The organism is Fructilactobacillus sp. X7R7C1 (assembly GCF_059901065.1).
Genome location: NZ_JBWXVF010000003.1, coordinates 115,343 through 172,880 on the forward strand (window position 1 = coordinate 115,343; position 57,538 = coordinate 172,880).

Annotated in this window: 62 protein-coding genes, 2 tRNA genes, 1 other RNA gene and 1 other annotated feature (1 of these 66 only partly in view); of the genes, 51 read left to right on the forward strand and 14 right to left on the reverse strand. The window is 38.0% G+C overall.

Going from position 1 to position 57,538, the window contains the following annotated elements; all coding sequences use genetic code 11:
* The 9 genes from glmS to AC6UDC_RS05435 all read left to right on the forward strand — a co-directional run.
* Positions 1-1,519, forward strand: partial view of a glutamine--fructose-6-phosphate transaminase (isomerizing) gene (gene glmS, locus AC6UDC_RS05395; RefSeq protein ID WP_500711205.1) — the 3' portion only. Its footprint begins 299 nt before the window's first position; 1,519 of the gene's 1,818 nt are visible here — the last part of the coding sequence; its start codon lies beyond the left edge, outside the window; it ends in the stop codon at positions 1,517-1,519.
* 145 nt (positions 1,520-1,664) lie between these two features.
* Positions 1,665-2,810: an ABC transporter ATP-binding protein gene (locus AC6UDC_RS05400; RefSeq protein ID WP_500711207.1), complete on the forward strand. Its 1,146-nt coding sequence runs from the start codon at positions 1,665-1,667 to the stop codon at positions 2,808-2,810.
* A 57-nt stretch (positions 2,811-2,867) separates the two neighbouring features.
* Positions 2,868-3,182, forward strand: coding sequence for a hypothetical protein (locus tag AC6UDC_RS05405; RefSeq protein WP_500696028.1), 315 nt, complete (start codon positions 2,868-2,870; stop codon positions 3,180-3,182).
* Between the two features lie 102 nt (positions 3,183-3,284).
* Positions 3,285-4,328, forward strand: a complete 1,044-nt coding sequence (locus AC6UDC_RS05410) for a lactonase family protein (protein WP_500721668.1) — start codon at positions 3,285-3,287, stop codon at positions 4,326-4,328.
* 95 nt (positions 4,329-4,423) lie between these two features.
* Complete coding sequence (locus AC6UDC_RS05415) at positions 4,424-5,251, forward strand: HAD-IIB family hydrolase (RefSeq protein WP_500721670.1); 828 nt, start codon at positions 4,424-4,426, stop codon at positions 5,249-5,251.
* Between the two features lie 50 nt (positions 5,252-5,301).
* Positions 5,302-5,550: a hypothetical protein gene (locus AC6UDC_RS05420; protein ID WP_500694319.1), complete on the forward strand. Its 249-nt coding sequence runs from the start codon at positions 5,302-5,304 to the stop codon at positions 5,548-5,550.
* A gap of 87 nt (positions 5,551-5,637) precedes the next feature.
* The gene (locus AC6UDC_RS05425; protein WP_500694320.1) at positions 5,638-5,958 is read left to right on the forward strand and encodes an ArsR/SmtB family transcription factor; all 321 of its coding nucleotides are present in this window, start codon (positions 5,638-5,640) and stop codon (positions 5,956-5,958) included.
* The gene (locus AC6UDC_RS05430) at positions 5,948-6,550 is read left to right on the forward strand and encodes a cation efflux transmembrane domain-containing protein (protein WP_500721672.1); all 603 of its coding nucleotides are present in this window, start codon (positions 5,948-5,950) and stop codon (positions 6,548-6,550) included. Before AC6UDC_RS05425 ends, AC6UDC_RS05430 begins: the two co-directional genes overlap by 11 nt.
* A gap of 81 nt (positions 6,551-6,631) precedes the next feature.
* Positions 6,632-7,972 (forward strand): dihydrolipoyl dehydrogenase family protein, encoded by a 1,341-nt coding sequence (locus AC6UDC_RS05435; protein ID WP_500721673.1) that lies wholly within the window; start codon positions 6,632-6,634, stop codon positions 7,970-7,972.
* Between the two features lie 58 nt (positions 7,973-8,030).
* On the opposite strand, the gene AC6UDC_RS05440 is transcribed toward AC6UDC_RS05435, so the two are convergent.
* Positions 8,031-8,912, reverse strand: a complete 882-nt coding sequence (locus tag AC6UDC_RS05440) for a 3-hydroxyacyl-CoA dehydrogenase (RefSeq protein WP_500721675.1) — start codon at positions 8,910-8,912, stop codon at positions 8,031-8,033.
* A gap of 157 nt (positions 8,913-9,069) precedes the next feature.
* On the opposite strand from AC6UDC_RS05440, the gene AC6UDC_RS05445 reads away from it, so the two are divergent.
* The 10 genes from AC6UDC_RS05445 to AC6UDC_RS05490 all read left to right on the forward strand — a co-directional run bounded on the left by AC6UDC_RS05445 (position 9,070) and on the right by AC6UDC_RS05490 (position 17,422).
* Positions 9,070-9,597, forward strand: coding sequence for a GNAT family N-acetyltransferase (locus tag AC6UDC_RS05445; RefSeq protein ID WP_500696110.1), 528 nt, complete (start codon positions 9,070-9,072; stop codon positions 9,595-9,597).
* A 38-nt stretch (positions 9,598-9,635) separates the two neighbouring features.
* Positions 9,636-10,388 (forward strand): sulfite exporter TauE/SafE family protein, encoded by a 753-nt coding sequence (locus AC6UDC_RS05450; protein WP_500694324.1) that lies wholly within the window; start codon positions 9,636-9,638, stop codon positions 10,386-10,388.
* Positions 10,389-10,413: 25 nt separating this feature from the next.
* Positions 10,414-11,160 carry a sulfite exporter TauE/SafE family protein gene (locus AC6UDC_RS05455; RefSeq protein WP_500696847.1) on the forward strand — a complete coding sequence of 249 codons (747 nt, stop codon included), beginning with the start codon at positions 10,414-10,416 and terminating at the stop codon, positions 11,158-11,160.
* Between the two features lie 23 nt (positions 11,161-11,183).
* On the forward strand, positions 11,184-11,933 hold the full coding sequence (locus AC6UDC_RS05460; RefSeq protein ID WP_500696037.1) for a sulfite exporter TauE/SafE family protein: 750 nt from the start codon (positions 11,184-11,186) through the stop codon (positions 11,931-11,933).
* A 46-nt stretch (positions 11,934-11,979) separates the two neighbouring features.
* Positions 11,980-12,188 (forward strand) — a binding site (T-box leader).
* A gap of 42 nt (positions 12,189-12,230) precedes the next feature.
* Positions 12,231-13,628, forward strand: coding sequence for an asparagine--tRNA ligase (gene asnS, locus AC6UDC_RS05465; protein WP_500721677.1), 1,398 nt, complete (start codon positions 12,231-12,233; stop codon positions 13,626-13,628).
* Positions 13,629-13,748: 120 nt separating this feature from the next.
* Entirely contained in the window at positions 13,749-15,149 is a 1,401-nt protein-coding gene (locus tag AC6UDC_RS05470) for a DHA2 family efflux MFS transporter permease subunit (protein ID WP_500694328.1), read from the forward strand.
* 207 nt (positions 15,150-15,356) lie between these two features.
* Positions 15,357-15,842, forward strand: a complete 486-nt coding sequence (locus AC6UDC_RS05475) for a C40 family peptidase (RefSeq protein WP_500721679.1) — start codon at positions 15,357-15,359, stop codon at positions 15,840-15,842.
* A gap of 95 nt (positions 15,843-15,937) precedes the next feature.
* Positions 15,938-16,522 carry a YdeI/OmpD-associated family protein gene (locus AC6UDC_RS05480; protein WP_500694330.1) on the forward strand — a complete coding sequence of 195 codons (585 nt, stop codon included), beginning with the start codon at positions 15,938-15,940 and terminating at the stop codon, positions 16,520-16,522.
* A 113-nt stretch (positions 16,523-16,635) separates the two neighbouring features.
* Positions 16,636-16,797, forward strand: a complete 162-nt coding sequence (locus tag AC6UDC_RS05485) for a hypothetical protein (RefSeq protein ID WP_500706780.1) — start codon at positions 16,636-16,638, stop codon at positions 16,795-16,797.
* A 4-nt stretch (positions 16,798-16,801) separates the two neighbouring features.
* Positions 16,802-17,422: a hypothetical protein gene (locus AC6UDC_RS05490; RefSeq protein ID WP_500721680.1), complete on the forward strand. Its 621-nt coding sequence runs from the start codon at positions 16,802-16,804 to the stop codon at positions 17,420-17,422.
* A 467-nt stretch (positions 17,423-17,889) separates the two neighbouring features.
* Here the strand turns inward: AC6UDC_RS05490 and ssrA are convergent.
* Together ssrA and AC6UDC_RS05500 are read right to left on the reverse strand one after the other, a co-directional pair.
* Positions 17,890-18,256, reverse strand: a transfer-messenger RNA (tmRNA) gene (gene ssrA, locus AC6UDC_RS05495).
* A gap of 49 nt (positions 18,257-18,305) precedes the next feature.
* Positions 18,306-19,079 carry a Cof-type HAD-IIB family hydrolase gene (locus AC6UDC_RS05500; protein ID WP_500721682.1) on the reverse strand — a complete coding sequence of 258 codons (774 nt, stop codon included), beginning with the start codon at positions 19,077-19,079 and terminating at the stop codon, positions 18,306-18,308.
* Positions 19,080-19,196: 117 nt separating this feature from the next.
* Between AC6UDC_RS05500 and AC6UDC_RS05505 the strand changes: the two genes are divergently transcribed.
* On the forward strand, positions 19,197-20,366 hold the full coding sequence (locus tag AC6UDC_RS05505) for a class I SAM-dependent methyltransferase (RefSeq protein WP_500721683.1): 1,170 nt from the start codon (positions 19,197-19,199) through the stop codon (positions 20,364-20,366).
* Positions 20,367-20,463: 97 nt separating this feature from the next.
* Positions 20,464-21,828, forward strand: coding sequence for a glucose-6-phosphate isomerase (locus AC6UDC_RS05510; protein ID WP_500694335.1), 1,365 nt, complete (start codon positions 20,464-20,466; stop codon positions 21,826-21,828).
* Between the two features lie 72 nt (positions 21,829-21,900).
* Here AC6UDC_RS05510 and AC6UDC_RS05515 read toward each other — a convergent pair whose 3' ends face one another.
* Together AC6UDC_RS05515 and AC6UDC_RS05520 are read right to left on the reverse strand one after the other, a co-directional pair.
* Complete coding sequence (locus tag AC6UDC_RS05515; RefSeq protein WP_500694336.1) at positions 21,901-22,215, reverse strand: hypothetical protein; 315 nt, start codon at positions 22,213-22,215, stop codon at positions 21,901-21,903.
* 115 nt (positions 22,216-22,330) lie between these two features.
* Positions 22,331-24,451 (reverse strand): NlpC/P60 family protein, encoded by a 2,121-nt coding sequence (locus AC6UDC_RS05520; protein ID WP_500721685.1) that lies wholly within the window; start codon positions 24,449-24,451, stop codon positions 22,331-22,333.
* A 659-nt stretch (positions 24,452-25,110) separates the two neighbouring features.
* Here AC6UDC_RS05520 and AC6UDC_RS05525 point away from each other — a divergent pair.
* From AC6UDC_RS05525 to AC6UDC_RS05535, 3 genes are all read left to right on the forward strand, one after another.
* On the forward strand, positions 25,111-25,290 hold the full coding sequence (locus AC6UDC_RS05525) for a TipAS antibiotic-recognition domain-containing protein (RefSeq protein WP_500721760.1): 180 nt from the start codon (positions 25,111-25,113) through the stop codon (positions 25,288-25,290).
* Between the two features lie 96 nt (positions 25,291-25,386).
* On the forward strand, positions 25,387-25,881 hold the full coding sequence (locus AC6UDC_RS05530; RefSeq protein WP_500721688.1) for a DnaJ domain-containing protein: 495 nt from the start codon (positions 25,387-25,389) through the stop codon (positions 25,879-25,881).
* Between the two features lie 132 nt (positions 25,882-26,013).
* Positions 26,014-26,481 (forward strand): DUF2798 domain-containing protein, encoded by a 468-nt coding sequence (locus AC6UDC_RS05535; RefSeq protein ID WP_500721689.1) that lies wholly within the window; start codon positions 26,014-26,016, stop codon positions 26,479-26,481.
* 63 nt (positions 26,482-26,544) lie between these two features.
* On the opposite strand, the gene AC6UDC_RS05540 is transcribed toward AC6UDC_RS05535, so the two are convergent.
* Positions 26,545-26,617, reverse strand: a tRNA-Gln gene (locus tag AC6UDC_RS05540).
* A gap of 117 nt (positions 26,618-26,734) precedes the next feature.
* On the opposite strand from AC6UDC_RS05540, the gene AC6UDC_RS05545 reads away from it, so the two are divergent.
* From AC6UDC_RS05545 to AC6UDC_RS05555, 3 genes are all read left to right on the forward strand, one after another.
* Positions 26,735-26,808, forward strand: a tRNA-Glu gene (locus AC6UDC_RS05545).
* A 93-nt stretch (positions 26,809-26,901) separates the two neighbouring features.
* Complete coding sequence (locus tag AC6UDC_RS05550) at positions 26,902-27,924, forward strand: linear amide C-N hydrolase (RefSeq protein ID WP_500721692.1); 1,023 nt, start codon at positions 26,902-26,904, stop codon at positions 27,922-27,924.
* A 74-nt stretch (positions 27,925-27,998) separates the two neighbouring features.
* Positions 27,999-29,003 carry a serine hydrolase domain-containing protein gene (locus AC6UDC_RS05555; RefSeq protein ID WP_500711245.1) on the forward strand — a complete coding sequence of 335 codons (1,005 nt, stop codon included), beginning with the start codon at positions 27,999-28,001 and terminating at the stop codon, positions 29,001-29,003.
* 43 nt (positions 29,004-29,046) lie between these two features.
* Here AC6UDC_RS05555 and AC6UDC_RS05560 read toward each other — a convergent pair whose 3' ends face one another.
* A complete protein-coding gene (locus AC6UDC_RS05560; protein WP_500721694.1) occupies positions 29,047-31,437 on the reverse strand; it encodes a Xaa-Pro dipeptidyl-peptidase in 2,391 nt (796 codons plus the stop codon).
* Positions 31,438-31,560: 123 nt separating this feature from the next.
* On the opposite strand from AC6UDC_RS05560, the gene AC6UDC_RS05565 reads away from it, so the two are divergent.
* Complete coding sequence (locus AC6UDC_RS05565) at positions 31,561-31,917, forward strand: DUF1516 family protein (RefSeq protein ID WP_500707355.1); 357 nt, start codon at positions 31,561-31,563, stop codon at positions 31,915-31,917.
* Between the two features lie 40 nt (positions 31,918-31,957).
* On the opposite strand, the gene AC6UDC_RS05570 is transcribed toward AC6UDC_RS05565, so the two are convergent.
* Positions 31,958-32,662, reverse strand: a complete 705-nt coding sequence (locus AC6UDC_RS05570; protein ID WP_500721696.1) for a type 1 glutamine amidotransferase — start codon at positions 32,660-32,662, stop codon at positions 31,958-31,960.
* Positions 32,662-34,014: a MurT ligase domain-containing protein gene (locus AC6UDC_RS05575; protein WP_500707356.1), complete on the reverse strand. Its 1,353-nt coding sequence runs from the start codon at positions 34,012-34,014 to the stop codon at positions 32,662-32,664. Before AC6UDC_RS05575 ends, AC6UDC_RS05570 begins: the two co-directional genes overlap by 1 nt.
* A 230-nt stretch (positions 34,015-34,244) precedes the next feature.
* Here AC6UDC_RS05575 and AC6UDC_RS05580 point away from each other — a divergent pair, with 230 nt between their 5' ends.
* The 23 genes from AC6UDC_RS05580 (at position 34,245) to AC6UDC_RS05690 (ending at position 53,887) form a co-directional block, all read left to right on the forward strand.
* Complete coding sequence (locus tag AC6UDC_RS05580; RefSeq protein ID WP_500701383.1) at positions 34,245-34,817, forward strand: thymidine kinase; 573 nt, start codon at positions 34,245-34,247, stop codon at positions 34,815-34,817.
* Between the two features lie 20 nt (positions 34,818-34,837).
* Positions 34,838-35,926 (forward strand): peptide chain release factor 1, encoded by a 1,089-nt coding sequence (gene prfA / locus AC6UDC_RS05585; protein WP_500694425.1) that lies wholly within the window; start codon positions 34,838-34,840, stop codon positions 35,924-35,926.
* Positions 35,910-36,761, forward strand: a complete 852-nt coding sequence (prmC, locus tag AC6UDC_RS05590) for a peptide chain release factor N(5)-glutamine methyltransferase (protein WP_500708211.1) — start codon at positions 35,910-35,912, stop codon at positions 36,759-36,761. The genes prfA and prmC overlap by 17 nt, the downstream gene beginning before the upstream one ends.
* Before the next feature lie 15 nt (positions 36,762-36,776).
* Positions 36,777-37,790 carry an L-threonylcarbamoyladenylate synthase gene (locus tag AC6UDC_RS05595; RefSeq protein WP_500711251.1) on the forward strand — a complete coding sequence of 338 codons (1,014 nt, stop codon included), beginning with the start codon at positions 36,777-36,779 and terminating at the stop codon, positions 37,788-37,790.
* Positions 37,791-37,826: 36 nt separating this feature from the next.
* The gene (gene glyA, locus AC6UDC_RS05600; protein ID WP_500721698.1) at positions 37,827-39,071 is read left to right on the forward strand and encodes a serine hydroxymethyltransferase; all 1,245 of its coding nucleotides are present in this window, start codon (positions 37,827-37,829) and stop codon (positions 39,069-39,071) included.
* 71 nt (positions 39,072-39,142) lie between these two features.
* A complete protein-coding gene (gene upp, locus AC6UDC_RS05605; RefSeq protein WP_500694349.1) occupies positions 39,143-39,775 on the forward strand; it encodes a uracil phosphoribosyltransferase in 633 nt (210 codons plus the stop codon).
* A gap of 298 nt (positions 39,776-40,073) precedes the next feature.
* Entirely contained in the window at positions 40,074-40,784 is a 711-nt protein-coding gene (atpB, locus tag AC6UDC_RS05610; RefSeq protein ID WP_500694350.1) for a F0F1 ATP synthase subunit A, read from the forward strand.
* Between the two features lie 20 nt (positions 40,785-40,804).
* The gene (gene atpE, locus AC6UDC_RS05615) at positions 40,805-41,017 is read left to right on the forward strand and encodes a F0F1 ATP synthase subunit C (RefSeq protein WP_010021947.1); all 213 of its coding nucleotides are present in this window, start codon (positions 40,805-40,807) and stop codon (positions 41,015-41,017) included.
* Positions 41,018-41,058: 41 nt separating this feature from the next.
* Positions 41,059-41,577: a F0F1 ATP synthase subunit B gene (atpF, locus tag AC6UDC_RS05620; RefSeq protein ID WP_500694351.1), complete on the forward strand. Its 519-nt coding sequence runs from the start codon at positions 41,059-41,061 to the stop codon at positions 41,575-41,577.
* Positions 41,564-42,106 carry an ATP synthase F1 subunit delta gene (atpH, locus tag AC6UDC_RS05625; RefSeq protein WP_500694352.1) on the forward strand — a complete coding sequence of 181 codons (543 nt, stop codon included), beginning with the start codon at positions 41,564-41,566 and terminating at the stop codon, positions 42,104-42,106. The genes atpF and atpH overlap by 14 nt, the downstream gene beginning before the upstream one ends.
* A 36-nt stretch (positions 42,107-42,142) precedes the next feature.
* The gene (gene atpA / locus AC6UDC_RS05630) at positions 42,143-43,678 is read left to right on the forward strand and encodes a F0F1 ATP synthase subunit alpha (RefSeq protein ID WP_500694353.1); all 1,536 of its coding nucleotides are present in this window, start codon (positions 42,143-42,145) and stop codon (positions 43,676-43,678) included.
* A 22-nt stretch (positions 43,679-43,700) separates the two neighbouring features.
* Positions 43,701-44,627, forward strand: coding sequence for a F0F1 ATP synthase subunit gamma (locus tag AC6UDC_RS05635; RefSeq protein ID WP_500707360.1), 927 nt, complete (start codon positions 43,701-43,703; stop codon positions 44,625-44,627).
* Positions 44,628-44,650: 23 nt separating this feature from the next.
* Positions 44,651-46,075, forward strand: a complete 1,425-nt coding sequence (atpD, locus tag AC6UDC_RS05640; protein WP_500694355.1) for a F0F1 ATP synthase subunit beta — start codon at positions 44,651-44,653, stop codon at positions 46,073-46,075.
* Positions 46,076-46,088: 13 nt separating this feature from the next.
* Positions 46,089-46,517 (forward strand): F0F1 ATP synthase subunit epsilon, encoded by a 429-nt coding sequence (locus tag AC6UDC_RS05645; RefSeq protein ID WP_500694356.1) that lies wholly within the window; start codon positions 46,089-46,091, stop codon positions 46,515-46,517.
* A 125-nt stretch (positions 46,518-46,642) separates the two neighbouring features.
* On the forward strand, positions 46,643-46,873 hold the full coding sequence (locus AC6UDC_RS05650; protein ID WP_500694357.1) for a DUF1146 family protein: 231 nt from the start codon (positions 46,643-46,645) through the stop codon (positions 46,871-46,873).
* A gap of 21 nt (positions 46,874-46,894) precedes the next feature.
* On the forward strand, positions 46,895-48,187 hold the full coding sequence (murA, locus tag AC6UDC_RS05655) for a UDP-N-acetylglucosamine 1-carboxyvinyltransferase (RefSeq protein ID WP_500694358.1): 1,293 nt from the start codon (positions 46,895-46,897) through the stop codon (positions 48,185-48,187).
* A gap of 106 nt (positions 48,188-48,293) precedes the next feature.
* Positions 48,294-49,307, forward strand: a complete 1,014-nt coding sequence (locus AC6UDC_RS05660) for a rod shape-determining protein (RefSeq protein WP_500694359.1) — start codon at positions 48,294-48,296, stop codon at positions 49,305-49,307.
* A gap of 13 nt (positions 49,308-49,320) precedes the next feature.
* Complete coding sequence (gene yidD / locus AC6UDC_RS05665) at positions 49,321-49,596, forward strand: membrane protein insertion efficiency factor YidD (protein ID WP_500699808.1); 276 nt, start codon at positions 49,321-49,323, stop codon at positions 49,594-49,596.
* A gap of 42 nt (positions 49,597-49,638) precedes the next feature.
* Positions 49,639-49,854: a DUF2969 family protein gene (locus tag AC6UDC_RS05670; RefSeq protein ID WP_500696062.1), complete on the forward strand. Its 216-nt coding sequence runs from the start codon at positions 49,639-49,641 to the stop codon at positions 49,852-49,854.
* A 31-nt stretch (positions 49,855-49,885) separates the two neighbouring features.
* Entirely contained in the window at positions 49,886-51,082 is a 1,197-nt protein-coding gene (locus tag AC6UDC_RS05675) for an FtsW/RodA/SpoVE family cell cycle protein (protein WP_500694362.1), read from the forward strand.
* Between the two features lie 102 nt (positions 51,083-51,184).
* Positions 51,185-52,321, forward strand: a complete 1,137-nt coding sequence (locus AC6UDC_RS05680) for a D-alanine--D-alanine ligase family protein (protein WP_500721701.1) — start codon at positions 51,185-51,187, stop codon at positions 52,319-52,321.
* An 80-nt stretch (positions 52,322-52,401) separates the two neighbouring features.
* Positions 52,402-52,980, forward strand: a complete 579-nt coding sequence (locus AC6UDC_RS05685; RefSeq protein WP_500721703.1) for a DNA-3-methyladenine glycosylase I — start codon at positions 52,402-52,404, stop codon at positions 52,978-52,980.
* A gap of 1 nt (position 52,981) precedes the next feature.
* Complete coding sequence (locus tag AC6UDC_RS05690) at positions 52,982-53,887, forward strand: helix-turn-helix domain-containing protein (RefSeq protein ID WP_500721707.1); 906 nt, start codon at positions 52,982-52,984, stop codon at positions 53,885-53,887.
* 20 nt (positions 53,888-53,907) lie between these two features.
* Here the strand turns inward: AC6UDC_RS05690 and AC6UDC_RS05695 are convergent, their stop codons facing one another.
* The 5 genes from AC6UDC_RS05695 to rpsD form a co-directional block, all read right to left on the reverse strand.
* The gene (locus AC6UDC_RS05695) at positions 53,908-54,399 is read right to left on the reverse strand and encodes a universal stress protein (RefSeq protein WP_500694366.1); all 492 of its coding nucleotides are present in this window, start codon (positions 54,397-54,399) and stop codon (positions 53,908-53,910) included.
* Between the two features lie 68 nt (positions 54,400-54,467).
* On the reverse strand, positions 54,468-54,752 hold the full coding sequence (locus AC6UDC_RS05700) for a hypothetical protein (RefSeq protein ID WP_500696067.1): 285 nt from the start codon (positions 54,750-54,752) through the stop codon (positions 54,468-54,470).
* Positions 54,753-54,758: 6 nt separating this feature from the next.
* A complete protein-coding gene (locus AC6UDC_RS05705) occupies positions 54,759-56,042 on the reverse strand; it encodes a replication-associated recombination protein A (RefSeq protein WP_500707364.1) in 1,284 nt (427 codons plus the stop codon).
* A gap of 14 nt (positions 56,043-56,056) precedes the next feature.
* A complete protein-coding gene (locus AC6UDC_RS05710) occupies positions 56,057-56,515 on the reverse strand; it encodes a YueI family protein (RefSeq protein WP_500707365.1) in 459 nt (152 codons plus the stop codon).
* Between the two features lie 108 nt (positions 56,516-56,623).
* Entirely contained in the window at positions 56,624-57,229 is a 606-nt protein-coding gene (gene rpsD, locus AC6UDC_RS05715) for a 30S ribosomal protein S4 (protein WP_039144319.1), read from the reverse strand.
* Positions 57,230-57,538 lie beyond the last annotated feature (309 nt).

The following is a 57,538-nucleotide window of genomic DNA, read 5'->3' on the forward strand; positions in this document are numbered from 1 at the left end:
TGGTGTGATCGAAAACTATGAACAACTGAAGAAAGAATACTTATCAGACGTTAAGTTTCATAGTCAAACTGATACCGAAGTGGCGGTTCAATTGGTTGATAAGTTTGTGACTGAAGACAAAATGAGTACAAAGGATGCCTTCATTAAGATGCTTTCACTCCTTAAGAATTCTTCATATGCTTTCATTTTAATGGATAAAGAAGATCCAGATACTTTATATGCAGCCAAAAACAAAAGCCCCATGTTGATTGGATTATGTGACGGTTTCAACGTAGTATGTTCTGATTCAATTGCTATGTTAGACGTTACTGATACTTTTCTTGAGGTGGTTGATGGTGACGTTGCGATTGTAAAGCCTGATAAGGTAACCATCCTTGATGAAAACCGTAAGCCAGTAGAGCGTCATCAGTTCAAGGTAACCATTGATCCAAGTGCGTCTGATAAGGGGACTTATCCTTACTACATGCTTAAAGAGATTGATGAACAACCCAATGTCATGAGAAAATTAGTTAAAGAGTACTTTGATGCAGACGGAAACATGAACGTTGGTTGTGGCGTAATGGATACCATCCTTGATTCAGATCGAATCTATATCGTGGGTGCTGGTACCAGTTATCATGCTGGATTAGTCGGTAAAGATTTGATGGAGAAGTACACTGGAATTCCAACTGAAGTGCATGTCTCATCCGAGTTTGCTTACGAAGATCCATTGCTTTCTAAGAAACCATTTTTTATCTTTTTGACTCAAAGTGGGGAGACCGCTGACAGTCGGGAAGTTTTAGTGAACGTTAACAAGCATCATTTTCCTAGTTTAACCATTACTAATGTTGCTAATTCGACATTGTCGCGCGAAGCAACTTACACGATGTTGCTTAATGCTGGTCCAGAAATTTCAGTTGCTTCAACTAAAGCATATACTGCTCAAATTGCAATCCAAGCCATTTTGGCAAAGGCCGTTGGTATGCGGGGTAATCGTCAGGTCGCAAAAGATTTTGATTTAGCACGACAATTGGGTTTGGTTGCGACTGGGATGCAGTCAATTGTTGAAGAAAAAGATAAGATTGATGAAATTGCTAAGAAATATTTCGTTGATGCTAAACAGGCCTTTTACATCGGCCGTGGGGTTGATTACACTGTTTCCCTTGAAGCAGCGTTGAAGTTAAAAGAAATTTCTTATGTCCATGCGGAAGGCTTTGCTTCTGGTGAACTTAAGCACGGAACAATTGCATTGATTGAAAAGGGCACTCCAGTGATTGGTATTATCACCCAAAAGAAGACCGCTGGATTAACTCGTAGTAATCTGGAAGAAACTGCAGCTCGTGGTGCCAGTGCTTTGACGATCGTGCGACAAAGTCTAGCTCAAGATGGTGATACGTTTGTGATCCCGGACGTTAATGAGTTGTTAACGCCGCTGCTTAGTGTCATTCCAGCTCAACTAATTGCTTATTACACTAGTTTGAACAAGGGATTGAACGTTGATCGTCCAAGAAACCTTGCTAAAAGTGTTACAGTTGAATAATATTTTTAAGGGCTACCATTCTTGGTAGCTCTTTTATTATGTTGTTGAAGCATCGTTGAGTACTGAACTTTCTTTACATTTTAGTAATTTTCTCGTATTATTTTATTATCGTGTCAGTTGTAATTTTGAATTTAGGAAGTAAACCATGACTGAAAAAAATTATAAAATTAAAGTACAAGATGTCACCAAAGAGTATGACATGTTCAAGACTCAATCTGACAAATTAAAGTCGTTTTTCTCATTATCAAAGAAAAATAAAACCCCACATTTTTGGTCTTTGATGGGAATTTCATTTACCGTTCAGCCTGGTGAAGCATTGGGAATTATTGGTGTAAATGGTTCGGGAAAGTCGACCATTTCTAACATTATTTCCGGCATTATTCCGCAAACGACCGGCCAAGTTGATGTGCGCGGAGACACTTCGATTGTTGCGATTAACGCTGGATTGAGAAAGAATTTAACTGGCCGTGAAAACATCCGCATGAAGTCATTGATGCAGGGACTTACAAACCGCCAAATTGACGATATGATGGACGACATCATTGCCTTCGCGGATATTGGTGATTTTGTTGACCAACCAGTAAAAGACTACTCTAGTGGTATGAGGTCCCGACTTGGCTTTTCCATTGCCGTTCACATTAAGCCAGACATTTTGATTATTGATGAAGCCTTATCCGTTGGTGACGATACTTTCTACCAAAAATGTGTTGATAAGATTGATGAATTCAAAGAAGAAGGTAAGACCATTATCTTTGTATCTCATTCACTAAAGCAGGTTCGTTTGTTGTGTGATCGAGTTGCTTGGATTAACTACGGGAAGCTACGGAAAATTGGTCCGATGGAAGAAGTCGTCTCCGAATATCAGAAGTTCATCAAGTGGTTTAAATCGTTAAGCAAAAAAGAGAAAAAACAGTTCCAGAAAAAAGAAAAGACCATTCAGAAGAATTTTGATATTGATAAGTATCAAAAGGAAATTACTAATGAGTATGCTGAGGATCACCCGAATGATCCTAATCCAGCACGAACCATCCATAAGCGGTTCTATAGTGAAGTTATTCAAGAAAAGATGCCATTGACCACTAAGATTATGACGTGGGCGGTTTTCTTTGCCATGATTTTCTTTTGCTTGGTAAATGTATCTGGTCATCCAACGATGGCGGTTGTTAGACATCCAAGTTATATCATTCACCCAAGTAAGAAGATGAGGTACCAGAAGAAGAATGGTAAATCAGTAATGGTCACCAAGCATGAATACAAACAACTTGAGAAACATGCCTGGGGACAACGATAAAAATTTTGCTATTATTCAAAGTGAATAATAGCATTTTTGTTTAGGAGGAAGATTTAGATGGCAATGAAGAGTCATGAAACATTTACATTGATTGAGGAAATTACGCGATTAGATGGTTCTAAGTACCTTGAAATCAGCAACATGGTGCAGAACGGACGAGCTGAGCTTGCTGCAGAACGAAAAATGATTAAACAGGTTCGGATCCTTCAACTAAACATTCCTCACTCCGTTCATGTCATTAATTACGAGAACTATGTTAACCAGAATTATGTGATGCCAAAGGAAAACTTTGACCACTTTGAGGAGTGGAAACGAACCCCAGCAATGGATCATGAAGTCCAGATGATTTTAAAAGAGAACCATATTGGTTAAATCAATTGGCTAATCATTTTGTGAATTAAATCATTAATATTTGTTATCACCAACCATCAAATATGGCATAATGAGTATGAATAATATTTGGAGGTGTTGATGATGACTGAAAAATTTTTAATTGGAACTTATACCCAAAAAACTAGTAAGGGCGTTTACCAAATTGAATTAGACAAAGACAAAAAACAGCTGGAAAATGCTCAGTTAATTGCGCAAATTAGCTGTCCAACTTACGTTGTGGAATCTAGTGACCATAAAATCTATGCGATTGATCGTAATCAAGATGAAGCGGAAACACGTGGTGGGATTGCTGTTTTTGATAGCAGTACCATGCCAGCTAAATTAATGCAAGAAGACATTGAAGTTGGTCCCTCACCAGCCTACATTACTGTAGACGAAGGACGCCAGATGGTCTATACAGCAAATTATCATACTGGTAATGTCATTGCGTATCACATTGAAAGTGACGGGACTGTCAAAGAATCACAGCGAATCCATGACGATGGAATGACCGGTCCACTACCAGAACAACAAAGTGGTCCTCATCCACACTATGCCGATCTAACTCCTGATGATCGCTTAGTGATTTGTGACCTGGGATTGGATCGAGTTTATTTGTATGATGTTTCTGACGCGGGTGAGATTACTCCTGTTAGTGAGATTCAGTTGTCACCTGGATTTGGTCCAAGACACATTGCTTTTGCTGAATCGACGGGAAAGGCTTACTTAATTGGTGAACTAAGTAGTAAGATTGCAGTTCTTGATTATAATGAAGAAGCTGGCATCTTTACCGTCCAACAGGTTGTTAAAACTATTCCCAATGACTACAAAGATGCCAATGGTGGAGCTGCAATTCGAATAACTAACGATGAGAAGTTTGTGTATGTTTCTAATCGTGGCAATGATTCGATTGCTGTTTTTAAGGTCCTAGATGATGGTGACTTAGAGCGAATTCAAGTAATTTCAACTGAAGGGGAATTTCCGCGTGATTTTAACTTTAATTCAGATCAATCCTTTCTAATTGCTGTAAATCAAAACACTAATAACGCAACCTTGTACGAGCGAAATCATGAGAATGGTAAGTTGTCTGTCATTCAAAAGGATTTTGCGGTACCAGAGGGAACCTGTGTTGCTCCTCGAAAATAGTTAATTTAATTAAAAGTTAATGCTTTTATAGTGTTAACTTTTTTCATTCCCTTAACAAATTGATATAATTAATTTAAACAGGTGGGGTGGAGATTTTGATTAAATTAATTGTGACAGATATGAACAAAACCTTTTTAAATGAAGCTAATCGATATGATGAGATTAAGTTTTTAAAAACGTTTCAAAAAATGAAACACCAAAACGTTAATTTTGCCGTCGCTAGTGGCGGACCGAATGATAAATTACAAAGCCTGTTTATTGATTATCGGGACCAAATGGATTTTATTTCTCAAAATGGTTCAGTAATTTATCGTGGAAATGATTTAGTCCATGCCGAATCGCTGAATGATGATCAGATTAAACAGACTTTAAAGATGCTTTATGATGATTTTGGCCCTGACATTGTCGGGGTTAACGTATCTGGGCTTAAGCATACTTATGTAGATAAAAGGCTACCCGAAAAAATGTATCAGTTAATGAAACAATACTATAGTAATACGGTCCGTTTGAATGATTTGGCTAACATCACAAGTGAGAACACTGATGATCAATTAGTAAAAGTTGGTGTGACGTTTAAGCAAGGTGCAAACGTGATGCGAAAAGTTCATGAAATGCGACAGATGCTTCCAGATAATCTTGAGAGTTTAAACTCTGGCTTTAATACCGACCTAATTGGTGTAAAGGGGGTTGACAAAGCAACTGGCGTGCGCTATTTGATGAAAAAATATGATGCCAATCCTGAAGAGGTTGTCACATTTGGGGATAATGAGAATGATTTAAAAATGTTGGATTTAACCCCGAATAGTTATGCTATGAAGAATGGCATTCGGGAGGCAAAGGACGCCGCTGGTCACGTTACCGAGTTTGATAATAACGATGATGGGGTTCTAAGGACAATTGATACCATTTTAGATAATCAGTAGTTTCATTTAGTAAGGTAATGACAGTACAAATATACGTGAGGCGATTAAAAATGAATAACGAAGAATTAAATAACATTGTTGAAGGACGTTTGGATAAGTACTTTGAAAAATATCCAAGTACTCCTGATGTTGAGATGTACAAGATTGAGTTGAAACGTTCAATCGTAAAAGATGCATTAGCTAAGATTTCAGATGAAGTTACGATTAACGATGCAATTAACCAGGCTTTTTCTGACTTTGGTGACATTGATCACGCTATTAATCAGATTGTTTTTAAAAGTCATGGAATCAAGGATTAAAATGAATTAGCCGTTGTGGCTTTTTTTATTAGGATACATATGACAATGTATTCATATGAAATAAATTACATATATAAGGAGAAAATCATGGATTCTAAGATTAATCCCAAAAAATTAGAAGAAGCTCATGAGTTATTTAAAATTTTGAGTAATCCGGTTCGGATTCAAATGTTAGTGTTGTTAGAAAATCACTTACTCAACGTTGGTGAGATTAGTGAGGAACTTGGGCTTGAACAATCAGCTACTTCTCATCAATTGGCAATGCTTAAAAAGCATCAATTGGTAAGTAGCGAACGGAAGGGCAAGTCAAATTATTATCGCCTGGATGATCCTCATATTATGGACATTGTAAATGAAGGACTAGCTCATTCGGATCACGTGGTAAGGGGTGTCAAACATGGAAACTAAAAACGTGGTTGGATATGGAATGATAATTGAGATGGTTGCGATTGCTTGGATGATAGTAGAATTTTCGGTTGGCTTAAAGGCCGGGATCGATGCCCACTCAATTGTATTAATTGCGTTTGGTCTTGATAGTTTGATGGAGATTATTGCTGGATTTGTTTTACTATTTCGTTTGGAAATTGAGTTTAAAGGGAGTTCAAAAATTGACATTAATCGAGTGGATAAGGTTGCCACGAAGATCGTTAGCATCATTTTGCTCCTTCTGTGTGTCTATATTCTAGTTACTTCTGGATATAATTTGTTTCAGCATGAAGGTGCTGATGGCAGTCTGATGGGGATCATCATTTCTATTTTGTCTCTTATTATCATGCCAATGATCGCCTATGCTAAGTATTGGATTGGGAAAGTAATTGGTTCTAACGCTTTAATTCAGGATGCCATTTGTAGTGTTACGTGTGCTTATCTTGCTGGGACGGTGCTTATCGGAGTTTTGCTTAATTATTTTTTCCATATTTGGTGGATCGATTCAACAGCAGCAATTCTAATTGTTTTCCTTATTGGTAAAGAGGCATTAGAATGTCTTGTGGAGAGCTAATCTTGACAAGTGCAATTATAGAACTATAATAATAATTGTATAAAGTTTAGTTGTACAAAACTAAAGGGTGAGGTGTTAAGTATGAGTGAAAACAATTATCAATTTGATGTATTGTATTTAGGAAGTGGACATGGTGCTTTTAACGGTGCTATTCCATTGGCTCTAAAGGGTAAAAAAGCTGGTATTATTGAAGTTGGCAAGATTGGTGGAACTTGTCCTAACCGTGGATGTAACGCTAAGATTGCTTTAGACTTCCCAGTTAAGATGAAAAAAGACGTTGATAACTTCCAAGGACACGGCTTAGATGGAACTACTAAGATCAATTGGGCCGATAACGTTAAGCATGAAAAAGAAGTTATCAGTCAATTACCTGGTGGAATCGAACAAGGTCTAAAGAGTGTTGGCATCGATGTGATCCATGGGTATGGAAAGATCGTTGATGCGCACACCATTGACGTTGACGGTACCAAGTACACCGCTGATAAACTTGTTGTAGCAACTGGAGCTCATTATCACAAGATTGATATTCCGGGTGCTGACTTGGCATACGATGGAACTGATTTCTTGAACTTAGAAAAACAACCAGAGCACATGACCGTTATCGGTGGTGGATACATTGCCATTGAATTTGCTACAATCGCAGCAAATGCTGGAACTAAGGTTACCATCCTATTGCACCATGACAAGGCCTTAAGAAAGTTTTATCAACCATTTGTTGAGTCATTACTTAAAGATCTTGAATCTCAAGGAGTTCAAATCATTCGAAACGTTGATCCTGAATCAATCGAAAAATCAGGTGATGGTTTTGTAGTCAAGACTAACAAAGACAACATTGACTCTGATTGGGTTCTTGATGCAACTGGCCGTGATCCGAACATTGAAGGATTCGGTCTTAAAGAAGTTGGCGTTGATTACGATAAGAACGGAATCAAAGTTGATGATCATCTTCAAACTTCAGTTGACAGCATTTACGCTGCTGGCGATGTTCTTGATAAACAAGTTGGTAAGTTAACTCCAACCGCTATTTTTGAGTCAATGTACCTTACCAAGTTATTTACTGGTGCTACTACTGATCCAATTAAGTATCCAGCTGTTCCAAGTGCAGTTTTCTCATCACCACGAATTGCTGAGATCGGTGTTAGTGTTGACGAAGCTAAGGCCAACCCTGATAAGTATGATGTTAAAGAATCAGACCTTGCCACTGATTGGTTCAGATTTGCAATGCAGGAGAACAAAGGTAAGACCATTTCAATCACCGACAAACAAGGTTACCTAGTAGGTGCTACTGAAATCAGTTCTGAAGCTGATAACGTTATTAGTACTTTGGCACCATTTGTTGAGTATCATATCTCACCAGAAAAGATGAGCGAATTGATCCCATTGTTCCCAACACTTGGTTCTGAGACTTTGAATCATCTATAAAATTAAAAATCTATAAAATAAAAAGTTCGCCAAATGGCGAACTTTTTTTTATCTAATTCTATTTAAGAAATTCTGGTTTTCTGAAATCAGGATCTGGATAAGTGTAAAAGCCCTTACCGGATTCAAGACCAATGTTACCTTGGTCAATCATATCCTTGAATTTTTCGGAAGCCTTTTTAACTTCTGGGTTAGTTGACATCTTAGTGATATCATACATGGTTTTCATCCCAATAATGTCCATAATAGCGAAAGGACCAAGTGGTGCACCAGTTCCAATCATCCATGCCTTATCGATCGTTTCAGGATCAGAAACGCCATTGTTCCAGAGGACTAAAGCATCTGATAGAAATGGTACTAACAGTGAGTTCAATAGGTAACCAGGTTGTTCCTTGTTAACTAGGATTGGAACCATTCCGATTTCGCGTGAAAACTGTTCCATCTCTTTTGGAAGATCCTTATTAGTTTTAGATTGTGACATGATTTCAGCGGTATTGTTTTTCCAAATTGAGTTAGCGAAGTGGTAACCCAAATACTTGTCAGGGCGACCAGTAGTATCAGCAAATTGTGATGGAAGTAGCGTCGAAGTATTAGTAACGATGGTGGTATCTGGATCTGCCAGTTCACTGAATTTCTTGTAAAAGTCATTTTTAACATCTGGATCCTCAGAAAGAGCCTCGATAACTAAGTCAGCACCCTTAAGAGCGGCCTTTAAATCAGTGGTGTAATGGAGATGTTCCTCTGCGTTCTTGACCTGTTCATCGGTAGCTCCAATGTCTTTTTTTACTGCTTTTTCCCAACGAGCTACTCGCGCCTTAGCACGATCGAGTGAGCCGTCTGAACGGCCCCAAATAGTAGTGTTTTTTCCGTGAAAAGCCGACATGAAAGCAATTTGTGAGCCTAAGGTGCCTCCACCGACAATGACAACGTTATTGAATGTCATGGTGATTTCCTCCTATATATTTACTTATTATCCACTTCTATTTTATGCTAGTGAAAGCGCTTAAGCAACCTTCTTTATCTGTTATAAATGACAATGGTTGCAAGCCAGAGTAAATTAGTTAAAATATTAACTAAATTGTTAATGGAGGTTCAAAATGATGAGTGAGATTAGAAGGGTAACGATTGATGATATTAGTGCTTTACGAGCCATTAGTCGGGAAACGTTTGCCGAGACGTTTGGAACCGAAAATAAACCTGAAAATTTAAATCAATACTTGGATAATGCCTACGATCCGGAAAAATTAAAGAATGAAATTTCTGATCCTAATTCTCAATTTTATTTTGCCTACGTTGATGGAAAATTAGCTGGTTATCTAAAGTTAAACGTTGATGATGCTCAATCTGAAGAAATGGGTCCGCATCTCTTAGAAGTGGAACGAATTTATTTGAAAAAAGAATTTAAACGTCACGGTCTAGGAACCGAATTGATTGATTTGGCTGTTAATGAGGCGCAGAAAAAAGGGAAAGGAAAGGTTTGGCTTGGGGTCTGGGAACATAATGATGCTGGATTAAAGTTCTATCAAAAAATGGGATTTAAGCAAGTTGGGGATCATGTTTTTCAATTGGGCAAGAGTGCTCAGCGTGATTTGATAATGGAAAAACCAATTAGTGGTAACATTAAGTAAGTAGTTAATAATCTTAATTGGGAAAGTTGGTTCTTTCGTTGTTATTTAATGGTATTTTTCTTTTAATTGCTAGCATCATTGCCGGAACGTTGAGTAGTGTCGTTGGCATGGCAAGTGTGATTCTTTATCCGGCACTTTTGTTTGTTGGATTACCACCAATTATGGCAAACGTCACGATTACGGTGGGAATTATTTTTAGCGGAACGAGTGCCGTCTTGTCATCGAGACGAGAGCTCAAAGGACAGGGTTCGGTCACTCTTCACGTTATGCTATTTGCGGTCATTGGTGCGGTTATTGGATCAATTATCCTGTTACATAGTTCCAATAAAAGCTTTCAAGATGTTGCTCCCTTTGTCATCTTACTGTCTGGAGTTTTAATGTTAATTCCAAAACGACAGTCAACGTTTGCTTCTGAAAGTATTTCAAAAACAGCGAGTGCAATTGCCGCGATTGCCATTGTGATTGTTGGGATTTACGTTGGCTACTTTGGTGCAGGCGGCGGAGTGCTAATGGCTGCCATTTTGATTCGAATTATCGATGCACCATACGCCATTTGCAATGCGGTCCGAAATGTGACGACTTTAACCATGAACGCAGTATCAGCTGCCATCTTTATTTTTACTACCCCAATTAGTTGGAGTGCTTTGGTGGTGCTTGCCATTGGTCTGTTTATTGGTGGGTACATTGGCCCGATTATTGTCCGGGTAATTCCATCAGCTGTAATGAAGTACACGGTTGCGATTGGTGCGATTATCCTGGCTGCTTTTTTAGCATATCAGGCATATTTTTAAAAAAGATGAATGTAGGGAAAATATTATGTGGAATTTAATTTTTTTAGTAGTGGCAGGAGTTGTTAGCGGGGTGCTTGAAAGTACGGTTGGACTGGCCAGTTTGGTTGCTTATCCAGCGATGCTTCTGGCAGGATTTGCACCGATCGTTGCAAACGTCACCAACACGGTTGGCTTTGCCTTTAGTGATTCAAGTGCCATTTTAGCGTCCCAAAAAGAACTTAAGGGACAAAGCAAAGTCATCTTTAAGGTTACCATCTGTGCTGGAATTGGGACCATTATTGGTTCTTTAATTTTACTTAACAGTTCGAATAAAAGTTTTGAAAACGTTGCCCCAATCATCATTATGATTTCGGGAGTTTTGATGTTGCTACCAAAGAGTCAAAAACAATTATCTGAAACGCATATGACCGTGTGGGGGAAAATAATTACCGCCATTGCACTTCTTTTTGTTGGGATGTATTTAGGTTACTTTGGTGCTGGCGGAGGAGTCATGTTAATTGCAATTTTACTTCGAGCCGTTAATCAACCCTATGCTGTTTGTAATGCAATCCGAAATTTTGTTTCGTTAATTTTGAACTGGATTTCGGCCATCATATTTATGTTTACGATGCCAATTAATTGGGTGGCTTTGATTGCCATCACAGTTGGGTTACTAGTAGGTGGATATATTGGGCCGTCAGTCGTACGTCATATTCCATCCAATGTTATGAAGTATGGGGTTGGGATCGGTGCCATTGTATTAGCGATTTGTTTGGGAATTAAGACCTATTAATAAAACAAGGAGAAAGTGGAAGTTTGATTTTAAAGTATTTCTTATTGATTTTTGCTGGGATTTTGAGCGGAATTATGGGAACCGCTGTGGGACTTGCTAGCGTTGTTTCATATCCAGCAATGTTGGCTTCCGGACTATCACCAATCGTTTCCAGTGTGACTAACATCGTTGGTTTTGCGTTTAGTAACATGAGCGCAGTGGCTTCATCTCAAAGAGAATTAAAGGGTCAAGGTAAGACCATTTTAAAAGTGGCTATTTTTGCTGGAATTGGGTCTGCACTCGGTTCCCTGATTCTTCTTCGTAGTTCCAACAAAAGTTTTGCAGATATTGCACCAGTTGTCATCATGTTGTCTGGGATTTTGATCATGCTACCGAAGAGTCAAAAGCAGTTAATGAAAACCCATTTGGGATTATGGGGTAAGACCATTACCGCCATTGCACTGACGTTGGTTGGAATGTACTTAGGTTATTTTGGTGCTGGTGGTGGAATTTTGATCATGGCGATTTTAATGCGAGCCTTAAATGAGTCATATGCCGTGGATAATGCCATTCGAAATGTGATGTCACTAGTTATGAATTGGATCTCGGCTTTGATCTTTATTTTTACAATTCAGATTAACTGGCCAGTTCTGATTACGCTAACGATTGGATTGATGATTGGCGGATACATTGGACCAGCCATTGTACGTCTCATCCCATCCAATATCATGAAGTACGGGGTCGGAATCTTGGCAATTTTATTGGCCATTTATTTAGGAATTAAAACTTACTAATCATGTTGCAACCAGCCTGTGATTATGGTACTTTTAAATCAAATAAGATATGACAATAAAGAGGACGAGTACCATTAATTTCTTTTATAGCGAGTCGAAGTTGGTGAGAGTTCGATAAAGAGTTAATGGGAAAAACACCTTGAGTTTTAAAGCTTGAACGAAGTAGGGCTAACGGTCGCAATCCGTTATCATTGTGTGAGTTGGTTTATGTTACATAAACAATATGGGTGGTACCGCGATGACCTCGTCCCTTTTTGAGATGAGGTCTTTTTTATTGTCTAAAAGGAGTTGTTAAGTATGAAAGAACAAAACGTTTTAGCAAAAGATTTGTACACTAAGAAACACGATTTTGGTAATGAATCAGTAGTTCTAGAAGGATGGATTCGAACCATTCGTAATTCTAAAAAGATTGCCTTTATCGAAGTCAACGACGGTTCATACATTAAGAATGTTCAGGTGATTGTCAAGAGTGATCTAGATAACTTTGATGACATCATCAAACTGCCGATTAGTTCAACTCTGAAGGTGATTGGCAAACTCGTGGACACCCCGGATGCCCCGCAGCCATTTGAAATTCATGCGGAGCAAGTTAAGATTGAGGGTGTTTCTGATCTAGACTATCCACTGCAAAAGAAGAAGCAATCACTTGAGTACCTTCGTTCTATTGCACATTTACGTCCTCGAACCAATACTTTTTACGCTGTTTTCAAGATTCGTTCGATGGCAGCCTTTGCGATTCATGAATACATGCAAAAACACGGCTTTGTCTATGTAAACACTCCGATTGTTACTAGTAGTGACACGGAGGGGGCTGGTGAGATGTTTCAGATCACTAGTTTAGATCAAAATGACCTGCCAAGGGATGAAAATGGTAAAGTCGATTACTCAAAGGATTTCTTTGGTCAAGAGACGAACTTAACCGTTAGTGGACAATTACCAGTCGAGGCCTTTGCTCTGGCATTTAGAAACGTATACACTTTTGGCCCAACTTTTAGAGCTGAAAATTCGCATACTAAACGCCACGCTGCCGAATTTTGGATGATTGAACCGGAAATGGCATTTGCTGATTTAGATGACATTATCGAAACGTCTGAGGACATGCTAAAGTATGTCATTAATTATCTACTTGAAAATGCTGCAGAGGACCTTCAATTCTTAAATGATAACGTCGACGACAACTTACTTAAGTTGCTTCAAACTACTGTGAACGAGAAGTTTGCGCGGATCACGTATACGGAAGCAATTGATTTGCTTGAAAAAGCTGACGTTGAGTTTAAATATCCGGTTAAGTGGGGGATTGATTTAAAGGCTGAACACGAACGTTATCTATCCGAAAAAGTGTTTGGCAAACCCGTGTTTGTCACTGATTATCCACGGAATATCAAAGCCTTCTATATGCGTGATAACGACGATGGTAAGACCGTTGCTGCTTCAGACCTTCTGGTTCCAAGAATTGGTGAACTAGTTGGAGGAAGCCAACGAGAAGAGCGTGAGCAAGAATTGGCTGACAAAATGGATGAATTTCATTTATCAAAGGATGAGTACGAGTGGTACCTCGAATTACGTAAATACGGTGGCACTAAGCACTCTGGCTTTGGAATTGGCTTCGAACGATTACTGATGTATGTCACTGGGATGGATAATATTCGTGATGTTATCCCTTATCCAAGAACCCAAGGTAGTATTAAATTTTAGACTAAAATGAGCCCATGAGAAATCATGAGCTTTTTGTTATCTTTTGTAACAATTCAAATGAAAAAATGATAGTCTATAAATAGCTATTAAATTAGTACAAATCGAAAAGGAGCGCTTTATATGGCAAAAAGTAATGGACTTAGTAGATTAGAAAGATTTTGGTTTATTACCATCATGTTAATCGGTACTTTCACCATGTCGATTAGTCAGTCATCACTATCGACGGCTTATCCCACATTGATGAAGTACTTTGATATTTCAGCATCAACCGTTCAATGGTTAACAACTGGCTTTATGATCATCATGTGTATCATGATGCCGATCAGTCCTTGGTTGTTGAACAACATGAGTTTTAAGAAACTCTTTATGGGAGTTTTACTGATGTTCGACCTGGGAACGTTGATTATTTTAATCAGCAATAGTTTTACGTGGGTTCTGATTGGGAGAGCCTTAGAGGCAATTGCCGTTGGAATTTTGTTTCCATCGTATCAAACGGTATTACTAAATATCACGCCGGAAGATGATCGAGGAACGATCATGGGAGTTGCTGGATTGGTCATGGGTTCAGCTCTGGCGTGTGGACCAATCATTTCCGGAATCGTTTTGAAGTTTACCACTTGGCGTGGCTTGTTTGATGTCTTCATTGTGATTATCACTGCTGTATTCCTGATTTCATTCTTTGTGATGAAAGACGTTATGCCACGAATTAAATCAAAGTTAGATTGGCTTTCGATCATCTATTCATTTGGTTTGATTGGGATCTTGTACGTAATTAGTGAAATTGCTAAACCAAACAATAACTATGGAATGCTTTTACTCATCCTGATTATTAGTATCGTTTTGATTGCGTTGTTTGTTTTCCGTCAGTTTAGAATTAGCAATCCACTATTGAACCTGAACGTTTTAAAGACGTTTAACTATGATTTGGCGGTACTCTTAACCGGATTCTCATACATTTCATTGATTGTAGTTACCATTATCTTCCCGTTGTATTATCAACAGGTATTGGGAGTATCACCATTCATTTCCGGGATGGCACTAGTTCCTGGAGCTGTTTTCTTAAGTATCTTGAACCCAATCACGGGTACGATTGTTGATAAAATTGGATTTAAGCCAGTTATGTTAACAGGAATGTTGATGATTGTGCTGGGCTGGGCCATTTTAGCCTTTTTCCCAATTTACAATATCTGGGGCATGATGATCTTGGCAATGCTAATTGAGGGTGGAAATGCCTTTGTCATGATGCCTGCGGTTACGCTTGGGGCCGATTCACTGCCAGAAGATTTGATTTCTTATGGAACGGCTTTAATTACGACGGTCAGACAGGTACTTGGGTCAACTGGAGTTGCGGTTGCAACGATTGTATTGGTTAGAGCAACTGGATTCTTCAAACTCAGTATGCCGGCAATGCCAGCTCAGGTTAATGGATTCCACATGGTTTACTGGGTCTTCTTGGTAATTGCGGTCATCGGATTATTGTTTGCGGTTATGATTAGAACGCCAAAAAAAGATCAAAAATAAATTAAAAACGTATTTTAGATGGAAATCAAATGATTTCCATCTTTTTTTGGTTAATTATAAATTAATTTCACAATATAATGCCAAAACTACTGAAATTAATGGATTTGCAATCGTGATGTAATCATTTGGTATTAATCCTAATCTATCATAGAAAGTGTATGATGATTGTAAAATAATGCACAATAAATTAATAAAGGAGCTGGTAAGATGTTCAAAGGATTAATCAGAGGTGTAACAGTAGCGATTGCGTCGTTAGGTTTATTTGGTGTTGTAAACATCGCCACTAACGAAAATCGAGTATCCGCAAATAAAGTCCATTTTTCAAACGTTAAGCGGGTTGCTACTAGTGAGCTTGGTAAATCATATTCGTACGGTGCAGTCGGACCTAACAGTTTTGATTGCTCTGGCTTTACTCAGTATGTCATGGAAAATGGTGCTAATCGTAATATTGTAAGAACCGTACAGGCTCAATACGATGCTTATAAGCATGTTAGAAAGAGTAAAATCAAAAAAGGTGACTTAGTCTTCTTTGGTTCAAGTAAAAGTGACATTTACCACGTTGGGATTGCTTTAAACAAACATCAAATGATTGATGCGCAAAATCGTGGAGTGGTGATTGAGCCAATCCACGCCCCGTGGTGGCATTTAGTGGGGGTTTCGCGTCCAGTTTCATTTACTAAGAAAACAGTTTAAAGTCCCGTTAGGTTTTAATGAGCCTGACGGCTTTTTTGACTTCTCCAACTTTGCTGATTACTATGTAGGCAAATGTTGAAGGGAGTGCATTTCAAGTGCTAAGAAAAGACGAGCCATTTTTACCAATTACATCAAGAAAGGAACTTCGTGACTGGTTTGCTGAAAATTGCAAGAGAGAAGATTGTCTGTGGGTTCCAGTCAGCATGAGTAAAACCAGTGAAGAAAAGATGTTTTATTTGGATATCGTCGAAGAGGCACTGTGTTTTGGCTGGGTCGATGGTTTGCATAAAAGTTCGGATGAAACGGGACTAGCACAACGATTGACTCCTCGAAAGGAAAACAGTAACTGGACCGAGCTCAACAAGGAGCGGGCTCGAAGACTAATTAAACTAGGTTTAATGACTGAAGAAGGCAAACGAGTGTTACCAGATTTGTCTCCTAAATCGTTTAAGATTATTCAGCCCGTTAAACGTGCCTTAAAACGTGATCCGAAAGTATGGGATAACTTTAACCATTTTCCCGATTTGTACCAACGAGTTCGCGTTGATGGTGTTCAGTCCCGCTTGAAATTTAGTAAACCCCAATCATATAAACATCGGTTACGTAAGCTAGTAAAGAAGACGAGAGTCAATGAGATGTATGGTGGTTGGTGTGATGATGGAAGATTGTTGCATTATTAAGTTTGTATCTGGTTCAATTTTTCTAAACATTATTTAGATTTAACTTTCTTTAACTGTTTTGCTATACTAAATGTAAGGATTTTGTATACAATATAATTAACAGGAGGGATATTATGGCAAGTACGAGCTTCTTTAAAAACTTTTATGTATCAAAAAAAGATAGTAAAAATGTCTATAAAGAATTAGAAAAGAATTCGCCAAAAATTAATAATTTTAAAAGTAAGCTAGCTACTAAAGAACAAATTGATTCTCTTAGAGCACTTGCCAAAAAATGAGTGAATGAATAAAAAGAATTATATTTTTGTTCCTTTACATGGATTATTTTCCTTCAATGAAAATGACGAATTAAGTAATGAATATTTTTTACAGAAAATTTTAAATGATTTTATTTGTTCTAAAGAACCTGAGTTAGAAGATTTTTGTAAGAATGATGCAATTAGATATGATTTAGAAGATATTAGTAAAACATATTTATTTGTTGATAAGGATAAATTTGATAATGATGGTAAAATAGTAGTCATGGCTGTTGTTGCTTTAGGATTTACAAGTTTGTTAATACCAAGTGATAAAATAAGTAATAAAAATAAGAAAAGATTAGTAAGTTGGATACCCGGTGGAAGTAAACGAAAATCAGTCCCATGTTACCTAATAGGTCAACTTGGCAGATCAATTCTTTATACAAGCAGTAATTTAAGCGGTCATACGATTCTTGATGAGTGCTTAACAATTTTCAAAAAGACTAAATCATTTATCGGTGGAAGATTAGTTTTACTTGAATGTCACGAAAAAATGTATAAGTTATTTTATGAAAAACAGGGCTTTAAAAGAATAAATAAAGAAAAATTTTATAATGAAAATACAAATTATAATGATTTAATTTCTTTATTTATGAGAATATAAGTTTGCCTTATAAATAAGAGCCAACTCTATCGTGAATTGGCTCTTTTGTTTTTCGTATAACAGAGTTCATTATGCATTAACGTAAGTAAAGCAGGTGAGAAATTGAGTAATAAAATAATGGGATGGGTAACATTTATAATTGCAATCTTGGCATTAATTATTTCTGTTATTGATATGATTAGAATATTTTAAAAGTAAGAGTATAGTGGAGAGTAGTTGTTAGAAATTTCATAAAGAATGAAGCAACGTCTGACGATTTAAACGAATTAGCAGAATTAATTAAACTAAGAATAAATGATCTGTAAAATAATTTAAACTTAAATACAGTAGAAAAGATGATTTAAGATAATAATAAAAGCGACTATCAATTATTGATAGTCGCTTTTGTGTTTTGTACACATATTATTAGTTTTACATCATGCTCATCTGTTTAAAACATGGAAAAAACAACAATATAAAACTATTTAAAATGGAGGCGGCGGGATTTGAACCCGCGTCCGAGCATATTGCCTCCTGAACGTCTACATTCGTAGGCTAATCATTTGAAGTTCACTGTACAATCCGCAATTAGTCAATGCTAACATGCACAGCTAATCTGATTAATCTCTTCATACTACTTCAGATGGGAGCAGTAAGCGTATCCTATTAAAGGTAGGACCTAGGACTGATCCATAGGAAAAATCAGCTAGATCTACGTCAAGCGCTTATTAGGCAGCTACAGCGTAAGAATTGTTATTATTTTTTGCAGTTATAATTAAACTGAGCGATTTGACGCATCGTCGTACGGAATGCAATTCAGGCTCAAACTATACCCGTCGAATCCATAACGCCCCCAACAGACACAATACTACTATACCATGATATCTGCCTAATTTACAGTAATTTAGATCAGGTTAAAATGTTTCAGTCCGTTAACAATTCCGTGATTAGTATTTTTGGTGGTAATGAATTCACCATGTGGTTTGACATTTGGAAGTCCATTACCCATTACGACCGGATGATCAACGTAGTCTAACATTGGGATGTCGTTATTACCGTCTCCAAACGCGTATGTTGGGATTCCAGTTAGTCCAGCAGTGTTTATTAATTGCTTGATTCCAGTAGCCTTAGAAACGTCATGAACGACCACATCAATTGAATAGGGCGAGTTACGGTAAAAGGTTAGGACATCTCCAAAGTTTTCTACGTAGTCAATATCCAGATCAGTGTTGGTAACCACCATCATGTTAATAGGATTTTCGTGCCAATACTTTTTTGTGACAATGGTTGGAAGTGGAGCATGGACGTGTTCAAAGGCTTTAACTGCCAATTCATCGTGATTGGTAATGGCACCACGTTTTTGGTTCAGTAAAACTAATGTATTATCGTGTTTTTTAACAAAGCTATACAAACGATCAATGATTTTGGGGTTGATTGTATTAGAAAAGACTTCTTGGTTTCTTAACATTCCAAAATCACCGTTTGCGGCTACCACGGAATCAATCTTGGTTTTCTCTAACGTATCTCTGATTTCAAAGAGATTCCTTCCGGTTGAGATTACCGGAAGGCCACCGTGTTTTCTGATTTCATCCATTGCGTTTGCAACTTCATCGTTCACCTTTGAATGTTCATCAAACAAGGTCCTATCTAAGTCAAAAAATACTAAATATTTATACATAATCGAATCTCCTTTGCTTATTATTTTAACATATGACCTACTTTGCAATCCTACTAATTAATCGTGATTACATGTACAATGAGATAGGAAGCGATTTTTAGAGGAGAATAAAATAATATGAAAAAAGTTGAAATAACCGGTAAAGCCGTCAAAAAGTTTGAGGGCGGTTATCCACAAATTAGTGAAAAAGATTTAGTTAACGAAGCGGATTTTAGCAACGGCGAGGTCGTGGCTTTAACTAAGGAAGATCATTTCGTTGCAAGTGCTTACTTTGGCAAACAAGCTGGGGGGATCGGTTGGATTTTGGATCGCAGGGAAAATCAATCTATTGACGATCGTTTCTTTGGTCATTTATTTAGTCAGGCTTTCAGTAAACGCATTTTACTTCAAGATGAAGGCATTGATATTCATCGCCTGTTTAACGGACAGGGAGACGGTTTGGCCGGAATTACGATTGACAGCTACGATGGTCAAGACGTGATTACCTGGGAAAATACTGGAATTTACCAATTGCGAAATCAGTTGATTCCAATCATTGTTAATCAATTGGGGAGTTACCAGAATTTATACGAGTATCAGCAGTTTGAACATGGTTCTGAAATCAAGTCAGTTGAAAACGCTAGTCCCGATCCTGTAGGCTCGGCCAATGTCTTGGAGGGTGAAGTAACGTATCCAATTAGTTTACAGAACGCCAAAACGACAGGATTAGACATTATTTATCGCGATGTAAGACAGGACGTTTTTGATCAATCACAAGATAAAGTTGGTCTAAATTTATTTTATGAGGGAACCGGAGTTGCTAGTGCCATGATTGGTGGTGGTAGCGTTAAGACCGTTAACGTTGACGATAGTAATCTTGCTAAATCTCAATTGATTAATGAAATTGATGCTAATGGATACGTGATTGGTGCCCAAGAGGTCAGAAAAATGAGTGTCTTTGGGTACTTAGATTATGCGCAAAAACATGATTTGAAGTTTGACATAATTACCGTTAACGTGCCTGTCTTTGTTAGAGATAAAAAGAATCGGTTTGAGATTAAGCGTGATTTACAAGCTCTCGTTAGTGCGGTAAGTCAAGTTGCTAGTAAGGATGCGTCCGTCTTCTTTACCACAGATACCAATAAAATGAATTCGAAAAAGTTTCGGTCTGAAATCTCGGATGCATTTGCCGCAAACGGTGTTAACGTTAATTTTGGCAAGACTTACTCTAATCCAAATGATTTTCCGATTGACCCTGATTATGAACGTGAGGGATCGTTTAAAGGAATCAATGTGCGGATTAAATAAGAACTAATATAATAAAATTAACAGAGCAAAAACATCATTATGTAATTAATTTTTGTTGTATAATGTAAGCGATATTATAGAAAGTGGGGATAGTGTAATGGCTTATTTGAAATTTGATGATTCTAAGTTAAGCAAGTTTGTACATCCAGATGAGTTGCCTGAGATTCAAGCGATGGTGACTGCAGCGGATAAAGAGTTAAGGGATGGCACTGGTGCTGGAAATGATTTCCGGGATTGGTTAGATCTTCCAGAAAATTATGACAAAGATGAGTTCGCAAGAATTCAAAAAGCGGCTGACAAAATCAAGTCTGATTCAAAGGTTTTAGTTGTGATTGGAATTGGTGGTTCATACTTAGGTGCTAAGATGGCCGTTGATTTTCTGAATGGTACTTTTTACAACTCTGAACCTGATGACAAGCGTCGTGGTGTCAAGGTTGTCTTTGCGGGTAATTCACTCAGTGCTCCATATATTCATGATTTATTGAACTACATCGGTGACGATGACTTTTCAATTAACATCATTTCTAAGTCTGGAACAACCACTGAACCAGCAATTGCTTTCCGAATTTTCAAGGAAAAGTTAGTTAAAAAGTATGGTGAAGATGAAGCTAACAAACGAATCTATGCTACTACTGATGCTCATCGGGGTGCTTTGAAACAAGAAGCCGACGCTAACGGCTACGAAACCTTTGTAATTCCAGATGGTGTTGGTGGACGTTACTCAGTTCTTACCCCAGTTGGTTTATTACCAATTGCTGCTACCGGTGCTGATATTAGTCAATTAATGAAGGGTGCACTTGATTCTTCTAAGGAATACACCAATCCAGATGTTAATAAAAACGATGCCTATCGTTACGCTGCGTTGAGAAATATCCTTTACAGAAAGGGTTACACCACTGAATTACTCGAAAACTACGAACCAAACATGAGAATGTTCTCAGAATGGTGGAAGCAGTTAATGGGTGAGTCAGAAGGAAAAGACCAAAAGGGAATTTATCCATCATCAGCTAACTTTACAACTGATCTTCATTCATTAGGTCAATACATTCAAGAGGGGTTACGTGATCTGATTGAAACGGTTGTTAAATTAGATAAGCCTGATGACGATATTGCGATTCCAAAGGAAGAGTCAAACCTTGATGGTCTTAAATACCTTCAAGATGACACAGTTAACGAAGTTAATACCAAAGCCTATGAAGGGGTTGTTTTAGCTCATACCGATGGTGGGGTTCCAGTTATGACCGTTCATATTCCTGATCAATCAGAATATTCACTAGGTTACTTGATTTACTTCTTTGAAGTTGCGGTTGCTATTTCTGGTTACTTAAATGGTATTAATCCATTCAATCAACCAGGCGTTGAAGCATACAAGAATAATATGTACGCACTATTAGGTAAACCTGGTTACGAAGAATTAACCAAGAAACTGGATGCAGAATTAAAAAAGGAAAACAATAACTAAATAGACAAAAAGAACGGATTCAGTTGAATCCGTTCTTTTTGTATGGTCAATGATTTGATTGTAATAAGAGGGTTATTCCCATTTTCCTTCAAGAGTACGTAGCTTCTTAATTAAGCGTTGTTGTGCTCTTTCAAGATCATTCATTTGATCATCAACGTGACGGTTTTTGTCCATTCCACGTTTATCATCTCGAGTCGGCTTAGCAACCTTAGTATCACGTAAGTTATTGGTCTGATTTTCGTTTTCAATCAACTCTTTCACAACGTCCATTCGTTCGTTGTAATTAGATAATAAATCAGCGTTGAATTTATCTGAGTTTTCTTTTTGGAACTTTTCTTGATCCTTGATTAATTTTTTAAGTTCTTTTTCTTTTGAGTGTGCGTCCATATTGTCATACCTCCAATATAAAAAGAATAGCACTAATGCTGTTTCAATAGCAATCTAATTTTATAAATAAAAATGGTCTTCCGATTAATCGGAAGACCATTTATTAGTTTAGATATTATTTGTCAGTATCTTTACGTCTGAAACCAAGTACTGCGGCAAGAGCAACCATGATAGAACCAATGGCACTCATAAGTAGTGTACTTGCTTGACCAGTTTGTGGCAAGATGTGACCATTCTTTTGGTCATTGTTTTTAACTGCAGAAGCTTGACCGTTATCCTTAGTAGCAATGTGTGAAGTTGTCTTATCATCATTGTTTACCTTAGCGGCAGTTTCTTTGTTTGAAGCATTCTTGTCAGAAACTTCTTTGTTTGAAACAACCTTAGCGGCAGTTTCTTTGTTTGAAGCATTCTTGTCAGAAACTTCTTTGTTTGAAACAACCTTAGCAGAAGTCTTCTTGTTAAGAGCTGCCTTTTGGTCAGTTGACTTCTTTGAAGCGTTCAAATCAATCGTGTTCTTCTTAGCAGTAGTGTCATTTGACAAGTTACTTACTTGTTCTTTAGGTGCTGCTGGAGTTTGTTGAACATTTTGTTGAACGTTAGGAGTCGTCTTTGAAGTTTGAACAGTCTCGTTAGTGTTGGCACTAGTATTTGATGATGCCTTTGTTGGTTGAACATTCAAGTTAACAGTCTTAGTGTTATTTTGTGATACAACACTAGTAGTTTGTTGTTTGCCATTTGAAGCAGTTGAAGTTGGTGTAACACTAGCTGATCTATTAACAGTGTTCAATTGAGTAGTAGGGACATTAGCTCTTAAGTTGTAAGTGTATGCTCTGTTATTAGCAGGTCTTGCAGCTGGAGTACTTACGTTTTGTTGAACGTAGTTAACTCTTGGAGTATATGAATTGTTGTTAGTGTTTTGACTTGGTGCGTAAGTACTTGCGCTTCCACCGTTAAATCCGTTAACACGTCCGAATAATACGGCACCAGGGAAATAACTAAGTGAATCGTTGTAAATAACACCACGGTTTTGAGCATCAAGCATTAAACCGTTACCTAAGTAGATTCCAACGTGGTAAAGATCGCCACCTTGAGAGAAGAATACTAAGTCACCCTTTTGAGCTTGACTACGTGAAATGTGTTGTGTAGCAGGGTATTGACTGTAAGTAGTTCTTGGAAGACTGTATCCAGCCTTGCCAAATACGTATTGAACGAATCCAGAGCAATCAAATCCAGCTGGTGTACTGCCACCCCAAACGTACGGAGTTCCAACATATTGTCTACCAATGTTAACTACTTGATCGGCATTAGTGTTTTGAGCTCTAAAGCTGACATTTTGAACTCTAAAGTTAGTTGCGGCTGCACGAGCGGCACTCAATTGAACGTTTGAGTAAGAATGAGCGGCTGGGGTAACATTGTTGGTTTGAGTGTTAGTCTTAACAGTTTCAGTCTTAGCTGATTGTGCGGGAGTAGTAGTTTTAGCATCAGCTTGTTTTGCATCATCGTTTGAAACTGGTGCTTGCTTAGCAGGTGTTTGTTGAGTAGTTTTAGATTTAGTAGCTGGGGTTACATTATTTTCAGCTTTTTCAGTATTTACTGATTGTGCTTGTGTAGTAGCTTCGGCTTTAACTGAATCGTTGTTAGTAGTCTTTTGGTCAGCGTTGTTGTTTTGCTTGTTATCTGCTTTAGCAGAAACAGCGTTGTCTAAATTATTAACGTTAACGTCAGTTTTAGCTGATTGTGCAGGAGTAACAGCTTCTGCAACCTTGTTTTCAATCTTGTTTGGTGTAACAGTTGATGTTTGGTTATCGTTTTTAACGGCATCATTGTTAGCATCATTTTGATTGTTTTGGTTGTTTTCAGCTACTTGATTATTATCAGTAGTTGCTGATTGATCGTTAGTAGTTGTAGCTTTTGTTGCATCATTAGTAGTGTTGTTTACATCATTGTTTGAAGCAACATTAGTTTGAGTAGTGGCATCTTTAGTAGCATTAGCATCATTTGTTTGATTATCAACGTTAGTGTTAACTTTGGCTGCGCTCTTAGATGAGTCATTTTTAATAGTGCCGTTATCTTTCTTGGCACTTTGAGTAGCTTGTGCGTTATTTCCTAAGGCGTCAGCGTTAACAACGCTGCTGGTAGTTAGAAGGCCACCGGCAACCATCGTAGTTGCAAGGGCAGCAAACATCCATCTCTTACCAGCTTTGTACATTTTATAGTGTAATTTATCATTATTCATATATTTAATTTCCTCCTTTGGAATATATAAACAATAACATCAAAACTATGTGAAAAAAAGAGTTAAACTCAAGCGTAACTATAATGATATAGTGCGAAACATTCAGGAAATGGTTTGTTAAACTAGTAATGTTTCAGTAACATTGGTGTAATATAACTGTGCTACTTACAAAATATGACTAAACGGCTTGACCACGACGTTACGTAACGGTTAACAATGATTTATAAAGAGGCATCATTCATGCTTAAAATAAAAGAATGAGCCGACATGGCGGGCATTACAGTTCGTGCCCTTCAATACTATGATTGAATATATTAATTGGTTCCTGAACGAGATTTAGAATCTAGTTATTGAAAATATAATTTTGCTGATGTTTTAAGACTACAGCCGGTTTTGTTTTACAAAAGTTTTGGTTTTGACTTAAAAGAAATTAAAAAAATTATGAACAATCCAGATTTTAGTTTTCACAATACAGTACTGATTCAAGAAAGATTTTGTCTGAACAGGAGGGGCACCTGACCCGGTTAATCAAAAGTATTTAAACTTATCTGCTGTTGATTTTCAAAATATACAAGAACCTGAGAATCAAATGGTTAATTTATTAAAACAATCATTAAAGGATAAAAATACTAATTATAACTAATTATAATGGAAGAAAAATTTACAAGTTACACAAAAAGTGGTTGCAATATACATGGCCAAATTATTCTATAGAAGCTCATCAAGGACTGTCTAAAATTTATTTAAATGATGGTCGGTTTCAAAAATATTACGATAATAAAGCGGGAACTGGTGCCACAGAAATTTTGGTTCAATCAATTCAAAAATATGCAAAGTAATGACCTTAACCCCTAAGACGTTTTATTAAGCACTGATTAACCGAATTGTTCAATGTTTGGTAGAATTAGTGTAAATACATTCAAGGGGGGACTATGATGGCATATGGAAACTTAGACTATTATTATGCAATATTAGGATTGCCCACAACAGCAGACAAACAAGAAGTTGACCGAGCTTATCGCAAATTGGCTAAGAAGTATCATCCTGATGTTAATCATTCTCCTGATGCTGCCTCCGAGTTCAAAGAAATTACCAGTGCGTATGAAATTATTAAAGAAAATAATTATAGTTCTGGATCATATGCAGGATCAAGTCAGTCTAGTTATGAATCACATTCTAATGAGTCTAACGCTAACAATGATTCTTATCAGCAAAACACTAATTATAATTATTCTAATTACCAGCAACAAAATCAAAATCATGAACCTCATCATTTCACTGAAGCTGACATTGGTAAGGTAATTTTCTGGATTGCAATCGCAATTTCGATTGCGACGGTAGTGATTGTCATTAAGGTCTTACCTCTTAGTATTACTTATACGGTTTTGATTGTGTGTGGAATTTTGTATTACTTCTATCAGAAAAAGTGATTAATTATAAAGATCGAGCATTGTAATGCCTGGTCTTTATTTTTATTAATTAAGTTTTTATTGTAATAAAAACTTACATGAAAAAATTCTTTGTGGTAGATTAATCATTGCTGAAAAATTAGGAGGTTAAGTATGCCAAAGGATTTTAAGGAAGAATTATTGTTTACTGGATTAATGGCAGGTATGATGGTGATCGTGATGGAAGCCTATAACATTGCACTCGGGAGTGGGGTTGATTCCACTTTTGTTAAAAGTGTGTTAGTGGGTTATCCATTTGCGTTAGTTATTGCGGCTGTTTGTGATTTACTTTTTGTGGGACCACTTGCAAAGGGGATCTTTTTCAAATTTATCTTTAATGAAAAGATGGAAGAGAAGCCACTTTTGATTTCTTTAGGAATTTCAATTTTGATGGTTTTAGGGATGGTAACTTGCATGTCAATTTTCGGAATTATAGTTGAAGGCGGATTTTCAAGTCTTAATCTGGCAACGTTTGGGATGACATGGATTAGAAACTTGATTTTGGCGCTACCATTACAACTTCTGATCGTTGGACCAATTGCTAGAATGGTTTTGGGTAAAGTGCAAGAAATAAGAAGCTAAAATTTAATTCATTAAAAAACACCATTTCAATAATTATTGAAATGGTGTTTTTGATATTTATAGTTGAGTATACTGGGCTCGAACCAGTAAATTGCGGATTCAGAGTCCGCTGCCTTACCAATTTGGCGAATACTCAATATTTGAACAACTAATATACTACAATTCTTTATGGACAGTTGTCAACAGAAAATTTTGCATTACTTTGTTGACAGACCGGTTTAAATTGGGTAAACTATGTAATTGTTCAGTTTATTGCCCGTTGGTCAAACTGGTTTAAGACGTCGCCCTCTCAAGGCGGAGCTATGAGTTCAAGTCTCATACGGGTAATTCAAATATGATAATGCCCTCAAACATAATTATGTTTGAGGGCATTTTTTATAAATAAAATTTTTTATAAATAAATATGAGGAGGATTTGGATATGTGTACTTCAATTATTATTAAATCTACGGATGGTCATCCGTTTTGGGGCCGTACGATGGACTTTATGGTTCCACTTTTTGATTCTCATAACGAAAAAGCGGCTGTCTCAACTAAAATCGTAAATATTCCCGCAAATCAGATAATTCAGTCAGAATTAAAAAACTGGCGTAGCAAGTATGCAGTTATGGGGATTGGCCCTGACGAAGGAAGTCTTCTGTTTGATGGTATCAATGAAAAGGGAATCACCGGAGATCTTCAGGTTCTTCTGGAAACCACTCATGGAAGTGAAACAGATTTAAAAGCTCGTAATCTAATACCAGTTTTTGGTGAGGAATTTGGGACATATGTTTTAACTCAGTGTGCGACGCTTGATGACATCAGAAAACTCGCTAAGACCACAGGATTAATTGATAAAGCTTATGTTTTTCATGGAAAAGCTGGTAAGCTTCATCTTCATTACACCTTTTCTGATGAAAACGGGAATTCCATTGTGCTTGAAGCGACGGACAATGGTGGATTTAAAATATACGATAGTATTGGAGTGATGACCAATAGTCCAAAATATTCATTTCATACTACTAACCTCAGAAATTACGTTTCGTTAAATGCTTATAACCAGAAGCCGACTAAGATTGGTGGAAAATTATCGGTTAATCCAATCGAAGGTGGTACTGGATATGGAATGTTTGGGCTTCCAGGAGATTATTCTTCACCATCGCGGTTTATTCGCGCAACTTTTATCTCTAAAAACATTGATGAATTTTCAGATGATGAAGGAATAAGTACTTTATACAATTGCTTTAAGCCATTCATCGTTCCAAAGGGTATCAGTCGAAATCCTGATTTGCCGCAACAATGTGATTCTACTCAGTATTGGGTTGGTTATGACGTTAAAAACAGGACCTTGTATTTACAAACACCAAGCTGTCCGACGATGACCCGTGCCACTCTTGATCCTAACCGCACTGAAATTGAGAAATTTAACGTTGATCAGACGTGGAAAGTTAATGAGCCTCGGTAAATTTAATCTGGAGGCAATTTGCTCTCTTAATTTTTAGAGAAATTGGTATAATTGAGGTTATTAGGAGAATAAAAATGAATTTTTCAAAGACAAAAGCTAAAATAAAAAAAATGATTGAAAAGCAGAGTATCCCAGGCGCGGCATTTTCGTTTATCACTGGGATGAACGTTGAAAGTGATGAAATGGGATTAAAGCAAGTGGAGCCAACGAAAGAAGCCGTGGGACCAAACGACGTTTACGATATTGCTTCTTTGACTAAAGTTGTCGGGACCCTGCCGGTTATCATGCGATTACTTCAAGATGGGCGAATTCACTTGGATGATTCTGTTTCCGACTATTTACCAGAATGGAAGTATCCAGAGGTTACAATTCGTCACTTGTTGACTCATACGTCCGGGATTGAAGGGTACATTCCCAATCGAAATCTGATGAACATCAATCAGCTTCGTGAGGCTCTTTTAGGTCTTCATGTGGGCGATAATTTTAACAAGCAAATGAAATACGAAGACGTGAACTATATTTTCTTAGGATGGATTGCTGGGTTGGTAATGGGAATTCCTATTCAACCACTGATTACGCAAATGGTCCTAAAACCACTTGGTTTAAATGACACGACTTTTCACCCAGAAGTGCAACGTTCTGTTCCCACTACATACAATGAAGAAACCCGTACTAATTTGCAGGGTGAAGTTCATGACCCGAAGGCGCAAATCTTGGGCGATGATTGTGGTTCAGCTGGGATGTTTAGTACTTTAAATGACTTGTCTCGTTTTGCCCAGTGGATGCTTCAGGTTAATAGTCGTAGTAGCATCTTTAATAATGAGACGTTTGATGAATTGTATACCGATCAGACGCCGATGGAAGATGGCACCCGGTCATTTGGATGGGCTTTAGCTGATTACGAAGGTCATCCGTACATTTGGCAGTCCGGTTACACAGGGGTGGTAATCGTACTCAATCGGGACCAAAAGAGTGGCTTTGTCTTTTTGTCTAATCGGGTTCACCCTCACTTAAGTGATCATTTCATGGAAGATCGAAATGACTTAATTAACACCTATCTTGATGAATTATTTAATTAGATTAAAAACACGTTTGCTTTAATTTAAGACAAACGTGTTTTTCTTATTTATAAGGAACTTTAAGATAACTGTTTTCCAAATCAATCGTGTACTCAATCTCTTGATTCCCGCGCTGAGTCATCTGAAAGTCAGTTCCGTATAGTACTAGTCCAAGTTTTCTGCCAGCTGGAAGGTGGTAGAAGGTTGGTTGTAAAGTTAAGTCAATATCATAAAATCGGTTTGGGACCAATTGATCGTTTTGATAAGCAGAATGGCGATTCTGAAGGTTCATATGTCCAAACGAAATCATTTTATTTGGTGTTGAATGCTTATTTAAAGTGAATTCCCGTAGATCATCCGTGTACCATTTGTGTCCTAGTAGAATTCCTTTGGGCTCAAGAATGGTAGGGGTAACATTCAATCTTTTAGCGTCCCCATAATCGACCAATTGGGCTGACAAGAGTCCGACGTTCTTAGACGTGGCGATGCGTAGATGAAGGGTACTAAATCCCGAAATGATTTGATCTTCACTAAAAGATATTGTCTTAAAGATTAAACGGTGTCCTTTTAATGAACTGTTTGAATCAAGTAAGTCTTTTTCCCACCGTGTTGGATGAGAACAGTATGCCTTAAATCGCGACAAATCCAACTGGTCTTGGTATTTAAGTTGGCCTTTGTTTGAAGTTTTGCTTAGTTTTTCATCATTTAAGTAGTATTTTTTACTATGATTATCAAGCCAGTTATTCTTTTTGTTCCACGTTTCCGGCTTGACGTTGTCTTGCACAATCATATTTGGGATTTGGTTCATTACGTTATTCTCAATCCCATATAACTCATGTGAAATCCACATGTTGACGATATCGTTGAAATCAAACGAACGAAAGGCGTTGATGTAAATGTGTTGACCTTGGTGAAGGATAATCTTTTGATTAATTGGAAGAGACCTGATTCCTTGCCATAGTTTAGCTGCGTTGACTGGTTTAACATTCCAGTCGTTTAAGCCCTGCACAAGCAAGACATCGGCTTTAATGTTTTTAACATTATTTCGATAGTTTCTTTCGTCCCAAAATTCGTTGTAATTTCCGGTAGTACGGTCCATCTGTTTTTGCATAATTGATAAGTAGCGATCAAAGAAGGGCCGGATCTGGAAATTATCACCAGGATTGAGACTTCTACTGAATGTCTCAGCCGCTAAAACGTCAGCGTCTTCTCCCTGAAATCCGCCGGGAGCCATTACAAGGCCATTTTCACGATAATAATCGTACCAAGAAGAGATGGCGGCTTCTGAAATAATGGTTTTAAGGCCGTTCACTCCAGTGGTTGCTGCAGCATTGGCAAGGGTTCCAAGGTAGGAACGCCCGGTCATTGCTACATTACCATTGGACCAGTCAGCTTTGATCTCGATATTGTCCGTTCGGTTGGTGAATGCTCGCCGTTTATGATTAAGCCATTCAATTACTGCAACTGTTGAATCTGTTTGTTCGGGGGAACCACACGTCTGAATTCCGTCAGAATCTTTGGTTCCAATACCAGCTGAATAAACCACTGCATATCCCCGCATTAAGAAGTAGTCATTTAAGGTATAACCCGGCTTTGCAATGTGTCCCTCAATGGCTTCATCGGAAAAACCCTTTGGTGTTCTAGTACTAAATTTTTGGGGTTGTTCTTCATACATAATGTCAGAATAAATGGTATCATCTGGTTCCTTTCGAATAATTGGTTTGTTTACATCATGAGTGATTTGGTCTCCAAGCGCATCGTTTGTCCCTTGGTCGTACGGACTAGCCGTATAAAGAGTTCCTAGCTTAAAGCTAGTTTGGGGACGGGTGATCTCAGCTTTAACTAGATCAGCCCTCCCGTCTTTATCAGAATCAGTGTCGGTTTCAACGTAGACTGTTTCATAAATGAGGTCTTCTGGTTCAAAAATAGCCTGCGCTTTGCCATTAAAGAAGAGGGGCTTATCTTTTGGAAATCCCTTAAAGAATCCCTGGTTTGCTAAGTGATCAAGGTAGGTTTGACCAGTCTTGTTATGGGTGGTTAGCAGAAGGTACCAAGCTTGAAGTAAGTCGTCTATGTCCCACTGACCAGGTTTATTAAAGTACTTCAAATGAATTTCTTTCATCGCTTTTAGTTGTTCATCAACCTGAAAGTCGACGTCTGCTTGAAATTCAAGCAATTGGAGGGCCACTAGATAGAAAACCCGTTGGTTGACTTCACCATTATTTTGCAAATAATCGCCAAGTCGTTTATCTGGAGTCGCTAGTTGATTATTCAATTGCTCCATTTGACCACTTTTATTGTTTACGTTAATAAGCGTTTTACTAAGTAATTTCAAAAATGCTTCTGAAACGGTTTTAGAATTTTCGATTTCGGTTGGATTAAAGCCAACTTGGGCTAACTCTTGCTTAGCGGTGTTAAGGTCAACTAGTACTTGTGCGAACTGATTATTTTTCATGTCATCCACCACTCCTTCTTTTCAGTAATTATGCCATAACCAGAGAAGGGTGTTAACGAATTATGACTAAAAGTCCTTATGGATTGTGTATAATGGAGTTAATCTAAATGGGGAAGTGTTATTATGCTAATTTGGATTCATTTATTAACGTGGTTGGTTCTTTTTATTGTGGTTTGTATCGCTCTTTTTTCGAACTGGCATTTTAAAGCCATGACGATGATTGCCAGACTCTGTTATGTGATTTTAATTATTTCGGGAATTTTTCTGATCCCATTTGCATGGGGACGTGATCCAATCTTGACGATTATCAAGGTTGTTTGCGCGTTACTATTGATTGGTCTGATTGAGATGGCGTTTGCCTTTAAATCACAACAGAAACTTTCAGGATGGTTTTTGTGGATGACCGTGATTGCAATTATAGTGGTGGCAATTCTTGGGTTGTTACTGGCTGGCGGTCGACCGTTTATTCATTTTATGTAAAAAAAGAAGCACTACCAATTTGATTGGTAGTGCTTTGGTTTTAAAATGAGTCAACTTTTACTTTTTTCTTATCTTCTGAAAAATCGGTATTAGGATATTTCTTTTCAAGGGCATGAAACATCATTCGCTTTGCTAGGTTTCCGTTTCGAGCTAGGATGGGTCCATGAAAATAGGTACAAACGGTGTTTTTATAGATGGCACCCTCGGTCCCATCTTTCCCGTTATTTCCATGTCCCTTAATGACCTTACCAAGTGCTCGCTCGCTTGGACCCAGGTATGTGACCCCGGCGTGGTTCTCAAAGCCATGGTATCTTTCCTTGGTTTGTTCGTTTTGAATTTCAATGTTTCCAATGAAACGATTGTCCTTCATTGCATCCGTGTAGTGATCAAGGGCACCAATGCCAGGAAGCTTTTCGCCATTAGCTGCAACGTAGTAGTTTCCAAGTAACTGGAAGCCACCACAAATTGCAATAACAGGCTTGCCTTGTTCAATGAAACGTTTAATTTCGTCCTTTTTGGTTTGAATGTCTTTTGAAACAATGGTTTGTTCAAAGTCTTGTCCACCACCGAAAACCATGAAATCATAATCGTCTGCGTTGAACCCTTCTTCTAAACTAACAACATTTGAGGTGACCTCAACGCCAATCTGTTTAGCGTAATATCGTAACGACAAAATGTTACCGATATCACCGTAAGTATTCATTAAGTCACCATATAAGTGAGCCACTCGAATGGTTTTTGTCATTAGTCCATTCCTCCTTTAATGAATCCCTTTTGTGCTAGTAAGTGTCTGAATTGAAGCATAGCCGTGTAAGTGGCCAGAACGTAAACCTTTTTAGTGGGAAGCTGCTTAATTTGTTCCAAGACTTTTTCAATGTTTGGTTCAATGATGTGATTGTCGTCATGAACCCCAGCAACCTTAAGGCGGAAGGTAATGTCTTTGTATCGTTCACCACCGGAAATGAATTTTTTAATGTTCATCTTTGGCAGACGTTCAAAGTCGCCATCCCAGATCCAACTCGTGTCAATTCCGTCAGCATAGTTAGCATTTTCAAGAAAGACAAACGAAAATGGTTCCCTTTCATGAGAAATCATGTCAATGACTTGATTAAGTCCCACTGGATTTTTAACTAACACAATGGTTACTTCTTTATTACCAACTTTGATTTCTTCCTGTCTTCCAAAGAGTCGCTTGTTGGTTTCAAAAGCGTGTTTAATTTGATCAGGACGAACTCCCATTTGTCGACCCGCCGCATAAGCTGCGAGAGCATTGTAAATATTGTATGTTCCACCAACATCAATTGAATACTGGTTTCCATCAATGTCAAAGGTTGAACTAGTTGGGGTTTCGTCCACCACTTTAGTGACTTTGTAATCTAGTTCTGGACGATGGAAACCACAGTTAGGACAGAAGTAATCACCTAAATTTCCGTAAGTGATGTAATGGTAGTGCATAATGTGCGAACAAACGGGACAAAGGACCCCATCCGTGTTAGGGGCTGCCTTGATGTCTTTATCAGCTGGTTGATCTTGAAAGCCATAGAACACTTGTTGATTTGGCATTTTTTTAGAGTTAAAAATGGCGGAATCACCGTTTGCAACCACTAAGGCATCTGGAGCTAGTAAGATCCCATTTAAGATTTTTTGGTAGGTAGTGTAAATCTCACCATAACGATCCAGTTGGTCACGGAAGATATTAGTCAAAACAAACATCTTTGGTTTGATGGCCTTAACAACCGGTTTTACGTTGGCTTCGTCAACTTCTAAGACTGCAATTGGATTTTCACCATATTTGGGATGTTTGGCTTGTAAAAAGGTTGAGACAATTCCCTGAGTCATGTTAGATCCAGTTGGATTAGTCAGAATTTGATCATATTCTTCCTTTAGGACTTGAACGATCAGTGCGGTAGTCAAAGTTTTACCGTTCGTTCCTGACACAATAATCACATCGTAATTTTTACCCAGCGTCTTTAAAATATTGGGATCAATTGCAGTGGTTATTTTTCCTGGTAATGAGCTACCACGGTGCAAAAAATTATGCAGGAACCAGTAAGATGACTTACCAGCCATGGTGGCAATTCTACTCTGAAATGACATAATGAGTTCTCCCTTAGAAATGATTAGTTTTGCACAATTAAAATAATTCTATCATAAAACTACGCTTATAAGTAAGAATAGTGACTAATTTAAGAAAAAGCAATTATTCAAATGGTAGAACAAATTTTGAATTTGGATGCGAAAAAGTGGTAAATTCGATATAATGAAAAAGTTAGTGAAAATAGAGAAAAGGTGATAACTTGGCACAATTATTCTTTCGTTACGGAGCCATGAATAGCGGAAAATCAATCGAAATTATCAAAGTCGCTCATAACTATGAGGAACAGGGTAAATCAGTTATTTTGATGACAAGTGGCCTTGATACCAGGGAAAAGAAGGGAACCATCGCTTCTCGGATTGGGTTGACTCGTAAAGCCCTTTCAATTAATTCCGATTCAAACGCATTTAAAATGGTAAAAGATGAAATTGAAAAACGCGATGAACCCATTAGTTGTGTGTTAGTTGATGAAGCCCAGTTTTTAAATAAGCATCACATCTTCGAATTAACCGAAGTGGTTGATCAATTACATATTCCGGTCATGGCATTTGGACTTAAAAATGATTTTCAAAATAAATTGTTTGAGGGATCGAAGTATTTACTATTGTATGCGGATAAGATTGAAGAAATGAAAACGATTTGTTGGTTTTGTGAAAAGAAAGCAATTATGAACTTAAGAGTCCATGATGGAAAGCCCGTTTACGAGGGCGAGCAGATCTTTATGGGTGGTAACGAGTCATATTATCCTGTTTGTCGTTATCATTATTTCAATCCTCCGATTGAAGCACAAAAGAATAAGGAGTAATAAGAATGGCTGAAGCCGATATGGATAAAATTTTTGATAAATTACAATCCGTTTCTGACAGATATGATGAATTAAACGAACTAATCAGTGATCCAGAAGTGATTGCTGACACCCAAAAATTCATGAAACTCTCAAAAGAAGAGGGCAGTCTCAGAGAAACGGTTGAAACTTACAATAAGTATAAAAAGATTAGTAAACAATTAGATGATGATGAGACCATGTTAAGAGAAAAACTTGATAGCGAAATGGAAGACATGGTCAAATCCGAGATTAGTGATTTAAAGGATCAGAAAACGCAACTTGAAGATCAAATGAAGTTGTTGTTGATTCCAAAGGATCCTAATGACGAGAAAAATATTATCATGGAAATTCGTGGAGCAGCTGGTGGAGATGAAGCCAGTTTGTTTGCGGCTGACTTATATAACATGTACACCAAGTATGCCGAACGTCAGGGATGGAAGATTGAAGTGATCGATGAAACTGATACTGAAGTTGGTGGTTTTAAAGAGATTGTTTTAATGATCACTGGTGATAAAGTCTATTCCAAGTTAAAGTACGAAAATGGTGCTCACCGAGTACAACGAATTCCTTCGACAGAATCGGCTGGACGAGTTCACACTTCCACAGCTACCGTTGGTGTAATGCCTGAGGAAGAAGATGTGGACATTGACATTGATCCAGGCGATATTCGAACGGATGTCTATCGCTCCTCTGGTGCTGGTGGTCAACATATTAACAAAACTTCATCAGCCGTCCGAATGACCCACCTCCCAACTGGGATTGTGGTTGCAATGCAAGATGAGCGTTCTCAACAACAAAACCGTGCTAAGGCAATGCGAGTTTTGAAAGCGCGTGTCTATGACTACTACAAACAAAAAGAACAGAATGAGTACGATGAGAAACGGAAAGATGCCATTGGAACGGGTGATCGTTCTGAACGAATCCGGACTTACAACTACCCCCAAAATCGAGTTACCGACCATCGCATTGGTTTGACCTTGAACAAGTTAGACAAAATCATGGATGGTGATTTAGATGATATTATTGATGCATTAATTGTTTCTGATCAAGCTAAAAAGCTGGAGAAATTGAATGACTCAGAAGCTTAAAAATAACGCAACTGTTTTTGAAGCCCTTAAATGGGCTTCTTTGCGTCTGGAGCAAGAAAGTTTGGATCCTGATCAAGGACGCCAGGTGATGAGGTCTTTGATGGGATGGAATTTGACGGATTTGCTGATGAATTATCGGTTTAATTTGTCTGATGATCAGGAAGCTAAATTTATTGAAATGATAGAACGGGTTCTAAATCATGAGCCACTGCAATATGTAATTGGAACTGCTAATTTTTATGGATACACGTTTCAAGTTAATCCCAGTGTTTTGATTCCAAGGCCTGAAACGGAAGAATTAGTGGAATGGATCTTAAATGATTACGATGATCATCCTATTAACGTATTGGATGTTGGAACTGGTAGTGGTGCCATTGCGGTTTCATTAAAAAAGCAACGCCCAAGTTGGAAAGTAACTGGTTCTGATATTTCACTTAATGCATTAAAAATTGCTCAAAAAAATGCAACGTCAAATCACACCGAAATTAATTTTGTTCAGAGTGACCTATTTGGCGCTTTTAGTGAACAAAAATTTGACCTGATTGTCTCTAATCCACCATATGTGGGTCAAAATGAGATTAAGTATATGGATGAAAGTGTCTTAAAATATGAACCACGTCAGGCTTTATTTGCTGATAATAATGGACTTTCAATCTATCAGAGAATTTCGCGTGATGTTGATGCTCATTTAGAGGGGGATGGCTCTCTTTATTTAGAAATTGGCTTTAGACAGGGAGATCCGGTTCAAAAGATTTTGATGAATGATAATAAAAGACGGTCGGTTCGTCTCCGAAAGGACATGGCAATGCGTGATCGAATGATTAAAATGAAATAAAGGAGAATTTTTAAAATGGATACAAAGATATTTACGCCGGATCAGATTGATGCGGCCGCAGAAGAACTTAAGAAGGGGAACCTCGTTTCTTTTCCCACCGAAACAGTTTACGGACTAGGGGCCGATGCTACTAATGTCTCAGCGGTTAAAAAGGTTTATAAAGCTAAGGGACGTCCAAGTGATAACCCATTAATCGTTCACGTTGCTGATGTTGAGACGGTTGAGAAGTATGCTCAACCGTTAGACGAAGAAGTAAAAAGATTAATGAAAACGTTTTGGCCAGGTCCATTGACAATCATCTTAAAGTTAAAAAGGGGTGCACTTGCTAAAGAAGTTACTGGTGGACTTGATACCGCTGCTTTTCGAAATCCTGATAAACAGTCAACTCTAAATTTAATTAAGGCCGCTGGTGTTCCGCTAGTAGGTCCATCAGCAAATACGTCTGGCAAACCCAGTCCGACCCTTGCAAAGCACGTTTATCATGATTTAAATGGTAAAATTGCGGGGATTTTAGACGACGGTGCTACTGACTTTGGGGTTGAATCGACAGTTATTGATATGTCAACGGGGAAGCCAGCAATCTTGCGTCCTGGTGCAGTTACCGTTGACCAGATTGAAAAGGTCGTAGGCCCAGTTGACGATGCCGTTCACCATGTTAGTGCGGATCAGGTTCCAAAGGCTCCTGGAATGAAGTATCGTCATTATGCCCCAGATGCTCAGGTTCAAATTGTTGACCATAAAGATGACTGGAAGCGAGCGGCTGATTGGATTAAAAAACAAGATGGGACTGTGGGAGTTATGGCAACTGACGATGTAATTGATGCAGTTGACTGGCCAAGCAATGCAGAAATTTACAGTCTTGGAAGTGATATTAATACTGCCAGTCATTTACTATTTGCCGGACTTCGTCAATTTGATTTAGAAGATGGCGTTGATAATATCTTGGCACAGGGATTTACCCCAACTGAATTAGGGGAGGCTTACATGAACCGCTTAAACAAATCCGCAGGACAAAAGCACTTTGAATAGTATACTTAATTCAAATAGTGAAATGAGGTAGATATCATGTCAGACAAAGAGTATGAAAAGATGGATCCTGAACTTTGGGACGCCATTTACGGTGAAAAAAAGCGTCAAGAGGACACAATTGAGTTGATTGCATCCGAGAACATTGCCTCAAAGGGTGTCCGAGCCGCCCAGGGCTCCGTTTTAACCAATAAATATGCGGAAGGCTATCCTGGTCATCGTTATTACGGTGGCTGTGAGTATGTTGATAAAGTGGAGACGCTGGCCATTGAACGAGCAAAAAAGTTATTTGGTGCTGAGTATGTAAACGTGCAACCTCATTCTGGTTCTCAAGCTAATCAAGCAGCATATGCCGCTTTCTTAAAGCCAGGAGATAAGATCCTTGGGATGGACCTAAATTCCGGTGGACACTTGTCACATGGTGCTAAGGTCAACTTTTCTGGTAAGATTTATCAGTCGTTTACTTATGGAGTTAATCCAGAGACTGAACAACTTGATTACGATCATATTCAAACAATTGCAGAGGAAGTAAAACCGCAAATTATCGTAGCTGGTGCATCTGCCTATAGTCGAATTATTGATTGGCAGAAATTTAGAGAGATTGCTGATAGTGTGGGAGCCTACTTAATGGTAGATATGGCTCACATTGCTGGTCTGGTTGCAACCGGATTACATCCTAGTCCAGTAGGAATTGCCGATGTAGTGACAACTACGACTCATAAAACCTTGCGTGGCCCTCGTGGTGGAATGATTTTAAGCCAAGATAAGTACGCCAAAAAGATTAAATCGGCTGTTTTTCCTGGGACCCAAGGTGGTCCTTTAGAACAAGTAATTGCTGCTAAGGCGGTTGTCTTTCATGAAGATTTACAACCCGATTTTGTTACTTATTCCAAGCAAATTCTTAAAAATGCGAATGCCATGGCTGACGAGTTCAATAATTCCGAACATTTACGAGTAGTTTCTGGTGGAACTGATAATCATTTAATGACCGTTGATCTGACTGATACCGGTTTAAATGGTAAACAAGTTCAAGACATGCTGGATTCATTAATGATTACCACTAACAAGGAAGCAATTCCAAATGAAAAGTTGAAACCAACTTTAACTAGTGGACTACGAATTGGGACTCCCGCGATCACTTCAAGAGGGTTTGATGAGAATGATTCAAAGAAAGTTGCTGATTTAATTATTAAAGCCATTGACAATTACGATCAACCCGATGTTTTGGCTCAAATCAAGAGTGACGTATCCAAATTGTGTAAAGAAAACCCAATTACACGATAAGGAGCTAGAAATTTTTTGGTATTCCTTGTGTTATAATAGGTATAAATATAATACAAAGAGGAGAGTGCGTTATGGGCGAGTTTCACGTAATGGATCATCCGTTGATCCAACATAAATTAAGCATTATTAGAGATAAGAATTGTGGGACACGTGAGTTTAGAGAAGTCGTTAATGAAATTGCTAGTTTGATGGTTTTTGAAGTTGCTCGTGATATGCCACTTAAAGACGTTGAAGTTGAGACACCTGAAGGAACTGCGCACGCTAAGAAATTAGCTGGTAAAAAAGTTGCTGTTGTTCCAATTCTGAGGGCTGGAATTGGAATGGTAGATGGGGTACTTGATCTAATTCCTACAGCCAAAGTTGGTCATATCGGGATGTATCGTGATGAAAAAACCTTTCAGCCTCACGAATACTTTTTAAAGTTGCCAAGTGATATTGGTGAGAGGCAGATCTTCGTTGTTGATCCAATGCTTGCTACGGGTGGATCTGCAATCATGGCGCTCGATGCATTAAAGAAACACGGCGCTAATCCCAAAAACATTAAGTTTGTTTGTCTAGTTGCCGCTCCTGAGGGAGTTAAAGCGGTGCAAAAAGCTGAACCAGAAGTTGACATTTATGCCGCTGCACTTGACGATCATCTTGATCATGGTTACATCGTTCCTGGGTTGGGAGATGCTGGTGACCGTTTGTTTGGAACAAAATAAAAATAATAATTTTAAGTGAGAGTTAATGAACTCCCACTTTTTTGTTAGATTGCTTTACGTAAAGGCCGGGTTTAAGTTTTGCCAATTTCGATTGTGAAGTAATTGTTATAAAGACTATAAAATTAGAATTTTTGGTGCTTTATAGCTTTGAAATTTGCCTGAAATGGTGGTATTATTTCATCAGATTTGAATAAGTGAGCTTTTGACTTGTTTGAATATAGAATCGCAATTATTCAACTACTTTTTATGGCACGTTTTTTATTGCGAGTGATAATAGTTGCGAAAAGAGGTGATATCTGTGGAGCCAACTCGTACTTTTCAATTTTTAGGTCTTACTTTCAACGTCAGCAATATGATTTCTGGTGTGATTGTGGCTGTTGTTTTGTTCGCTTTTATATTCGTCTGCTCGAGAAACCTGCAGTTGAAACCAAAGGGGAAACAGAATTTATTGGAGTACATGATTGATTTTACAAATGGAATTATAAAGTCAACGATTGGTAATGATGCGCCTAAGAATTATGGACTATGGGCATTTACGCTATTCTATTTCATCTTAATAGCTAACTTACTTGGTTTGTTCTTGCATATTCAGGTAGGTAATATTGTCTATGTCAAGAGTCCTACGGCCGATCCAATCGTCGCTTTGACGTTCTCATTAATGTCTCTGACATTTGCTATGTATTGTGGTGTTGAGAAACTAGGTTATAAGGGACACTTTAAGGGATTCTTACAACCTGTCTTCTTGTTCCTACCAATCAACCTACTTGAGGAGCTTACGAACTTCTTAACACTTGGAATTCGTGTTTATGGGAATATCTTTGCTGGTGAATTGTTGGCCGGGATAATTGCTAATTTAGCATTTTCAAATGGATTGTGGCTGATTCCAGTCGCTGCCCCACTTGAGTTAGCATGGCAAGGATTCTCAGTGTTTATTGGCTGTATTCAAGCCTATGTATTTGTAACATTATCATCTGTATATGTTTCTCAAAAATTATCAATTGAGGAATAAGAAAATAGGAGGATTATATTATGGGAGCTATTGCTGCTGGAATCGCAATGTGTGGTGCCGCTATTGGTGCCGGAATTGGTGACGGTTTAATTATTTCCAAGATGCTTGAAGGTATGGCACGCCAACCAGAATTATCAGGAACACTTAGAACTAATATGTTCATTGGTGTTGCCTTAGTTGAAGTTATGCCCATCTTGGCCTTTGTTGTTGCCTTCTTGGTTATGAACAAATAGAGAAAACATTTTCTTAGTTTAGAAAAAGGAGGTGTCAATAGATGTATACACATTTAGTTATTGCGGCTGGATTCAATGTTGGTGATATGCTGTTTTATGCCATCTTGTTCTTACTCTTGATGTGGATTGTTAAGATTTTCGCATGGAAACCCGTCACAAAGATGATGCAAGATCGTGCAACTAAAATTGCCAACGATATTGATTCTGCTGAACAATCACGTAACGATGCTGCTAAGTTAGCCAAAGAACGTGCCGATGCATTACAAAACTCGCATGACGAAGCAACCAAAATCGTTAGTGATGCTGAACAAGCTGGTCAAAAACGTCGCGACACAATTATTTCCGATGCTCAAGATGATGCTAAAACCTTAAAGGATAAAGCTCATAAAGATATCGAACAAGAACGTGAAGACGCTTTAGCAAGTACTAAAGATGATGTGGCAGATTTATCTATTGAGATTGCTTCCAAAATCATTAAAAAGAACTTAAATGCTGATGATCAAAAAGCATTAATCGATTCTTATATTGAAGGGCTAGGTAATCCAAATGAGTCTAGATAAGGTTACGCTTGCCAAAAGATATTCTAATGCGCTCTTTCAAGTACTAGAAGAACATGATGAGTTAGAAACTGGGAACGCTGATTTAATGGCGATTAAAGACATTTTTCAAAGTGACCCTGGTTTATCTATCGCATTAGCAGGGCCAGTACTTGATCTTAAGCAAAAAGATTCGATCATTAATTCTTTGATTGATGGCGCAACTTCTCAGTACGTCAAGAATTTTGTAAAGATGGTCTATGACTATGGGCGTATTAATGATATGGTCGCGATTATTGATGAATTTGGCAAATTATATGATAAGAAGCAAGGAATCGTGCGTGCTAGCGTAGTTACAGCAGTTCCAATGAATGACGAAGAGAAAGACAAGTTAACCAAGACATTTGCCAAAAGGGTTGGTGCTAAAACAGTTGACTTATCTGCGAAAGTAGACAGTAGTATTATTGGCGGTGCGATTTTGTCGTCAGATAACGTTGTTTACGACGGAAGTGTTCGTACTAAAATTAAAGAAGTACGGAATTTGCTCTCTTAGTCGATAAGATATCTATATTGAAGAGGTGAAACTTTTATGAGCATTAAGGCTGAAGAAATTAGTGCCCTAATTAAAAAACAATTAGATGGCTACAAAGACGAACTTAACGTCGACGAGACTGGTGTCGTTACCTATGTTGGTGACGGTGTTGCTCGTGCATATGGTCTAGATAATGCTTTATCCGGTGAATTACTGGAGTTCCAAAATGGTGTTTATGGAATGGTGCAAAACCTCGAAAGCAACGAAGTTGGTATCGTTGTTTTAGGTGACTTTACAGGTATTCGTGAAGGTGACAGTGTTAAAAGAACCGGAAGAATCATGGAAGTTCCTGTTGGAGATAATATGGTTGGACGAGTTGTGAACTCATTAGGCCAACCAATTGATGGTAAAGGTGAGATCAAGACCGATCAAACTGCTCCAATTGAGAAAAAAGCACCTGGAATCATGCAACGTCAAAGTGTTAAACAACCACTACAAACTGGGATCAAGTCAATTGATGCCTTGGTTCCAATTGGTAGAGGCCAACGTGAGTTGATCATTGGTGATCGAAAAACTGGTAAGACTTCAATTGCGATTGATACAATCTTGAACCAAAAAGATCAAGATATGATTTGTATCTACGTTTCAATTGGACAAAAAGATTCAACTGTTAGACAACAAGTAAACACCCTCCAAAAGTACGGTGCGATGGATTACACAATCGTCATGTCAGCTGGTCCATCTGAACCTGCTCCCTTGCTTTACATTGCACCATATGCTGGTGCAACCATGGGTGAGTATTTCATGGACAAGGGTAAAGATGTTTTGATTGTTTTCGATGACTTAACGAAACAAGCTAATGCTTATCGTGAACTTTCCTTAATTTTGAGACGTCCACCTGGCCGTGAAGCTTATCCTGGTGATATTTTCTACACCCACTCACGTTTACTTGAACGTGCTGCTAAGTTGAGTGACAAGATGGGTGGCGGTTCGATGACCGCTCTTCCAATTGTTGAGACGCAAGCAGGGGATGTTTCCGCTTATATTCCAACCAACGTAATTTCAATTACTGATGGTCAGATCTTCTTAAACTCTGACATGTTCTATTCTGGAGACCGTCCAGCCGTTGATGCTGGTACTTCAGTTTCTCGTGTTGGTGGAGATGCCCAAATTAAGGCAATGAAAAAGGTTGCTGGTACATTACGTTTGGATCTTGCTTCATATCATGAACTTGAATCGTTTGCTCAATTCGGTTCTGATCTTGATGAAGCTACTAAAGCTAAGCTGGATCGTGGATCTAGAACGGTGGAAGTCTTAAAGCAACCACTTCATTCGCCACTACCAGTTGAAAAACAAGTTTTGATCTTGTATTGCTTAACTCATGGCTACCTAGATAAAATTGCCGTTGATGATGTTTTAAGATTCCAGGATGAGATCTTCAAATTCTTTGATACAAATTATCCTGACCTACTTGAAAGCATTAAGAAAACTGGTGATCTTCCAGATGAAAAGAAGCTAAACAGTGCAATCCAAGAGTTTGCAAGCACCTTTAAGCCTTCAGCTAAGGGTGACAGTATAGTTAATAGTAATTAACTTGAAGGGAGGATAACAACTAATGGCTGAATCGATGAATGATGTAAAGCACAGAATCGCATCGACCAAGAGTACACGTCAGATTACCGAGGCGATGCAGATGGTTTCAACGGTTAAGTTGAACAGAATTCAGGCACATACAGAGAACTATAATCAGTATGTATCTAAGGTTAAGTCTGTAATCGCTCATCTGGCTCAGTCCGATTTGTTAGAGGATAATAAACCTTCAAGTCAAGATTCAAAAAATGCTAAGAAAAAGACCGCCTATATTGTAATTTCATCTGATCGTGGAATGGTTGGAAGCTACAATAGTAATGTAATCAGAGGTACCAATGAGTTTATTGAAAAGCACACTCCAAATACTGATGATTATATGATTTTAGCAATTGGTGGTAATGGTGCAGACTTCTATAAGAAGCGTGGAGCAAACGTTGCATACGAAAATCGTACCGTTTCAGATGTTCCCACTTATACCGAAGTTCAAGGGATCGTTAAGGCCATTACCTCCATGTATAATGATGGAATTTATACTGATTTGTACATTTGTTATAATCACTTCGTTAACCGAATTTCCTCTGATTTTAGGGCTGAAAAGCTTCTTCCCATGGATAAGGAGTCAATTCAATCATCTATGGATGATAAAAATAGTGGTCAAGCTGGATCTGATGTCAAAGTTAAAAACTTGATTGAAGATTATGATATTGAGCCATCCGCTAAGGCTGTGCTTGGTGTTGTAATTCCTCAATATGCTGAAAGTTTAATGTATGGAGCAATCTTGGATGCCAAGACAGCTGAACATGCTTCCAGTTCAACCGCAATGAAATCAGCCACTGATAATGCCGATGATTTGATTTCATCACTTGAACTCAAGTATAACCGGGCACGACAGGCAGCTATCACTACTGAAATTACAGAAATTACTGGTGGTCAAGAAGCATTGAACCATTAATAGATGGGAGGAATTAAAGCATAATGAATACTACTGGTAAAGTACAACAAGTTATCGGGCCAGTTGTTGATGTTAAATTTCCCCTAGACGGTGATTTACCAGAAATTAATACTGCTTTGAACGTTAAAAAGGGTGACAACAAGCAATTAGTTGTTGAAGTTGCTCTTGAGTTAGGTGACGGAGTGGTACGTACCATCGCTATGGACGGAACCGATGGTTTACGTCGTGGGATGGATGTTGAAAATACTGGTGCTCCAATTGAAGTGCCAGTAGGTAATGATACTCTAGGTCGAGTATTTAATGTTTTAGGTCAGCCAATTGATGGTGGACCAGAATTTGGTCCTGATCAAACGAGATGGGCCATTCACAGACAACCACCTAAGTACGATGAGTTAAACCCATCGACTGAAGTTCTTGAAACTGGAATTAAAGTTATTGATTTATTAGCTCCATATATTCGTGGAGGTAAAGTTGGATTATTCGGTGGTGCCGGTGTTGGTAAGACCGTTTTGATTCAAGAATTAATTCATAACATTGCTCAGGGTCATAACGGTATTTCCGTTTTCACTGGTGTTGGTGAAAGAACCCGTGAAGGTAATGATATGTACTTTGAAATGAAAGGATCGGGTGTGTTAAAGCATACTGCCATGGTGTATGGTCAGATGAATGAGCCACCTGGTGCTCGTATGCGTGTGGCATTGACGGGTCTTACACTTGCTGAGTACTTTAGAGATGCTGAAGGTGATGATGTTCTTTTATTCATTGATAACATCTTTAGATTTACCCAAGCTGGTACGGAAGTTTCAGCTCTGTTAGGACGTATTCCATCAGCCGTAGGTTATCAGCCTACTCTAGCTACTGAAATGGGACAACTTCAAGAACGAATCACATCAACTAAAAAGGGTGCGATCACTTCAATTCAAGCTGTTTACGTTCCAGCCGATGATTATACCGATCCTGCTCCTGCAACAACGTTTGCCCATTTGGATGCTACCACTAACCTTGAGCGTTCATTAACGCAACAAGGTATTTATCCTGCCGTTGATCCATTGGCATCAACATCATCTGCCCTTTCTCCAGAAATCGTTGGACAAGAACACTTTGACGTTGCAAGTCAAGTTCAACACGTTCTTCAGCGATATCGTGAATTACAAGATATCATTTCAATTCTAGGAATGGATGAATTATCCGACGAAGAAAAGACGATTGTTGGTCGTGCTCGTCGTATTCAATTCTTCTTATCACAAAGTTTCACCGTTGCCGAACAGTTTACGGGTCTTCCAGGTAAGTATGTATCCGTTAAGGATACTATCGCCGGCTTCAAGGGAATTCTTGAAGGTAAGTACGATGATATTCCTGAAGACTGTTTCAGAAACTGTGGTGGAATTGATGATGTCGTTGCAAACTACAACAAACTGAAAGAACAAAAAGCAAGTCAAAGCAAATAGGAGGCTGATCTAATTGGCTGATAATAAATCGTCAGTATTAACCGTTAGTATCGTTACTCCTGATGGCGAGGTTTATTCCAATGATCAAGTCACCATGGCTATCATTGAAACAATGATGGGTGACCTTGGAATTTTAGCTAACCATGTTCCAGTGATTGCTTCTTTAAAAATTGGTGAAACGAGGTTTAAGTTTAACGGAAATGACATGGATACCGTTGCGGTCAATGGTGGATTTGCCGAATTTTCCAATAATACTTTAACCATCGTTGCTGATAGTGCTGAACGTAAAGGTGACATTGATGTATCGAGAGCTACTCATGCCCGAGAGCGTGCAGAACAGAAGATTAAAGATGCTCAATCTAAGAACGATACGGATGCATTGAAACGTGCACAAGTTGCTTTACAAAGAGCTGTTAATAGAATTAATGTTGCACAACATTAATTAAAAAAGAGGAATTTTTTAGTTCCTCTTTTTTGTTACAATTTTTTACATGGACCTCCGATTTACGACAATTGAATGATTTTATGATAGTATATAGTAAGAATGAATATTAGGAGTATCGCGTAATGAATCCATTTGGAGTTGAATCTTTAATAACAATAATTAGTCAGCTATTCTTTATTGCATTAGCTTTTTGGTCTATACAAGGAATTCACTTTGAACGGTTTTTACCAATTCAAGAACGACAGGGGAAGGTCTTGATTGTCCTCCTTTCGATCGTAATTGGTTTTATATGCAGTTCGTTCTTTATGTCATTCATTGATAACTTAAAAAATTTAACAGTACTATTTAAATAATACGTAATAGGAGAGAGTACCATGGAAAAAATTGTTGTGCATGGCGGAAACAAACTTAATGGTCGAGTTCACATTGAGGGTGCAAAAAATGCCGTTTTACCGATTCTAGCTGCTACTATTCTTGCAAGTGATGGCGAGACTGTTTTAACCAACTGTCCCATGTTGTCCGATGTGTTTACTATGAATGAAGTTTTAAAACATTTGGGTATTCAAGTTGATTTTGATAAAAGTAAGAATAAAATTACAGTGGATGCTTCTGGAAAAATTTCACCAGAAGCTCCGTACGAATATGTTTCAAAAATGAGAGCCTCAATTGTTGTGATGGGTCCACTTTTAGCTCGTTTAGGTCAAGCAAAAGTTGCTTTACCAGGAGGATGTGCAATTGGAAGTCGTCCCATTGACTTACATTTGCGTGGCTTTGAAGCCTTAGGTGCTCACATTGAACAACATGATGGTTACGTAGAAGCATCTGCTCCTAACGGACTTACTGGAACCGATATTTATTTCGATTTTCCAAGTGTTGGTGCTACTCAAAATGTAATGATGGCCGCTACCCTTGCAAAGGGAACTACCAAGATTCAAAACGTTGCCCGTGAACCTGAGATTGTTGACTTACAAAAAGTATTGAACAAAATGGGAGCAAAAGTTTCTGGAGCAGGCACTGATACGATTACAATTACCGGAGTACCAAGTGTTCATGGTGCTAGTCATGAAGTGGTTCAAGATCGAATTGAAGCTGGGACTTTTATGGTTGCCGCAGCGCTTACTGAAGGAAATCTTTTAATTGAAAACGGGATTACCGAACATAACTTACCATTAATTTCCAAAATGAAACAGATGGGGGTTAAAGTTGAACAAGAACGCGATGGTGTTCGTGTCATTGGACCCGCAAAATTAAAACCAGTTAACGTTAAGACTGCCCCATATCCAGGCTTTCCTACTGACATGCAGCCTCAAATGACAGTATTGCAGTTAAGGGCCGATGGTGTCAGCAAGCTAACGGAAACTGTTTTTGAAAATCGGTTTATGCACATGGAAGAATTACGCAGAATGGGTGCTAAGTTCGACATTAATGGCGAAACAGTCACCATGTATGGACCAACCCATTTTGAGGGTGCTAAAGTTGCTGCGACTGATCTTAGAGCCGCAGCTGCCTTGATTTTAGCTGGTCTAGTTGCTGATGGTTATACGGAAGTTACTAATCTGAAGTATCTTGATCGTGGCTACTACGAATTTCACAAGAAACTGCAAAAACTTGGCGCAGAAGTTGAGCGAATCCCAATTAAAGAAAGCGACGCAATTGCTAATGACTAACTTGATCGTTAGAAAAATTTAGATAATTTCGTATGTGATAATTCTCTTTTGCTATTCTGGATATGCTATAATTTAGTTAAACGATGTTACGGAAGGAAGTATTTTTATGGCACAAGATATTGGGATTGACTTAGGAACTGCTAACGTTCTTATATACGTTACGGGGAAGGGTATTGTTCTTAATGAACCATCTGTAGTTGCCGTTGATACTAAAACAAATAAGGTATTGGCGGTCGGTTCTGAAGCTTACCAAATGGTAGGTAGAACTCCTGGAAACATTAAAGCCATTAGACCTTTAAAAGACGGAGTTATTTCTGATTTTGACATTACTCAAGAAATGCTTTCGTATTTTATCAGTAAATTAAGCGTTAAGGGCGTTGTTTCTAAACCACAGACGATGATCTGTGCTCCTACAAACATCACTAACATTGAACGAAAAGCAATTATCCAAGCAGCGGAACGCGCAGCTGGTGGCGAAGTTTTCATTGAAGAAGAGCCTAAAGTAGCTGCCGTAGGTGCTGGTATGGATATCTACCAGCCTCATGGTAGCATGGTAATCGATATGGGTGGTGGAACCTCAGACATTGCGGTTCTTTCACTCGGTGATATCGTAGCCAGTAAATCACTTAAAATTGCTGGAGATGTGATGAACGTTGATATCGTTAACTTCTTGAAACAAGAACATAACCTTATTATCGGTGAACACACCGCTGAACGAATTAAAATGCAGATTGGAACGGCAGACGTTTCCACCCAAGATGTTAAAGAGATGGAGGTTAGAGGTCGTGACTCAGTTAGTGGGATGCCTAAATCGGTAACCATTACTAGTCAGGAAGTTGCGAGAGCTATTAGTGGTTCAATTAACTCCATTGTGTCAGGTGCAAAGGCAGTCTTAGAGACAATTCCACCAGAAATTTCAGCTGATATTATTGATCGAGGAGTAATGTTAACCGGTGGTGGTGCACTTCTTAAAGACATTGATACTGTAATTTCAAATGCGTTAACGGTTCCGGTTTATATTTCTGAAGATCCTTTAGACAATGTTGCAAAAGGTGCTGGTGAAATGCTTGAGCATATGAGTAGCAATAAAAAGAGTCGTGGATTTTTCAGTAGAAAATAATTGAGAGAAAAAATTGAAACGAATATTTATATCTTTAATTAAGTTTTACCAGCGTTTTATTTCACCATTGTTTCCGCCTAGTTGTCGGTACTCACCAACCTGTTCGCATTATACGCTCGAAGCGATCAATCGCTTTGGAGCATTGAAAGGGACACTGATGGGGTTTACACGAATTTTGAGGTGTAATCCACTGGTTAAGGGTGGATACGATCCAGTTCCCAAGAAGTTTTCATTGGGAAGAAATAAAAAAGCTGAGGAAGATTATCGTCGCTCAATGAAGCTAAAATAGTTGATTTTATCAACTATTTTTTATTCTAGGAGGTTTTTAAGCGTGGCTCGAAAAGAAAAACGAATCGGTGTTAATATTATTGATGATCCAGAAGAAAACGCGTTGAAATTGGTGCAAATTGGCGGTCATACCGTGGGCACCATTGAAGAAAAGAACGGGAAGTCAATTTGTGTGGTTGGTGACAAAACTTTCCATGAAAACAGCGAAGAAGATGCTGTTGCTGAGGTAATAAGAGAGTATAATTTGCACCAAAGATAAGTATGATTTATGAAAAAAAGGAGTTCTAATCGTGTTTAATAGGTCGGAAAGTACAGACGAGAATCGAATCGATTGGGGAATCATTTTTTGTGTACTGATGCTTGCTTTGGTGGGCATAGGGTCGATCTTTGTAGCTGCCAGTCATGATACAAGTCAAACAAGTGTCGTAAAGGCGGTTGTTTCGCAATTAGTGTGGTACGCAATTGGTGCAATTGCCATCGTTGTGATTATGCAATTTGATTCCGAACAGTTATGGAAATTAGCACCTTATGCGTATTGGTTTGGGATCTTTCTTTTAGTTGCTGTTTTGTTCTTGTATAGTCGTTCCTATGCGGCACAAACTGGTGCTAAAAGTTGGTTTCAGTTAGGGCCACTGACATTTCAACCATCTGAAATCATGAAACCTGCATATATTTTGATGTTGGCTAAAGTCATTGCTTCTCACAATAATGAACATCCAATTCATGAAACTCGAAGTGATTGGGCGTTACTTGGTAAAATGATTCTATGGACGATTCCAATTGTGATTTTACTAAAGTTGCAAAATGACTTTGGAACTACCATTGTGTTCATTGCCATCCTGGCGGGGATGATGATTGTATCCGGTGTTACGTGGAAAATACTGGCGCCAATCTTTGGTGTTACAGGTGGTCTTGGTGCCATTGCACTGACACTTGCCATTACTAAAGAGGGCCGAATGTTACTTGGTCATTTTGGCTTTAAGTCTTATCAATTCGCTCGAATTGATACTTGGTTGCATCCTGAGTCAGATACGAGTAACCAAGGATTTCAACTATGGCAAAGTATGAAAGCAGTTGGATCAGGAGGTCTTACTGGAACGGGATTCAATGTTTCAAAAGTTTACGTTCCTGTTCGTGAGTCTGATATGATCTTTTCCGTGATGGGAGAGAACTTTGGATTCATTGGTGGGGTATTATTGATTCTTCTTTATTTCTTATTGATTTATGAAATGATCAAGGTTACTTTTGAGACTAAAAATGTTTTCTATGCCTATATTTCTAGTGGAGTTATTATGATGATTTTATTCCATGTTTTTGAAAACATTGGAATGAGCATTGGGTTGCTGCCAATGACTGGAATTCCGCTCCCATTTGTGAGCCAGGGAGGTTCTGCCTTAATTGGTAACATGATAGGGATTGGGTTGATAATGTCAATGCAATACCATAACAAGAGTTCAATGTTTAGTACAGATAAGAATTTCTCATAAAGCATGAAAGCATGTTCATTCATGCTTTTTTATTTGGGATTATTTACCGGTTAATTTTTGTGTTATAATTAAGTTTCTATTATAAACGACAGAGGTGCGAATATGACTAAAAATAAGAAGCACGTCGCGTTATTATTTGGTGGTAATTCATCAGAACACGACGTCTCAAAAAGATCCGCGCATAATATTTATGATGCGATGGACAAGGATAAGTATGAAGTCAGCTTATTCCTAATTACTAAGGATGGAATCGTCTTGAGCGATGATGCTTCACATCGTGTATTTGATGGTGAAGATGAAACGGATGTGGAAAAAGATGAGATTTTAAATCTCGACATGAATAATCCGCTAGCTCCCATTATTAATTTCGATAGCGCTAAAGATATTGACGTTTTCTTTCCCATTATTCACGGAAACTTAGGGGAAGATGGAACCATTCAAGGGCTATTACGTCTAATGAATAAGCCCTACGTTGGAAGTGGAATCTTAGCTTCTGCAATGTCTTATGATAAGGATATTACTAAGAAAATCCTAGATGAAGCAGGCATTAACAATACCAAATACGTCTTATTGACTCCAGATAATCGTAAAGATTGGAATTATGCTAAATTATCTAAAAAGCTCGGTTCATTAATGTTTATCAAACCAGCCAATCAAGGTTCTTCCATCGGTATTCATCAGGTGCATAATCAAGAGGAATTGGATAGCGGACTAGAAGAGGCTTTTCGTTATGACAACAAAATTTTGATTGAGGAAGCAATTGAGGGACCAGAAGAAGTCGAAATTTCTATTTTAGGAAATGAAAATCCCATGGCATCAAAACTAGGGGCAATTAAAGTTCCAGCAGATGACAAATTCTATACCTATGACAACAAGTTCGTGGATGCCAGTCAGGTCCAATTTACCATTCCAGTTGAATTGCCAGATGGTGTCGATGATCAAATCACGAACATGGCATTAGACGCTTATAAGGCCCTTGGATTAAAGGGAATGGCACGAATTGATTTTCTTGTTTCAAAGGATTTTAAGCCGTATTTGAGTGAAGTTAACACATTACCGGGCTTTACCAATATTTCTTTGTATCCGCAACTTTGGGAAGCTTCTGGAATTAGTTATACCGAATTAATCGATAAATTGATTGAACTAGCTTATGCTGAATTTGACCGTCAATCTAAAATTTTGCATGACTTTAAGCCGCTTCAAAAGGGCGATCAGAAAAAAGTATATAAGGATAAATAATAAAAAAAGATTATGACATAGTCATAATCTTTTTTTATTTGAAGATTGTTCTTCGTATATACTTATAAGAGGTGATAATAATGGAAAGATGTAACTGGGCAACTAGGAGTCCACGATTAATGAATTACCATGATACGGTGTGGGATGTTCCAGATTATGACGAAAAAGCATTATTTAGAGAACTGTCACTAGAAATAATGCAGGCAGGACTTCAGTGGAATTTAATTTTGAAGAAGTTAGACGGACTGGATAGCATTTATCATAATTTTGATTTTAACTATTTGTCTACTCATGCAGAAACCATCAAAGACACTGCAATGAGTGACAAACGTGGAATTAGAAATCGATCGAAACTTGATGCCATTTTAATCAATGCCAAGATTGTTTTTGAGTTAGAGGGAAAGGGGATTCATTTTTTTGACCAATTATGGCAGCAGGTGAATTATACCCCCGTTGATCATTTAATTATTGATGATCAAATCGATATTTCGGAAATGAGACCAATGATTAAAAAATTTAATCAGGTTTTTCAAATGTATCATTTTAAAAGAGTTGGGCCCACAACACTCTATTCGTTTTTACAAGCTTCAGGGATCATTAATGATCATAACGTTAATTGTTTTAGACACGATGAAATTTTGAATCGTCAAGGGAGATGACGTGCAATTGGAAGTCATAATGCCCTCAAAAGCGCTATTGAAAAAGATTGGAGCGAGAATTAAAAAACGCCGAATTGATATTCATATGACGCAGTCGGAGCTTGCCAAAGGACTATGTACTCAGTCAACCATCAGTGCGCTTGAAAATGATGGGTGTTTTAATCAATGGGTGATTATTCCAGAAATTGTGTCCCGATTGGGATTGAACTTAGACGAAGTTTGTTCTGATGAAAAGTATTGCTATGCTAAAAAAATACTGAAGAAAGTTGAATGCATTCTACTTCATTATCATTTCAAGAAAGCTAATACGATTATTGAAACAATTAAAGTTGAGAATATTGATTCAAGAGAAATCAAAGGAAGATATTATTGTGAACGTGGTTTTGCGGAACTATTTTGTGGTTTTTCTTTAGATGAAGTAATCCTATGCTTTCATACTATGATTGACTCGTGTTCCGTCAAAACAAATTTTATTTGTACTGCATGGAGTTATTTGGGCATTGCAATCTCATATCGGAGATTGGGATGTCAAAAATTGGCTCGTAAGTATTTGGATGATGCTTTGGTGAGGATGGGGCAATTGCTACATCGAAGAGAAATGAATACAATTGATCGATATGTTGTCATTAAGTTAGGACTTGCCATTGTCACTTTCGCATTTGTAGCTAACGATAATCAACTAGTGATTTCTGAATCCAATGTTATGATATCTTACCTAAAACGCAAGTATTCCTTCTATTGTTTGAAATCATTTTATAGTTTGAAATATTTGAGTTATAAACGAGAAAAACTGTTTGAAAAGGCAGAAAGCACCCAAATTAAAATCAATCTTTTGAAAGGAGTAAGAGATAGCGGGCGGATTGATAAATTATTAAAAATTGCTAAAACAAAAAATCATTCGAAATAATCATCGAATGATTTTTTGTTTTACTTAGAAACTTTTTGTTTTCCTTTTTTAGGATCAACTTTTTGATTATTTAGATTTGTTCTTACAACTAATACATCACAGACCGCCATCCTAGTGACATATTCAGTTACTGAACCAATTAGTAACCGTTCAACACCATTTAACCCGGTTGCACCGATCATGATTAAATCAATATCGAGTTTGTCTGGAATTTCCTTTGAGATGATTGTTTTCGGTGCGCCATATTCGATTGAATAATCAACTTTGTTAACGCCATCATCCTTAGCTTCTCTGGCGTACTGTTCGAGTGTTTTTTTAGCGTTTTGAGTTACTTCTTCAACTACTGATGTATCAAAACTAGAGATATTTTGAAATGCTCGTGTGTCTACAACGTGGACAATGTGTAAATGAGCATCATTACGTTTGGCAACGGCAACGGCCTTTTTAAAAGCCAACTCGGATTCGTATGAACCATCAACGGGAACTAAAATATTATTGTATTCTTGTAGCATAAAAACCACCTCGATGTTTTATTTAACTTAATTCTAGTATTTTTTAATTGAAAAGTCAGATATAAAGGTTATTTATCCATGTATTGAATGATGAATAGTTCTGGAATCACAGCACACAAACACCCCGCACATAAGACTAGCAGAGTAAAAACAGTGTTATCGAAAAATATTGAAATAATTCCTAAAATTGCTACCACAATTAGAATGACACCACTAATGAGTAAGATGATGCTTAATGAGGTAAACTTTTCGGGATGAAACAGTAGGAAACTTTTATGAGCATGGGTTAAAAAATAAATTCCGTTAATAATTAAAATTACGGAGAAAAATAACATTAAAACTTTGATGAGCATCGACAATTATTCCTTTCCGACATGCTTTTCAGCCTCGTTGATTTTTTCATATTGATCAGCTAGAGCTCTTTCGTATTTACCGTTCAGCTTTGGTTGGTAGTACTTGGCATTCTTAATTTTGTCAGGAAGATACTGTTGTTTAACCCAATCATTGGGATAATTATGTGGGTATTTATAACCGACGTGTCCTAGTTTTTTGGCACCCTTGAAGTGGGCATCTTTTAAGTGCTCAGGAATGTCTCCGTAATTGCCAGTTTTTACGTCAGATAAAGCCTTATCAATCGCTGTAATTCCTGAATTTGATTTTGGTGAAAGACAAAGATCAATGATGGCATCAGACAGTGGAATTCGTCCTTCAGGGAGACCGAGTTTATCAGCAGCTTGCACTGCCGATACTGTTCTGGAAGCAGCAGCCGGATTAGCTAACCCAATGTCTTCATACGCAATTACCATTAATCTTCTGGTTAGGGAGTTTAAATCCCCTGATTCAATTAACCTCGAGGCATAGTGTAGGGCTGCGTTAACATCGGAGCCACGAATTGATTTTTGAAGTGCTGACATCACGTTGTAGTGAGCGTCGCCATTTTTATCTTGACTCAGTGCTTTCTTTTGTAAACAAGCTTCAATATCAGCCAGAGTAATGTGAATGATGCCATCTTGGTCAGGTGTGGTGGACTTGGCAGATAATTCTAGAGCATTTAAAGCGCTTCTTAAATCGCCATTGGTGCTGTGAACTAAAAAGCTCATGGCGTTATGGTCAAGTTTGATCTTTAGATTACCTAAGCCATTTTGCTTGTCCGCTAGTGCCCGCTTAACGGCTTTGGTTATGTCATCACTGGTTAATGGATGAACTTGAAAAATTTCTGTTCTAGAACGAATGGCCGGACTGATATTGATATAGGGATTTTCTGTCGTTGCACCAATTAAGATAATTTGCCCACTTTCTAGTAGTGGTAACAAAAAATCTTGCTTGGTCTTATCTAACCGATGGATTTCATCTAGTAATAACACTACCGTTCCACTCATTTTAGCTTCTTCAGCTACCGCCTGGAGGTCCTTTTTGGTATCAGTTGCTGCATTTAACATCCGAAAAGCATATTTAGTCGAACCCGCAATTGCACTTGCAATGCTGGTTTTTCCGGTACCAGGTGGCCCATATAAAATCATTGATGAAAGCATTTTAGCTTTTACCATGCGATCAATAATCTTGCCCTTGCCAACCAAATCCTGTTGGCCAACAATATCTTCAATTTTAGTGGGCCTCATTCTGTAGGCGAGGGGCTTTTGCATTCTATAGCTTCTTTCTACTTAAATAACCGTGAAAACCATGATTGATGTTTTTTAGGTTGATCGTTGTCATGTTTGGCGTTAACCTTACTAGGATCAAAATCAATATGGTCTTTATTAATTGCCTCTGGAGCGACTAAGACTACCGCATATTGATCGGGCATCGTACCATAAGCGCTGTTGTTTTTTAAAGTAAAGTTGGTGTTATTTTGACTGGCTAACTTCATGTACGGTTGTTGCTGTTCTTCAGCTATATTGCCGTTAATGAAGAGTTGATAAGTGGGGTGTTGTTTCATTTCTTTACTTAACTGATCGATTGCATCCTGGTTTTTATCTTCAGAAACCGTAATGGCGAAGTCGACCCGTTCTCGAAAAGTTCCCAAGTATTTTCGTTGCTCATCTGGGTTAATTTGAGGGGAGTTTCCACTCATTGCTTGATCAAGTCGATTTTGAACTGATCCTTTGTCATCTGTCATAATATTTGCTCCTTATTGAGTATTTACTACATTTTAACATTAAAGAAATTGGAGATACAAAAAGGCGGTCTCAATCGAGATCGCCTTTTCTTTAACAGACACAATATTTTAACGGTTGTAGTATTCAACAACTAATGAAGTATCGATGTCTGCATTTAATTCATCTGGTTGTGGATATCTAGTCAATGAACCCTCAAGCTTATCAGCATCAAATGATACATAAGCAGGGCGGCTCACAACTGATTCGACAGCTTCTTTGATGATGCCCATGTCCTTATCCTTTTCACGAACACCGATCACTTGACCGGGCTTTACTTCGTAAGAAGGGATATCAACCCGCTTGCCATCAACGGTAATATGACCGTGGTTAACTAATTGTCTAGCTTGTCGTCTAGTGGTAGCTAAGCCTAAACGGTAAACCATATTATCTAAACGGCTTTCAAGCATAATTTCAAAGTTATCACCATGCTTACCCTCACGGATTTTACCAGAGCGGTTAAACAATGAGTAAAATTGACGTTCAGTTAAACCATACATGTAACGTAATTTTTGCTTTTCACGTAATTGAACACCATATTCTGAAAGTTTTTGACGACGACCTTGGCCGTGAACACCTGGAGCATATGGACGACGTTGTAATTCCTTACCAGTACCTGATAAAGAAACTCCAAGACGACGAGAAATTCTCCAACTTGGACCTGTATATCTTGACATAAATGAATCCTCCAATAAAATATTTGGAGTAAAATAACGATGTACGCTTAGTATTCGTGCATATCCCTCTGAACTTTCGCCTCAGCAGCCAGTGGGTTACTAATTAAACTACAAGTAGCAAGGACATGTTGACGAGCTTACCGCATACTGCTGCATTATTTTACACAAACTCAATTATATGAAATTAGCACTTAAAAGTCAATGCAACGTTGCAGTCGATGATCTTAAAAACTCAGAATGCTATCATAAATTTTTTCCATTTATGATATAATTACTTTAATAACGAGGAAAAGTTTATACATAATTAAT

Excerpts from the sequence above, each read along its gene's own strand:
- upp (WP_500694349.1), top strand. The coding sequence starts at position 39,143 with ATGGGCGAGTTTCACGTAATGGATCATCCGTTGATCCAACATAAATTA.
- AC6UDC_RS05555 (WP_500711245.1), top strand. The coding sequence starts at position 27,999 with ATGAATTTTTCAAAGACAAAAGCTAAAATAAAAAAAATGATTGAAAAG.
- AC6UDC_RS05520 (WP_500721685.1), bottom strand. The coding sequence starts at position 24,451 with ATGAATAATGATAAATTACACTATAAAATGTACAAAGCTGGTAAGAGA.
- AC6UDC_RS05705 (WP_500707364.1), bottom strand. The coding sequence starts at position 56,042 with ATGCAAAAGCCCCTCGCCTACAGAATGAGGCCCACTAAAATTGAAGAT.
- AC6UDC_RS05420 (WP_500694319.1), top strand. The coding sequence starts at position 5,302 with ATGAATAACGAAGAATTAAATAACATTGTTGAAGGACGTTTGGATAAG.
- prfA (WP_500694425.1), top strand. The coding sequence starts at position 34,838 with ATGGATAAAATTTTTGATAAATTACAATCCGTTTCTGACAGATATGAT.
- atpH (WP_500694352.1), top strand. The coding sequence starts at position 41,564 with ATGAGTCTAGATAAGGTTACGCTTGCCAAAAGATATTCTAATGCGCTC.
- glyA (WP_500721698.1), top strand. The coding sequence starts at position 37,827 with ATGTCAGACAAAGAGTATGAAAAGATGGATCCTGAACTTTGGGACGCC.
- atpF (WP_500694351.1), top strand. The coding sequence starts at position 41,059 with ATGTATACACATTTAGTTATTGCGGCTGGATTCAATGTTGGTGATATG.
- AC6UDC_RS05505 (WP_500721683.1), top strand. The coding sequence starts at position 19,197 with ATGAAAAAAGTTGAAATAACCGGTAAAGCCGTCAAAAAGTTTGAGGGC.
- AC6UDC_RS05490 (WP_500721680.1), top strand. The coding sequence starts at position 16,802 with ATGAATAAAAAGAATTATATTTTTGTTCCTTTACATGGATTATTTTCC.
- AC6UDC_RS05470 (WP_500694328.1), top strand. The coding sequence starts at position 13,749 with ATGGCAAAAAGTAATGGACTTAGTAGATTAGAAAGATTTTGGTTTATT.
- AC6UDC_RS05445 (WP_500696110.1), top strand. The coding sequence starts at position 9,070 with ATGAGTGAGATTAGAAGGGTAACGATTGATGATATTAGTGCTTTACGA.
- AC6UDC_RS05580 (WP_500701383.1), top strand. The coding sequence starts at position 34,245 with ATGAATAGCGGAAAATCAATCGAAATTATCAAAGTCGCTCATAACTAT.
- AC6UDC_RS05685 (WP_500721703.1), top strand. The coding sequence starts at position 52,402 with ATGGAAAGATGTAACTGGGCAACTAGGAGTCCACGATTAATGAATTAC.
- AC6UDC_RS05565 (WP_500707355.1), top strand. The coding sequence starts at position 31,561 with ATGCTAATTTGGATTCATTTATTAACGTGGTTGGTTCTTTTTATTGTG.
- AC6UDC_RS05515 (WP_500694336.1), bottom strand. The coding sequence starts at position 22,215 with ATGGACGCACACTCAAAAGAAAAAGAACTTAAAAAATTAATCAAGGAT.
- murA (WP_500694358.1), top strand. The coding sequence starts at position 46,895 with ATGGAAAAAATTGTTGTGCATGGCGGAAACAAACTTAATGGTCGAGTT.
- AC6UDC_RS05635 (WP_500707360.1), top strand. The coding sequence starts at position 43,701 with ATGGCTGAATCGATGAATGATGTAAAGCACAGAATCGCATCGACCAAG.
- AC6UDC_RS05485 (WP_500706780.1), top strand. The coding sequence starts at position 16,636 with ATGGCAAGTACGAGCTTCTTTAAAAACTTTTATGTATCAAAAAAAGAT.
- AC6UDC_RS05550 (WP_500721692.1), top strand. The coding sequence starts at position 26,902 with ATGTGTACTTCAATTATTATTAAATCTACGGATGGTCATCCGTTTTGG.
- atpD (WP_500694355.1), top strand. The coding sequence starts at position 44,651 with ATGAATACTACTGGTAAAGTACAACAAGTTATCGGGCCAGTTGTTGAT.
- AC6UDC_RS05660 (WP_500694359.1), top strand. The coding sequence starts at position 48,294 with ATGGCACAAGATATTGGGATTGACTTAGGAACTGCTAACGTTCTTATA.
- AC6UDC_RS05410 (WP_500721668.1), top strand. The coding sequence starts at position 3,285 with ATGACTGAAAAATTTTTAATTGGAACTTATACCCAAAAAACTAGTAAG.
- atpE (WP_010021947.1), top strand. The coding sequence starts at position 40,805 with ATGGGAGCTATTGCTGCTGGAATCGCAATGTGTGGTGCCGCTATTGGT.
- AC6UDC_RS05570 (WP_500721696.1), bottom strand. The coding sequence starts at position 32,662 with ATGACAAAAACCATTCGAGTGGCTCACTTATATGGTGACTTAATGAAT.
- AC6UDC_RS05510 (WP_500694335.1), top strand. The coding sequence starts at position 20,464 with ATGGCTTATTTGAAATTTGATGATTCTAAGTTAAGCAAGTTTGTACAT.
- AC6UDC_RS05405 (WP_500696028.1), top strand. The coding sequence starts at position 2,868 with ATGGCAATGAAGAGTCATGAAACATTTACATTGATTGAGGAAATTACG.
- asnS (WP_500721677.1), top strand. The coding sequence starts at position 12,231 with ATGAAAGAACAAAACGTTTTAGCAAAAGATTTGTACACTAAGAAACAC.
- AC6UDC_RS05475 (WP_500721679.1), top strand. The coding sequence starts at position 15,357 with ATGTTCAAAGGATTAATCAGAGGTGTAACAGTAGCGATTGCGTCGTTA.
- AC6UDC_RS05440 (WP_500721675.1), bottom strand. The coding sequence starts at position 8,912 with ATGACATTCAATAACGTTGTCATTGTCGGTGGAGGCACCTTAGGCTCA.
- prmC (WP_500708211.1), top strand. The coding sequence starts at position 35,910 with ATGACTCAGAAGCTTAAAAATAACGCAACTGTTTTTGAAGCCCTTAAA.
- AC6UDC_RS05425 (WP_500694320.1), top strand. The coding sequence starts at position 5,638 with ATGGATTCTAAGATTAATCCCAAAAAATTAGAAGAAGCTCATGAGTTA.
- AC6UDC_RS05650 (WP_500694357.1), top strand. The coding sequence starts at position 46,643 with ATGAATCCATTTGGAGTTGAATCTTTAATAACAATAATTAGTCAGCTA.
- rpsD (WP_039144319.1), bottom strand. The coding sequence starts at position 57,229 with ATGTCAAGATATACAGGTCCAAGTTGGAGAATTTCTCGTCGTCTTGGA.
- AC6UDC_RS05595 (WP_500711251.1), top strand. The coding sequence starts at position 36,777 with ATGGATACAAAGATATTTACGCCGGATCAGATTGATGCGGCCGCAGAA.
- AC6UDC_RS05530 (WP_500721688.1), top strand. The coding sequence starts at position 25,387 with ATGGCATATGGAAACTTAGACTATTATTATGCAATATTAGGATTGCCC.
- AC6UDC_RS05455 (WP_500696847.1), top strand. The coding sequence starts at position 10,414 with ATGTGGAATTTAATTTTTTTAGTAGTGGCAGGAGTTGTTAGCGGGGTG.
- AC6UDC_RS05535 (WP_500721689.1), top strand. The coding sequence starts at position 26,014 with ATGCCAAAGGATTTTAAGGAAGAATTATTGTTTACTGGATTAATGGCA.
- AC6UDC_RS05575 (WP_500707356.1), bottom strand. The coding sequence starts at position 34,014 with ATGTCATTTCAGAGTAGAATTGCCACCATGGCTGGTAAGTCATCTTAC.
- AC6UDC_RS05430 (WP_500721672.1), top strand. The coding sequence starts at position 5,948 with ATGGAAACTAAAAACGTGGTTGGATATGGAATGATAATTGAGATGGTT.
- AC6UDC_RS05400 (WP_500711207.1), top strand. The coding sequence starts at position 1,665 with ATGACTGAAAAAAATTATAAAATTAAAGTACAAGATGTCACCAAAGAG.
- AC6UDC_RS05700 (WP_500696067.1), bottom strand. The coding sequence starts at position 54,752 with ATGCTCATCAAAGTTTTAATGTTATTTTTCTCCGTAATTTTAATTATT.
- AC6UDC_RS05560 (WP_500721694.1), bottom strand. The coding sequence starts at position 31,437 with ATGAAAAATAATCAGTTCGCACAAGTACTAGTTGACCTTAACACCGCT.
- AC6UDC_RS05680 (WP_500721701.1), top strand. The coding sequence starts at position 51,185 with ATGACTAAAAATAAGAAGCACGTCGCGTTATTATTTGGTGGTAATTCA.
- AC6UDC_RS05435 (WP_500721673.1), top strand. The coding sequence starts at position 6,632 with ATGAGTGAAAACAATTATCAATTTGATGTATTGTATTTAGGAAGTGGA.
- AC6UDC_RS05695 (WP_500694366.1), bottom strand. The coding sequence starts at position 54,399 with ATGCTACAAGAATACAATAATATTTTAGTTCCCGTTGATGGTTCATAC.
- AC6UDC_RS05500 (WP_500721682.1), bottom strand. The coding sequence starts at position 19,079 with ATGTATAAATATTTAGTATTTTTTGACTTAGATAGGACCTTGTTTGAT.
- AC6UDC_RS05710 (WP_500707365.1), bottom strand. The coding sequence starts at position 56,515 with ATGACAGATGACAAAGGATCAGTTCAAAATCGACTTGATCAAGCAATG.
- atpA (WP_500694353.1), top strand. The coding sequence starts at position 42,143 with ATGAGCATTAAGGCTGAAGAAATTAGTGCCCTAATTAAAAAACAATTA.